This is a genomic window from Anoxybacillus andreesenii (assembly GCF_030813005.1).
GTDB classification, from domain to species: Bacteria; Bacillota; Bacilli; order Bacillales; family Cytobacillaceae; genus Robertmurraya; species Robertmurraya andreesenii.
The window spans coordinates 173,015-227,623 of the sequence record NZ_JAUSTU010000004.1 but is presented as its reverse complement, the minus strand read 5'-3'; the positions used below and the strand labels follow the sequence as shown (position 1 = coordinate 227,623).

Annotated in this window: 79 protein-coding genes and 1 tRNA gene (2 of these 80 only partly in view); 75 read left to right on the top strand and 5 right to left on the bottom strand. The window is 45.8% G+C overall.

Annotated elements, in window-relative coordinates:
- The 5 genes from J2S07_RS06345 to J2S07_RS06325 all read left to right on the top strand — a co-directional run.
- Positions 1 to 1,652, top strand: the 3' portion of a protein-coding gene (locus J2S07_RS06345; RefSeq protein ID WP_307149567.1) for an ABC transporter transmembrane domain-containing protein. 97 nt of this gene lie to the left of the window's left edge; 1,652 of the gene's 1,749 nt are visible here — the last part of the coding sequence; its start codon lies beyond the left edge, outside the window; it ends in the stop codon at positions 1,650 to 1,652.
- A gap of 5 nt (positions 1,653 to 1,657) precedes the next feature.
- Positions 1,658 to 3,448 carry an ABC transporter ATP-binding protein gene (locus tag J2S07_RS06340; protein WP_307149566.1) on the top strand — a complete coding sequence of 597 codons (1,791 nt, stop codon included), beginning with the start codon at positions 1,658 to 1,660 and terminating at the stop codon, positions 3,446 to 3,448.
- Positions 3,449 to 3,591: 143 nt separating this feature from the next.
- Positions 3,592 to 4,299 carry a cytochrome c biogenesis CcdA family protein gene (locus tag J2S07_RS06335; RefSeq protein ID WP_307149565.1) on the top strand — a complete coding sequence of 236 codons (708 nt, stop codon included), beginning with the start codon at positions 3,592 to 3,594 and terminating at the stop codon, positions 4,297 to 4,299.
- A 163-nt stretch (positions 4,300 to 4,462) separates the two neighbouring features.
- A complete protein-coding gene (locus J2S07_RS06330) occupies positions 4,463 to 4,822 on the top strand; it encodes a response regulator (protein ID WP_307149564.1) in 360 nt (119 codons plus the stop codon).
- A 149-nt stretch (positions 4,823 to 4,971) separates the two neighbouring features.
- Positions 4,972 to 5,460 carry a CcdC family protein gene (locus J2S07_RS06325; protein WP_307149563.1) on the top strand — a complete coding sequence of 163 codons (489 nt, stop codon included), beginning with the start codon at positions 4,972 to 4,974 and terminating at the stop codon, positions 5,458 to 5,460.
- A 182-nt stretch (positions 5,461 to 5,642) separates the two neighbouring features.
- On the opposite strand, the gene J2S07_RS06320 is transcribed toward J2S07_RS06325, so the two are convergent.
- Entirely contained in the window at positions 5,643 to 6,068 is a 426-nt protein-coding gene (locus J2S07_RS06320) for a DUF2621 domain-containing protein (protein WP_307149562.1), read from the bottom strand.
- A gap of 192 nt (positions 6,069 to 6,260) precedes the next feature.
- On the opposite strand from J2S07_RS06320, the gene J2S07_RS06315 reads away from it, so the two are divergent.
- The 18 genes from J2S07_RS06315 (at position 6,261) to J2S07_RS06235 (ending at position 17,149) form a co-directional block, all read left to right on the top strand.
- Positions 6,261 to 6,357 (top strand) — tRNA-Sec (locus J2S07_RS06315).
- 201 nt (positions 6,358 to 6,558) lie between these two features.
- The gene (locus tag J2S07_RS06310) at positions 6,559 to 7,515 is read left to right on the top strand and encodes a tyrosine-type recombinase/integrase (RefSeq protein ID WP_307149561.1); all 957 of its coding nucleotides are present in this window, start codon (positions 6,559 to 6,561) and stop codon (positions 7,513 to 7,515) included.
- A gap of 248 nt (positions 7,516 to 7,763) precedes the next feature.
- A complete protein-coding gene (locus J2S07_RS06305; protein ID WP_307149560.1) occupies positions 7,764 to 8,225 on the top strand; it encodes a hypothetical protein in 462 nt (153 codons plus the stop codon).
- Between the two features lie 236 nt (positions 8,226 to 8,461).
- On the top strand, positions 8,462 to 8,635 hold the full coding sequence (locus J2S07_RS06300; protein WP_307149559.1) for a hypothetical protein: 174 nt from the start codon (positions 8,462 to 8,464) through the stop codon (positions 8,633 to 8,635).
- Positions 8,636 to 8,673: 38 nt separating this feature from the next.
- A complete protein-coding gene (locus J2S07_RS06295; protein ID WP_307149558.1) occupies positions 8,674 to 8,910 on the top strand; it encodes a hypothetical protein in 237 nt (78 codons plus the stop codon).
- On the top strand, positions 8,910 to 9,215 hold the full coding sequence (locus tag J2S07_RS06290; RefSeq protein WP_307149557.1) for a hypothetical protein: 306 nt from the start codon (positions 8,910 to 8,912) through the stop codon (positions 9,213 to 9,215). The genes J2S07_RS06295 and J2S07_RS06290 overlap by 1 nt, the downstream gene beginning before the upstream one ends.
- Before the next feature lie 125 nt (positions 9,216 to 9,340).
- Positions 9,341 to 9,730, top strand: a complete 390-nt coding sequence (locus J2S07_RS06285) for a hypothetical protein (RefSeq protein ID WP_307149556.1) — start codon at positions 9,341 to 9,343, stop codon at positions 9,728 to 9,730.
- 22 nt (positions 9,731 to 9,752) lie between these two features.
- Positions 9,753 to 10,787 (top strand): ParB/RepB/Spo0J family partition protein, encoded by a 1,035-nt coding sequence (locus J2S07_RS06280; protein WP_307149555.1) that lies wholly within the window; start codon positions 9,753 to 9,755, stop codon positions 10,785 to 10,787.
- Entirely contained in the window at positions 10,774 to 11,613 is an 840-nt protein-coding gene (locus J2S07_RS06275; RefSeq protein WP_307149554.1) for a hypothetical protein, read from the top strand. Before J2S07_RS06280 ends, J2S07_RS06275 begins: the two co-directional genes overlap by 14 nt.
- Positions 11,614 to 11,709: 96 nt before the next feature.
- Positions 11,710 to 12,369 (top strand): hypothetical protein, encoded by a 660-nt coding sequence (locus J2S07_RS06270; RefSeq protein WP_307149553.1) that lies wholly within the window; start codon positions 11,710 to 11,712, stop codon positions 12,367 to 12,369.
- Positions 12,370 to 12,497: 128 nt separating this feature from the next.
- On the top strand, positions 12,498 to 13,184 hold the full coding sequence (locus J2S07_RS06265; protein ID WP_307149552.1) for a P-loop NTPase family protein: 687 nt from the start codon (positions 12,498 to 12,500) through the stop codon (positions 13,182 to 13,184).
- Complete coding sequence (locus tag J2S07_RS06260; RefSeq protein WP_307149551.1) at positions 13,181 to 13,486, top strand: hypothetical protein; 306 nt, start codon at positions 13,181 to 13,183, stop codon at positions 13,484 to 13,486. Before J2S07_RS06265 ends, J2S07_RS06260 begins: the two co-directional genes overlap by 4 nt.
- A 3-nt stretch (positions 13,487 to 13,489) precedes the next feature.
- Entirely contained in the window at positions 13,490 to 13,612 is a 123-nt protein-coding gene (locus tag J2S07_RS22055; protein WP_510182025.1) for a YodN-related protein, read from the top strand.
- Positions 13,613 to 13,683: 71 nt separating this feature from the next.
- Positions 13,684 to 13,908 (top strand): hypothetical protein, encoded by a 225-nt coding sequence (locus tag J2S07_RS06255; protein WP_307149550.1) that lies wholly within the window; start codon positions 13,684 to 13,686, stop codon positions 13,906 to 13,908.
- A gap of 132 nt (positions 13,909 to 14,040) precedes the next feature.
- A complete protein-coding gene (locus J2S07_RS06250) occupies positions 14,041 to 14,418 on the top strand; it encodes a DUF7448 domain-containing protein (RefSeq protein ID WP_307149549.1) in 378 nt (125 codons plus the stop codon).
- Between the two features lie 100 nt (positions 14,419 to 14,518).
- Positions 14,519 to 15,865: a DnaB-like helicase C-terminal domain-containing protein gene (locus J2S07_RS06245; protein WP_307149548.1), complete on the top strand. Its 1,347-nt coding sequence runs from the start codon at positions 14,519 to 14,521 to the stop codon at positions 15,863 to 15,865.
- Between the two features lie 77 nt (positions 15,866 to 15,942).
- On the top strand, positions 15,943 to 16,140 hold the full coding sequence (locus J2S07_RS06240; protein WP_307149547.1) for a helix-turn-helix domain-containing protein: 198 nt from the start codon (positions 15,943 to 15,945) through the stop codon (positions 16,138 to 16,140).
- A gap of 4 nt (positions 16,141 to 16,144) precedes the next feature.
- Positions 16,145 to 17,149, top strand: coding sequence for a toprim domain-containing protein (locus tag J2S07_RS06235; protein WP_307149546.1), 1,005 nt, complete (start codon positions 16,145 to 16,147; stop codon positions 17,147 to 17,149).
- A 56-nt stretch (positions 17,150 to 17,205) separates the two neighbouring features.
- Here the strand turns inward: J2S07_RS06235 and J2S07_RS06230 are convergent, their stop codons facing one another.
- Together J2S07_RS06230 and J2S07_RS06225 are read right to left on the bottom strand one after the other, a co-directional pair.
- Positions 17,206 to 17,439: a helix-turn-helix domain-containing protein gene (locus J2S07_RS06230; RefSeq protein ID WP_307149545.1), complete on the bottom strand. Its 234-nt coding sequence runs from the start codon at positions 17,437 to 17,439 to the stop codon at positions 17,206 to 17,208.
- Positions 17,440 to 17,467: 28 nt separating this feature from the next.
- On the bottom strand, positions 17,468 to 18,058 hold the full coding sequence (locus J2S07_RS06225; protein WP_307149544.1) for a helix-turn-helix domain-containing protein: 591 nt from the start codon (positions 18,056 to 18,058) through the stop codon (positions 17,468 to 17,470).
- Positions 18,059 to 18,319: 261 nt separating this feature from the next.
- On the opposite strand from J2S07_RS06225, the gene J2S07_RS06220 reads away from it, so the two are divergent.
- The 28 genes from J2S07_RS06220 (at position 18,320) to J2S07_RS06095 (ending at position 36,596) form a co-directional block, all read left to right on the top strand.
- Entirely contained in the window at positions 18,320 to 18,874 is a 555-nt protein-coding gene (locus J2S07_RS06220) for a hypothetical protein (RefSeq protein WP_307149543.1), read from the top strand.
- Between the two features lie 217 nt (positions 18,875 to 19,091).
- The gene (locus J2S07_RS06215) at positions 19,092 to 19,253 is read left to right on the top strand and encodes a hypothetical protein (RefSeq protein WP_307149542.1); all 162 of its coding nucleotides are present in this window, start codon (positions 19,092 to 19,094) and stop codon (positions 19,251 to 19,253) included.
- Positions 19,250 to 19,729, top strand: coding sequence for a hypothetical protein (locus J2S07_RS06210; protein WP_307149541.1), 480 nt, complete (start codon positions 19,250 to 19,252; stop codon positions 19,727 to 19,729). The genes J2S07_RS06215 and J2S07_RS06210 overlap by 4 nt, the downstream gene beginning before the upstream one ends.
- A 398-nt stretch (positions 19,730 to 20,127) precedes the next feature.
- Positions 20,128 to 20,895 carry a hypothetical protein gene (locus tag J2S07_RS06205; protein ID WP_307149540.1) on the top strand — a complete coding sequence of 256 codons (768 nt, stop codon included), beginning with the start codon at positions 20,128 to 20,130 and terminating at the stop codon, positions 20,893 to 20,895.
- 12 nt (positions 20,896 to 20,907) lie between these two features.
- The gene (locus J2S07_RS21925) at positions 20,908 to 21,312 is read left to right on the top strand and encodes a group I intron-associated PD-(D/E)XK endonuclease (RefSeq protein ID WP_370872794.1); all 405 of its coding nucleotides are present in this window, start codon (positions 20,908 to 20,910) and stop codon (positions 21,310 to 21,312) included.
- The gene (locus tag J2S07_RS06200) at positions 21,312 to 22,175 is read left to right on the top strand and encodes a hypothetical protein (RefSeq protein WP_307149539.1); all 864 of its coding nucleotides are present in this window, start codon (positions 21,312 to 21,314) and stop codon (positions 22,173 to 22,175) included. The genes J2S07_RS21925 and J2S07_RS06200 overlap by 1 nt, the downstream gene beginning before the upstream one ends.
- A 218-nt stretch (positions 22,176 to 22,393) precedes the next feature.
- Positions 22,394 to 24,601 carry a DNA polymerase gene (locus tag J2S07_RS06195; RefSeq protein ID WP_307149538.1) on the top strand — a complete coding sequence of 736 codons (2,208 nt, stop codon included), beginning with the start codon at positions 22,394 to 22,396 and terminating at the stop codon, positions 24,599 to 24,601.
- Positions 24,598 to 25,362 carry a DNA-methyltransferase gene (locus tag J2S07_RS06190; protein WP_307149537.1) on the top strand — a complete coding sequence of 255 codons (765 nt, stop codon included), beginning with the start codon at positions 24,598 to 24,600 and terminating at the stop codon, positions 25,360 to 25,362. Before J2S07_RS06195 ends, J2S07_RS06190 begins: the two co-directional genes overlap by 4 nt.
- Positions 25,359 to 25,535 (top strand): hypothetical protein, encoded by a 177-nt coding sequence (locus J2S07_RS06185; protein ID WP_307149536.1) that lies wholly within the window; start codon positions 25,359 to 25,361, stop codon positions 25,533 to 25,535. The genes J2S07_RS06190 and J2S07_RS06185 overlap by 4 nt, the downstream gene beginning before the upstream one ends.
- Positions 25,536 to 25,539: 4 nt before the next feature.
- Entirely contained in the window at positions 25,540 to 25,818 is a 279-nt protein-coding gene (locus tag J2S07_RS06180) for a thioredoxin family protein (RefSeq protein WP_307149535.1), read from the top strand.
- Positions 25,818 to 26,075 carry a hypothetical protein gene (locus J2S07_RS06175; protein ID WP_307149534.1) on the top strand — a complete coding sequence of 86 codons (258 nt, stop codon included), beginning with the start codon at positions 25,818 to 25,820 and terminating at the stop codon, positions 26,073 to 26,075. The genes J2S07_RS06180 and J2S07_RS06175 overlap by 1 nt, the downstream gene beginning before the upstream one ends.
- On the top strand, positions 26,072 to 26,299 hold the full coding sequence (locus tag J2S07_RS06170) for a hypothetical protein (RefSeq protein ID WP_307149533.1): 228 nt from the start codon (positions 26,072 to 26,074) through the stop codon (positions 26,297 to 26,299). Before J2S07_RS06175 ends, J2S07_RS06170 begins: the two co-directional genes overlap by 4 nt.
- Before the next feature lie 89 nt (positions 26,300 to 26,388).
- Positions 26,389 to 27,297 carry a hypothetical protein gene (locus J2S07_RS06165; RefSeq protein WP_307149532.1) on the top strand — a complete coding sequence of 303 codons (909 nt, stop codon included), beginning with the start codon at positions 26,389 to 26,391 and terminating at the stop codon, positions 27,295 to 27,297.
- Positions 27,297 to 27,809, top strand: a complete 513-nt coding sequence (locus tag J2S07_RS06160) for a RuvC family protein (protein WP_307149531.1) — start codon at positions 27,297 to 27,299, stop codon at positions 27,807 to 27,809. The genes J2S07_RS06165 and J2S07_RS06160 overlap by 1 nt, the downstream gene beginning before the upstream one ends.
- 166 nt (positions 27,810 to 27,975) lie before the next feature.
- The gene (nrdJ, locus tag J2S07_RS06155) at positions 27,976 to 30,297 is read left to right on the top strand and encodes a ribonucleoside-triphosphate reductase, adenosylcobalamin-dependent (protein WP_307149587.1); all 2,322 of its coding nucleotides are present in this window, start codon (positions 27,976 to 27,978) and stop codon (positions 30,295 to 30,297) included.
- A gap of 48 nt (positions 30,298 to 30,345) precedes the next feature.
- Complete coding sequence (locus tag J2S07_RS06150) at positions 30,346 to 30,906, top strand: NUMOD1 domain-containing DNA-binding protein (RefSeq protein ID WP_307149530.1); 561 nt, start codon at positions 30,346 to 30,348, stop codon at positions 30,904 to 30,906.
- Positions 30,907 to 30,931: 25 nt separating this feature from the next.
- Positions 30,932 to 31,264, top strand: coding sequence for a hypothetical protein (locus J2S07_RS06145; protein ID WP_307149529.1), 333 nt, complete (start codon positions 30,932 to 30,934; stop codon positions 31,262 to 31,264).
- Positions 31,265 to 31,981 (top strand): PhoH family protein, encoded by a 717-nt coding sequence (locus tag J2S07_RS06140; protein ID WP_307149528.1) that lies wholly within the window; start codon positions 31,265 to 31,267, stop codon positions 31,979 to 31,981. It abuts the gene before it with no gap.
- A gap of 36 nt (positions 31,982 to 32,017) precedes the next feature.
- Positions 32,018 to 32,269 carry a hypothetical protein gene (locus J2S07_RS06135; RefSeq protein ID WP_307149527.1) on the top strand — a complete coding sequence of 84 codons (252 nt, stop codon included), beginning with the start codon at positions 32,018 to 32,020 and terminating at the stop codon, positions 32,267 to 32,269.
- Between the two features lie 24 nt (positions 32,270 to 32,293).
- Positions 32,294 to 32,464 (top strand): hypothetical protein, encoded by a 171-nt coding sequence (locus J2S07_RS06130; RefSeq protein ID WP_307149526.1) that lies wholly within the window; start codon positions 32,294 to 32,296, stop codon positions 32,462 to 32,464.
- 45 nt (positions 32,465 to 32,509) lie between these two features.
- On the top strand, positions 32,510 to 32,707 hold the full coding sequence (locus J2S07_RS21920; RefSeq protein ID WP_370872791.1) for a zinc ribbon domain-containing protein: 198 nt from the start codon (positions 32,510 to 32,512) through the stop codon (positions 32,705 to 32,707).
- Complete coding sequence (locus tag J2S07_RS06125; RefSeq protein ID WP_307149525.1) at positions 32,704 to 33,213, top strand: dUTP diphosphatase; 510 nt, start codon at positions 32,704 to 32,706, stop codon at positions 33,211 to 33,213. The genes J2S07_RS21920 and J2S07_RS06125 overlap by 4 nt, the downstream gene beginning before the upstream one ends.
- Positions 33,210 to 33,695 (top strand): HNH endonuclease, encoded by a 486-nt coding sequence (locus J2S07_RS06120; RefSeq protein WP_307149524.1) that lies wholly within the window; start codon positions 33,210 to 33,212, stop codon positions 33,693 to 33,695. Before J2S07_RS06125 ends, J2S07_RS06120 begins: the two co-directional genes overlap by 4 nt.
- Positions 33,692 to 34,381, top strand: coding sequence for an FAD-dependent thymidylate synthase (gene thyX, locus J2S07_RS06115; protein WP_307149523.1), 690 nt, complete (start codon positions 33,692 to 33,694; stop codon positions 34,379 to 34,381). The genes J2S07_RS06120 and thyX overlap by 4 nt, the downstream gene beginning before the upstream one ends.
- A 145-nt stretch (positions 34,382 to 34,526) precedes the next feature.
- Entirely contained in the window at positions 34,527 to 34,889 is a 363-nt protein-coding gene (locus J2S07_RS06110; RefSeq protein WP_307149522.1) for a 3D domain-containing protein, read from the top strand.
- Positions 34,889 to 35,797 (top strand): hypothetical protein, encoded by a 909-nt coding sequence (locus J2S07_RS06105; protein WP_307149521.1) that lies wholly within the window; start codon positions 34,889 to 34,891, stop codon positions 35,795 to 35,797. The genes J2S07_RS06110 and J2S07_RS06105 overlap by 1 nt, the downstream gene beginning before the upstream one ends.
- Complete coding sequence (locus J2S07_RS06100; RefSeq protein WP_307149520.1) at positions 35,794 to 36,393, top strand: deoxynucleotide monophosphate kinase family protein; 600 nt, start codon at positions 35,794 to 35,796, stop codon at positions 36,391 to 36,393. The genes J2S07_RS06105 and J2S07_RS06100 overlap by 4 nt, the downstream gene beginning before the upstream one ends.
- Complete coding sequence (locus J2S07_RS06095; protein ID WP_307149519.1) at positions 36,390 to 36,596, top strand: hypothetical protein; 207 nt, start codon at positions 36,390 to 36,392, stop codon at positions 36,594 to 36,596. Before J2S07_RS06100 ends, J2S07_RS06095 begins: the two co-directional genes overlap by 4 nt.
- A gap of 211 nt (positions 36,597 to 36,807) precedes the next feature.
- Here the strand turns inward: J2S07_RS06095 and J2S07_RS06090 are convergent, their stop codons facing one another.
- Positions 36,808 to 37,167, bottom strand: a complete 360-nt coding sequence (locus tag J2S07_RS06090; protein ID WP_307149518.1) for a hypothetical protein — start codon at positions 37,165 to 37,167, stop codon at positions 36,808 to 36,810.
- 109 nt (positions 37,168 to 37,276) lie between these two features.
- Here J2S07_RS06090 and J2S07_RS06085 point away from each other — a divergent pair, with 109 nt between their 5' ends.
- Entirely contained in the window at positions 37,277 to 37,507 is a 231-nt protein-coding gene (locus tag J2S07_RS06085; RefSeq protein WP_307149517.1) for a hypothetical protein, read from the top strand.
- Here J2S07_RS06085 and J2S07_RS06080 read toward each other — a convergent pair whose 3' ends face one another.
- The gene (locus J2S07_RS06080; protein WP_307149516.1) at positions 37,508 to 37,729 is read right to left on the bottom strand and encodes a hypothetical protein; all 222 of its coding nucleotides are present in this window, start codon (positions 37,727 to 37,729) and stop codon (positions 37,508 to 37,510) included.
- Positions 37,730 to 37,818: 89 nt separating this feature from the next.
- Here J2S07_RS06080 and J2S07_RS06075 point away from each other — a divergent pair, with 89 nt between their 5' ends.
- From J2S07_RS06075 to J2S07_RS05965, 23 genes are all read left to right on the top strand, one after another.
- Complete coding sequence (locus J2S07_RS06075) at positions 37,819 to 38,550, top strand: N-6 DNA methylase (RefSeq protein WP_307149515.1); 732 nt, start codon at positions 37,819 to 37,821, stop codon at positions 38,548 to 38,550.
- Positions 38,547 to 39,119, top strand: coding sequence for a hypothetical protein (locus J2S07_RS06070; RefSeq protein ID WP_307149514.1), 573 nt, complete (start codon positions 38,547 to 38,549; stop codon positions 39,117 to 39,119). Before J2S07_RS06075 ends, J2S07_RS06070 begins: the two co-directional genes overlap by 4 nt.
- Positions 39,120 to 39,530: a sigma factor-like helix-turn-helix DNA-binding protein gene (locus J2S07_RS06065; RefSeq protein ID WP_307149513.1), complete on the top strand. Its 411-nt coding sequence runs from the start codon at positions 39,120 to 39,122 to the stop codon at positions 39,528 to 39,530.
- The gene (locus tag J2S07_RS06060) at positions 39,523 to 40,329 is read left to right on the top strand and encodes an adenine nucleotide alpha hydrolase family protein (RefSeq protein WP_307149512.1); all 807 of its coding nucleotides are present in this window, start codon (positions 39,523 to 39,525) and stop codon (positions 40,327 to 40,329) included. Before J2S07_RS06065 ends, J2S07_RS06060 begins: the two co-directional genes overlap by 8 nt.
- A complete protein-coding gene (locus J2S07_RS06055; RefSeq protein ID WP_307149511.1) occupies positions 40,330 to 40,635 on the top strand; it encodes a hypothetical protein in 306 nt (101 codons plus the stop codon).
- Positions 40,636 to 41,036: 401 nt separating this feature from the next.
- Positions 41,037 to 41,435, top strand: coding sequence for a hypothetical protein (locus J2S07_RS06050; protein ID WP_307149510.1), 399 nt, complete (start codon positions 41,037 to 41,039; stop codon positions 41,433 to 41,435).
- Between the two features lie 38 nt (positions 41,436 to 41,473).
- Positions 41,474 to 41,800: a helix-turn-helix domain-containing protein gene (locus tag J2S07_RS06045; RefSeq protein WP_307149509.1), complete on the top strand. Its 327-nt coding sequence runs from the start codon at positions 41,474 to 41,476 to the stop codon at positions 41,798 to 41,800.
- Positions 41,801 to 41,810: 10 nt separating this feature from the next.
- A complete protein-coding gene (locus J2S07_RS06040; protein ID WP_307149508.1) occupies positions 41,811 to 42,449 on the top strand; it encodes a hypothetical protein in 639 nt (212 codons plus the stop codon).
- Positions 42,450 to 42,790: 341 nt separating this feature from the next.
- Positions 42,791 to 42,967 (top strand): hypothetical protein, encoded by a 177-nt coding sequence (locus J2S07_RS06035; protein ID WP_307149507.1) that lies wholly within the window; start codon positions 42,791 to 42,793, stop codon positions 42,965 to 42,967.
- Positions 42,968 to 43,020: 53 nt separating this feature from the next.
- On the top strand, positions 43,021 to 43,407 hold the full coding sequence (locus tag J2S07_RS06030; RefSeq protein ID WP_307149506.1) for a helix-turn-helix domain-containing protein: 387 nt from the start codon (positions 43,021 to 43,023) through the stop codon (positions 43,405 to 43,407).
- A gap of 967 nt (positions 43,408 to 44,374) precedes the next feature.
- Entirely contained in the window at positions 44,375 to 46,129 is a 1,755-nt protein-coding gene (terL, locus tag J2S07_RS06025; protein ID WP_307149505.1) for a phage terminase large subunit, read from the top strand.
- 19 nt (positions 46,130 to 46,148) lie between these two features.
- Positions 46,149 to 46,577, top strand: coding sequence for a phBC6A51 family helix-turn-helix protein (locus J2S07_RS06020; protein WP_307149504.1), 429 nt, complete (start codon positions 46,149 to 46,151; stop codon positions 46,575 to 46,577).
- 130 nt (positions 46,578 to 46,707) lie between these two features.
- Positions 46,708 to 47,457: an HNH endonuclease gene (locus tag J2S07_RS06015; RefSeq protein ID WP_307149503.1), complete on the top strand. Its 750-nt coding sequence runs from the start codon at positions 46,708 to 46,710 to the stop codon at positions 47,455 to 47,457.
- On the top strand, positions 47,458 to 48,399 hold the full coding sequence (locus J2S07_RS06010) for a DNA-methyltransferase (protein ID WP_307149502.1): 942 nt from the start codon (positions 47,458 to 47,460) through the stop codon (positions 48,397 to 48,399).
- 230 nt (positions 48,400 to 48,629) lie between these two features.
- Entirely contained in the window at positions 48,630 to 49,985 is a 1,356-nt protein-coding gene (locus J2S07_RS06005) for a phage portal protein (RefSeq protein WP_307149586.1), read from the top strand.
- Complete coding sequence (locus tag J2S07_RS06000; protein WP_307149501.1) at positions 49,985 to 50,854, top strand: phage minor capsid protein; 870 nt, start codon at positions 49,985 to 49,987, stop codon at positions 50,852 to 50,854. The genes J2S07_RS06005 and J2S07_RS06000 overlap by 1 nt, the downstream gene beginning before the upstream one ends.
- 82 nt (positions 50,855 to 50,936) lie before the next feature.
- Positions 50,937 to 51,584 carry a phage scaffolding protein gene (locus tag J2S07_RS05995; protein WP_307149500.1) on the top strand — a complete coding sequence of 216 codons (648 nt, stop codon included), beginning with the start codon at positions 50,937 to 50,939 and terminating at the stop codon, positions 51,582 to 51,584.
- A gap of 52 nt (positions 51,585 to 51,636) precedes the next feature.
- Positions 51,637 to 52,728, top strand: a complete 1,092-nt coding sequence (locus tag J2S07_RS05990) for an SU10 major capsid protein (RefSeq protein WP_307149499.1) — start codon at positions 51,637 to 51,639, stop codon at positions 52,726 to 52,728.
- A gap of 57 nt (positions 52,729 to 52,785) precedes the next feature.
- Positions 52,786 to 53,019: a hypothetical protein gene (locus J2S07_RS05985; RefSeq protein WP_307149498.1), complete on the top strand. Its 234-nt coding sequence runs from the start codon at positions 52,786 to 52,788 to the stop codon at positions 53,017 to 53,019.
- A gap of 19 nt (positions 53,020 to 53,038) precedes the next feature.
- Complete coding sequence (locus J2S07_RS05980; RefSeq protein WP_307149497.1) at positions 53,039 to 53,431, top strand: hypothetical protein; 393 nt, start codon at positions 53,039 to 53,041, stop codon at positions 53,429 to 53,431.
- A gap of 1 nt (position 53,432) precedes the next feature.
- The gene (locus J2S07_RS05975) at positions 53,433 to 53,780 is read left to right on the top strand and encodes a hypothetical protein (protein ID WP_307149496.1); all 348 of its coding nucleotides are present in this window, start codon (positions 53,433 to 53,435) and stop codon (positions 53,778 to 53,780) included.
- Positions 53,781 to 53,783: 3 nt separating this feature from the next.
- Positions 53,784 to 54,221: a hypothetical protein gene (locus J2S07_RS05970; protein ID WP_307149495.1), complete on the top strand. Its 438-nt coding sequence runs from the start codon at positions 53,784 to 53,786 to the stop codon at positions 54,219 to 54,221.
- Position 54,222: 1 nt separating this feature from the next.
- On the top strand, positions 54,223 to 54,609 hold the 5' portion of the coding sequence (locus tag J2S07_RS05965; RefSeq protein WP_307149494.1) for a hypothetical protein. It continues 57 nt past the right edge of the window; 387 of the gene's 444 nt are visible here — the first part of the coding sequence; its start codon is at positions 54,223 to 54,225; its stop codon lies off the right edge, out of view.

Below are 54,609 nucleotides of genomic sequence, written 5' to 3'. Positions count from 1 at the left end.
TAGTGCCACCAAAGGTCATCGGCTTTGTCGTCGACGAGATTGATACCGGTTCTTTGACGGCCGTTGCTTTAGGAAAATGGATCGGGGTGCTCATAGGAACTGGATTATTGCTGTATACCCTTCGTTATTTTTGGCGGATCATGATCTTCGGTTCTGCTGTAAAGCTGGCCCGGCAACTGAGAAATAAGTTATATGAACATTTTACTAATATGCCCCAATCCTTCTATCAGCGAAAAAGAGTTGGCGATCTGATGGCCCATGCGACCAATGATCTGGCGGCCATCCAACAAACTGCGGGCTCGGGTGTATTAACCTTAGTGGATTCACTTGCAACTGGCGGATTTGTCATCATTGCGATGGCGATGACGATCAGTTGGAAGCTAACGCTGATTTGCCTCATCCCCATGCCATTGATGGCGATCTTAACGAGCTGGTACGGGACTCTTTTGCACCGTAGATTTCATAAGGCACAGGAGGCTTTTTCATCGTTAAATGATAAAACTCAGGAAAGCATTAGTGGCATTAAGGTGATTAAGACATTCGGACAGCAAGAGGAGGATATTGAAGATTTCCGCAAGCAATCGGAGGATGTCGTCGAAAAAAATATCTCCGTTGCCAAAATTGATTCCCTCTTTGATCCAACCATTTCTCTCATCGTCGGGGTATCCTTTTTTCTTTCCATTACCTTTGGTGCGAAATTTGTCTTGAATGATGAAATGACCATTGGCCAGTTAATTTCTTTTACCACCTATCTAGGACTATTAATTTGGCCCATGCTGGCATTTGGCTGGCTCTTTAACATCGTAGAGCGGGGGAGGGCTTCCTATGATCGCGTGAAAAATCTTTTAGCTGAAAAAGGGGAAATCATTGATAAGAAGAATGCATTGAATGAGGTTCCAAGTGGAGATTTGGAATTTGCGATTCACCATTTCACGTATCCAGGTGAGAAGGACCCAGTGCTAGCGGACATCTTTTTTCACTTAAAAAGGGGTCAGACTCTTGGGATTGTTGGAAAGACGGGTGCTGGAAAGACCTCTCTATTAAAATTGCTCATTCGTGAGTTTGAAACAGATGCTGGTGTCATTTCATTTGGGGGAAAACCTATTAACACCTATCGAATGGACAGATTGCGTGAAGCGATAGGCTATGTGCCCCAGGACCACTTCCTTTTTTCAGCAACCATTAGAGAAAATATTTCATTTGGCATGCCGTTTATAGAAAAAGAGAAAATTTATGAAGCAGCAAGAAACGCTCATATTCATGAGGATATATTGGGTTTCACTGATGGCTATGACACTATGGTGGGTGAAAGAGGTGTGTCCTTATCCGGAGGACAGAAACAGAGAATCTCCATTGCTAGAGCGTTGCTGATGGACCCAGAAGTGCTAATTCTTGATGACTCGCTGTCAGCTGTCGATGCGAAGACAGAGGAGGAGATTTTGACCGCCCTTAAGAGAGAACGTGAAGGCAAAACAACGATCATCACTGCCCATCGTCTGAGCGCCATCCAACATGCCAATTTAATCCTAGTTTTAGACAAGGGCAACATTACAGAACGAGGTACACATGAACAGTTAATGGCTCAGGATGGCTGGTACAAAGCCATGTACCTACAGCAGCAGCTAGAGGAATTAGTGGAGCAGGGGGGATAAGGTTAATGAAAAAGTCATCGAAGACCGAAAGAAAGGAACAGCTGCATGTATTGCTTCGGCTCCTTTCATATACGAAGCCACATGTTAAGACTATTATTTTTGCCTTTGCGCTACTGCTTATTGCAACGATTGGGGATATTCTAGGTCCCATCCTTGTAAAAATATTTATTGATGATTATTTAAGACCGGGGAATTTAGTCTTTGGTCCACTCGTTACCCTTGCTACGGCTTATCTAGGTATTCACATTATAAATGTAATTGTGTCTTATATTCAGTTAGTGAAATTTCAGGAGATTGCATTAAAAATAATTCAGGCGATGAGGGTGGATGTTTTCACAAAGGTTCAATCTCTTGGTTTGAAATATTTTGATAAAACACCGGCTGGAAGTATCGTTTCAAGGGTGACAAATGATACGGAAGCCATTAAGGAAATGTTTGTCACGGTCTTGGTGACGTTTATTCAGAGCAGTTTTTTAATGGGTGGAATTCTTGTAGCTATGTTTATTCTCAACGTCAAGCTCGCTTTATTCTGCCTCCTCATTCTGCCAATTCTTTATTTCATCATTCGTACGTACCGCCAGCTTAGCTCAAAGTTTTATCTTGATTTGAGAGAAAGACTGAGCCAGCTTAATGCAAAGCTAAGTGAATCCTTACAGGGAATGGGAATCATTCAAGTCTTTCGTCAGGAAAAGAGACTCCGGAAAGAATTTGAGGAAATTAACGAAAAGCATTACCACGCAGGAATGAAAAATATTCGCGTCGATGGATTATTACTAAGACCCGCCATTGACTTAGTCTATATCGGAGCATTAATTTTAGTTCTGAGTTTTTTTGGCATCAGCTCTTTTAACAGTCCGATTGAGATTGGTGTCCTATACGCCTTTATTAATTACTTAGACCGATTCTTTGAGCCTGTGAACAACCTTATGGCCCAGTTGTCCTTATATCAGCAGGCGATTGTTTCTGCATCGAGGGTTTTTGGGCTTTTGGATGAAACGGAGCTCGCGCCAGTACAGATGGGAAATGCCGGATCGATTCAAGCGGGAGAAATTGAATTTAAGAATGTAACTTTCTCCTACGATGGAAAAAGGGATGTCCTGAAAAATATCTCTTTCACAGCCAAACCTGGTGAAACGGTTGCTCTTGTAGGGCATACGGGTAGCGGAAAGAGCTCGATTATCAATTTGATGATGCGCTTTTATGAATTCGAACGAGGTGAAATTCTCATTGATGGGAAATCAATAAAGGAATATCAAGAAGGGGAATTAAGAAGAAAAATTGGTCTAGTTCTTCAGGATCCATTCTTGTTTTTTGGGACGGTGAAGGATAATATTCGCTTACATAACAAGGAATTAAGTGTCGAAGAAATCGAAGAAGCAGCTCGATTCGTTCAGGCCCATCATTTTATTGAAAAGCTGGAGGGTGGAATGAATCATCCAGTTGTAGAAAGGGGCTCAACTTTTTCCAGTGGTCAGCGTCAGCTTATAGCGTTTGCTAGAACAATCGCTGCAAATCCCAAGATCCTTGTTTTGGATGAGGCTACGGCAAATATTGATACGGAAACAGAGGAAGCGATACAAACGGCATTGGCCAAAATGAGAGAAGGTCGAACAACGATTGCCATCGCCCACCGTCTCTCGACAATCCAGGATGCCAATCTGATTCTTGTGCTGCATCAGGGTGAAATTGTTGAACGAGGTACCCATCAAGAGCTTCTAGCGCAAACGGGTCTGTATCACAAAATGTATCTTCTACAGAATGGTTCAGTGGAAAAATACGTGGATGTGATAAGCTAGTTATTAAATACAGCGGCTTTCGTATGTAAAAAAAGGATAATGAATGGGCTGTCACAGTTTGTTCACAGTCTATTCATTATCAATTGTGGAGAAACTCTGATAGAATGTAGGCATAATATTGTTTTTTTACTGGAGTTGTTAATATGACAGATGTGAATGTATTTCTGGCATTCGGGGCGGGCTTCCTTAGCTTCATTTCTCCATGTTGTTTGCCATTGTATCCTGCTTTCCTGTCTTATATTACGGGAATGTCCGTTGGAGAGCTGAAGAATGAGAATGCTATGCTACAAAAAAGGAGTCTACTACATACCCTCTTTTTCCTATTAGGATTCTCAATCATATTCCTAGCACTTGGCTTCAGTACGACGTTTATTGGCGAGTTTTTCAGTAAATATCAAGATCTAATTCGCCAACTTGGAGCGATTTTCATTGTCTTTTTCGGACTTATGATTGTAGGAATTATCAGTCCAGAGTTTCTCATGAAGGACCGAAAATTTGAGTTTAAAAACAGACCATCAGGCTATTTCGGCTCTGTGCTAATTGGTATTGCTTTCGCAGCGGGCTGGACACCTTGTACCGGTCCAATTCTCATGTCAGTGATTTTGCTTGCTGCATCCAATCCAGGCTCTGCACTGTTTTATATGATTGCCTACATCCTTGGTTTCGCTATTCCATTCTTACTCCTTTCATTCTTCATTGGAAAGATGAAATGGATCAGAAAACATAATGTTCTGATTATGAAAATCGGTGGCTATATTATGATTGTCATGGGAATTGTTCTTTTCTTTGATTGGATGACAAAAATTATTGCTGTTTTTTCTGGTTTGTTTGGTGGCTTCGTAGGTTTCTAGTGAAGCCATTTTTCTACCACTGTCCGTACGCAAATGCATAGAGAGAAATTTGTCGGAATGTATTGATTGAAATTGTAGGTTCTGTCGATTATATTATTAATTGCATGCTTATATTGAAAATAATTATGTAATTCTTCTGTGATAAATCTGGGGGTATACAACGATGGCAAGAATATTAATAGTTGACGATGCAAAATTTATGAGAATGACACTTTCCAATATCCTAACGAAAGCGAATCACGAGATTGTAGGAGAAGGGGAAAATGGGATAGAAGCTATCGAGCTGTACAGAAAGTTAAATCCAGATTTAGTTACATTAGATATTACAATGCCTGAAATGAGTGGTCTTGATGCCATTAGGGAAATTAGAAAAGAGTTTCCTCAAGCAAAAATCATTATGTGCTCGGCGATGGGCCAGCAAAAAATGGTTGTGGAGGCGATTGAAGCCGGGGCAAAGGATTTTATTGTGAAGCCCTTCGATGAAGGGAGAGTGCTTGAGGCAATCAACCGGGTCTTAAATTAAAATGTCAAACCATTTAAGTATCAATCTTAAATGGTTTTTATATTTGTTTTTCGATGAAATCATATCCCTACATCTTTTTTTCTTTCCCTTTCAGTGTGTGTTTCATATATAATGATGGGGAATATCTTATTAAGTAAAGGATGACCAGTATGAACTACGTTGTGATTACGTCTGTTGGTGCTGTTTTCATGGCATTTTTTGCTTTGTTTGTCCGAATGAAATCAGCGAAGAAGCCAGTATCTGCAAAGAAAATTATTTTACCACCTATTTTTATGAGCACTGGTGCATTGATGTTTATTTTTCCTATGTTTCGCTTGACCCCGCTTGAGATATTAGAAGCGGTTATTGTCGGATTCTTATTTTCTCTATTGTTAATCAAGACATCAAAATTCGAAATTCGTGATAATGATATTTACCTAAAACGCTCAAAAGCCTTTATTTATATTTTGGTGAGTTTGATTATCATTCGGTTAGTTGCTAAGTCGATTTTGAGTGCTTCCATTGACGTAGGGCAGCTAGGTGGCATGTTCTGGCTCCTTGCCTTTGCGATGATTGTCCCTTGGCGCGTTGCCATGTATGTCAACTACCGGAAATTAAGGGATGAGCTATATGGTAAGACTCCTACGGAGCTGGCCTAGAATAGATTCAACAAAAAAACGGTCGAATACCAAAATTCGACCGTTTTTTTACAGACTGTGTTCAATATTCAGATTGATTCTAGCCTTATGTGTATGGAGTGAACGTGTTTTGCTCGGTACGAGCAGCGAAGTGAACCCATACACATAAGGTAGTATACAAGCGAAAATAAATAAACAGAGCCTTAGAACAAATGCTGATAGGGACCTACATCTATTTTTTTCTCATTCAATTTTTTGAGCAAAAATTTATGATCTCGCTTTGGAGTGGCCATGATGTAACCTCGAATGACTAAGTCCTGTGTAATCTTATCGCTTTTTTCATTTAATGTGAGCTCTCCAATTTTCCCCGCGATCTTATGTCTTGCTACGTCACGGAATAATTCTGGAACTGGACTGACTAGGTCCTCAAGCAAATCCTTTTCCTTCTGCTGCCAAAGATGTTTTGTCTGCTCGACATAGTATTCCTCCCAATCCATGTCGGATTTTCCATCTTCCTTTGGCATCTTTTTCAAAAACTTTCTGAACATAAAATATCCGCCGATCGCCATCGAACCGGCGAAAATAAATACCCAAATAAGAATAAACCAAGAAAACCATCCTTCAAGCATATACTTCACCTGCACTGTAATTTCTATCCACTATTATAGACGGTTTGGATGTGATAAGACAAGGAATAACCTTACGTTCGATAGAAGGGATAATTTTTTCTCATTTGTGAATGTCCTGTGACAAACTAATAGAATGGACGAGTTTCTATTGAAAGGTAATTAGTTTCTCGGTATAATGATAGTTGTCGATTCGGGGTCGAATGGGGTACTGGTGTCCCCCGCGGTCTTCAAAACCGTACGTGAGGCGCGTGCCGTCTCAGCTGGGTTCGATTCCCAGGCGGTCCCGCCAATAAACCCGCATCACGTCGGCATTTGTGCCGCAGATTGGGCGGTGATTGATTCCGATGATTGACGCGTTATCCGTAACGGTTTTCGGGCGGTTTGAGTAAAGACCGTGCTAGGCCGAGCGGAAAGACCGTTTTGATAGTCGGCTGAAACCGTACAGTTCCGAAGTCTCTTACGCAATTCATAGCGAAAGGGGCTTTTTATTATGCGCAAAGGTTTACAGCGGAGGTACGCGCGCAAGGAAACCTCCGAATTTCCGTTGACGATGACGGAAATGTTCGAACAATATATGCTCGTCAAGAAAGGTGAGGGGCTTGCGAAACGGACAATCGAGGAACATTACACGAATTTTACGTACTTGAAGGATTATCTTAACGCGGAGTTATCGGCGGACGAAATGACGACCGAAGTGTTCATGGGATGGATAACGTATATGATCGAGGAAAAAGACTACGCGGCGGGCACGGTTAATATTCGCGTAAGGACGGTGCGGTCGTTCCTGCGCTATGCCTACGAAGAAAAAGGCTGGCTAAACGAGCCGATTCACCGCCGATTCAAGCCGATAAAAGATTCGTATGATAAAGTCGATGCGCTGACGACCGATGAATTTCGCCGACTCGTCGGGGCTTGCGACGATAGTAGTTACACAGGATTTCGCCTAAAAGTCGCAACATACGTTTTGCTCGATACGTTAGTGCGCGTGTTCGAACTCGTCAATATTCGGCGGCGCAACGTTGATTTTAAGACAATGCGAATTTGGCTAGAGCCGGAAGATACAAAGCCGCGAGTTGGGCGCTACGTGCCGATAAGCGCTCGGACGGCGAAACTCCTATCGGAATATATGCGCGAAACGGATGACTTTGGCGTCGATTACGTTTTTCTAACGTATGAGGGCGAGCCAATGAGCGAGTCGACACTGCGCGACAACTTACGAGTGGCGGGGCAGATAGCGAAAATAAAGGACAAGCGGGTCAGTCCGCACACGCTTCGGCACACGGGCGCGTTATTCTACATATTAAACGGAGGCGATCCGTTTAGCTTACAGAAGATACTCGGGCACACGCATATGAATATGGTACGCCGATACGTGCAAATGACGAACATGGACGTACAGAATCAGCATAGCGTACATTCGCCGTTAAATTACGTGTTTAAGAATTAAATAGCGGAAACTAATCGTCAGCCTTTCGGGGTTGGCGATTTTTTTTTGCATTATTTTCGCGAATGTGAACCAATTTACGGATGGGCGAGCGAATATCTTAGGTGAAGGCGTAAAAGTTTTCAAAAAAGTGTGCGGATTTTAATTGGACTTCGTATAGTAAAGTATAAGGCGCAATTAACCGTGCTCGTAAATCTACACCAACGCATATATAACTTACGCAAATTAAATAAAGGAGGTCATGCGCAACTATGACGCAATCAAATGCATATATTCGCACGGGCAACACACGCACCGGCTTTTCGCTAATGTTCCACGAGTTATTCGACTTGTACCATCCGTACATTGGCGACAAGGCAACGCTGTACTATCTGTACTTGTTGCGCTACCGTAACAACGACGTCGCAAGTTTCGACCAAGGCAGGGCGTGGAACGGGCGCAGCAAGGTAACGGAAAAGTTTCAGCTTTCGTTTTCGACGTTGCCAATCCTCGACGAAATCCTCGAAGCGAGCGGACTCGTAACGATTGAGCGCAAGCCGAGCGGTCGAGGTAAAGATAAGATTTACTATATCGTGCATGACCCGTTAGAGCGAGCGCAGTTTCGCGAAAAGGAGACGCAAGTTGCCGAAAAGTTGCGCGAGGTAATCGCAAGGCAAGGCGGTTCCATCGGTAAGTTACTCGGTAAGGAGAAAGGCGTTAATCTATCGGCGTGAAGATTAGCTCTACATTGGCGGAGATTTAACTCTACGCTAGCGTTAATGAAAAAGAATATCTTTAAAAAGAATTCTTTTAAAAAGAATAAATACATTGCGCCAATTTCATTTCATTACATTGTCGCTACGATTCTATTAATATATTTTCGCAATAAATAACAAGCGTAGCGATATGAGCGAATGCGAATAGCGCAACTGTTTTGAAATTAAAACATTTTTAGAAGTGAGGGGATTTTGTGAACTGGGAACAAAGGGTAAAAAGGTATTTAAAGTGGTTTGGTTATGAATTTCTTGAAGTTGATGGCGGGTATGTGTTTTGGAAAGACCAAAAAGGCAAAGTTTGGATTAGTTCAGAAGGAAGCATTAATTACAAAATGACGGAATGGGAACGGTATTTAACGCAAATTTAGATGACGTATTTAATTGCGGTGGAGGTAACGATTATCGAATGAATCTTCTAGCGAAGCATTTTGCGGGTGACGAAAAAGGGTTAATGTCCGCACTCGTCAACGGTTACGAAATCGAAAAGACGCCTGAAGACGCAGTTAAGGAATATTTCAAAAAGTGCGAAGAATTGCGCCTGAAATCGACGGGAACGGAATATCAGATATACCTCGCGAAGTCTACAACAATAAAAACAACGCTAACATTTCTCGGAATCAAAATCGAAGGAGTGAACGCATAATGTCGTTAAATATCGAAGTCAATTCCGAATTTAAACTAACGTCTGACTCGTATCAAGTAATCGTCAACCGCAAGCACATCGTAGACCCAACGAAAGCGCCCGGGTGGGCGAAGCGCCAAGCGGAAGGAGCCGACCCAACACCGCGCGAAGAATGGCGCGAGGTTGCGTATTGTCGGGACGTAGAGCAGGCGCTTAATTGGATTGTTCGTCAGGTACAGTTAACGAGTAGCGCGGAAACAATTTCGGAGTTACTTGACGAATTGCAAGCGATTAGACGCGAAATTAAAGCCGTGCTGACGAGTTAGACGCAAGGTATACCGTTTATACCTACCGAGCAAACAACGGCTAAAACGCCGTAAATTATAAGCGAAAACGAGGTAGCCTACTCGGGGTAATTTCGCAATGTATAAAGTAAAAGGAGGTAATCGATGTGAATAAACGGAAACCACTCGCAAAGGACTGGCGCAACCGAGCCGTAGCCGACTGGACGGTTGCCACGTTTCAAGCGTATTTAAAGGACGAGCACGAGCGACGCTACGGCATCGCCTACACAACGCGCAATTACGGCATTGAAGGGCGCTGGCTCAAGTCGATGATTGCGGAGCATGGGGCGGAGGTCGTGCGGAAATTTATCGACGGTTGCTTCGAGGAGTATCGCCCGACGGCGCAATACCCCGGACTCAGCTTTTCGTTCATGTTCAGTTATCAACGGGCGCGAGTGCTACCGAGAGTGTTGGCGGAGGTAGCAAGGGCGAAGCAGTCGAAGGAGAGACGCCAACAGGCGCAAATTGACGTCGAGGAATTGGCGGATTGGATGTAACGAAATAGAAGGAGGGAAAGTAATGAGCGAATTAATGAGGGGCGGTGATGTGGCGCAAGTAATCGAAGTCGCAACGTCGCAATTAACAGAACACAGTATGCAGTCGGAATTATCACCGAACATGAGCGAGAAGGCTTGGCGAGTATTTAAAGCGGGAATCGTAGCAAACGGAATACTTCAACCGATTGTTGTAACGAGAGGGTTTCGTGTCATTGACGGAAAGCACCGACTAAGAGCGGCGAGAGAGTTAGGCATCGAAAGTGTACGAGTTGTCTTTGAGGATATTTCCGAGGACGACATAGCAAAGTACATTACGGAAACCAAGTTAAGTCGAGATGACTTGAAAAGCGGGCAAAAAGCGTCAATTATTATTCGCTTGTATTATGAAGAAGAACGTAAAAAAGCGAAAAAGCGTCAATTGTCTACTCTAGTGCAGAATACCGATACTGAAATATTTCAGGAACGGGAAGTCAATGGAGAAACTGCTAAAATTCTTGCAGATAAAGTAGGCATTACAGCAAGGTATATGTATCAGTTGTTAGCTGTGTATAAATCGCGCGATGACCTATTTCAGCTTGTATTTGAGGGAAAGTATTCGATAAACAAAGCACACACAGAAATGAAGAGAGACGAACCGACAGTCGTCGAAGAGTCAAACGAAGAAAAAACGAATATAGCCGAAAAAATTAACAGAATCGCAGTAGAATCGGAGGAATCAGCGAGCGAAGTTACTGTGTCTGAGAGCGACGAGGAATCCTTATCACCTATAAGTATTCTCCGAAATAAAATCGCAACAAGACTTCCTCAATTTACTCGAGAGTTTGTACATGACTTCGATCTACTAAATGAAGCTGATGAAGAAACGGTACAAGCGTATAACAAACAGCTACACTCGATTGCGGAAGGAGCGTTACTCCTACTTGAAACTTTCGAAGTTGACGCAAAAAAACGCTTATTCTTCGAGTTTGTAACAAAGACGTTTTTATTGTCTAAAGATGAAAATAAATTGAATAAATTTTTAGAAACGATGGGAGGAATTTTAAATGAAGAAGAATAGAACTGATGAAACAGTTGGAAGTGCGGTATTTGCAAGACTCGAAAGGAATACAAGAAGGAACGTAGGTTTTCGATTATTTGCAGAAGAAAAAGCGTCGGATTTACTTTATCAATCACCGTTAGTAGTTGATGTTCTAAGAACGCATGGCGTACTAAAGAGAGGAGAGCATCACGCAAAGTTCATAGGAGTGTATAAAGCAAATTTAGCTTGCCAACGATACGGCGTGATTGAAGGGAATTCAGAAATTCTCACAACTAAGTACGCTGGAGACAGAGCAAAAGCAATAGTAGAGCATTTGCAAAAAACAAACAGCCCTTTACTTAAAGACTTGAAAGAGAAAGGGATATCTATCCACAAATTTTATTACGCTTTAAGAGACTTGATACTAAAAGAAACACTTCAAACTGACTACATTGCAGGAATCACACTAAAACCGGAAACGGAGATTGTAACTGGGATCGCAGTTAATAAGAGACTAATAACCGCAAGTAAGGAGTACGAAAGTTGGTTGAAATTAGCAGATATTAACCCACACGATGACAGCGAATTAAAGGACGTTGTTAGAGAATCAGATTTTCGTAGTGTTATAGTTGACCATTTTAGAGATGAACCTTTTTACGCTAGACGAGAGAGTGCTATCGAATCTAAGAAACAGTCATTAACAGATAATCTTACTTTCGTAAATGTTGAGACAGATACAGCACCATTATTCGCTAAAGTAAAGGGAAAAACAAAGGATGTTATTACTGAAAAAGCGTTTATTCACTTTGTTGATACCTTAGGAATCGACCGCAATAAATTAATCCGAATGCTTGCGGCACAATAAAGCAGTCTAACGCAATAGGCAAGCGCTAGACAACGCAATCAAACGCCTCGACTTTCGGCAAAAGGTCGGGCAACTAAAAACGGGGAGGAATTCGGAATGAAAAACGAAATCGAAGCACGTTACGAAAAGGCGGTCGAACAAGCGCGCGAAGCAATCGAAGAATTGCGACTTGCGGCATTGGCGAAAGGTTACGAGGATGCTAAACGAGATTTACAAGCGGTTGCGCCGGTCGGAAAGTTTACGCCAATCACCGCGCAAGAGCATCGCGACGAAATCGTCGAAATGGCAAAGCGCGATGTGGCGGAGTTGAGTACGACATGGCGCCCGGGATGTCATTCGCTAAATTATGGCCCGAGCGCGTTTGACCCGGCGAGCGAAAAAGTGAATTTCGATGTGAATGCGGAAAAAAGAACAGTAGTTTGTTACATCACGTATCACTCACCATTCTACGAAAAAACACGTACAAGTTTCCGCGGAATCGCCAAGTGCGCGCTGACCGACTGCTTCAACGTCCACATCGGCAAGGCAATCGCTCTAAGAAGGGCGCTAGGACTCGAAGTGCCGTCGGAATATTTGAACGCGCCACAGCCGACGGAGGTTCGCGTGGGTGACGTTGTCCGCGGTAAGACCTCGCTAGAAATTGCGAAGGCAGACCGAGTTGATGGCCGAGGGTGGGCGTACGGCAAATACGAGACAGGACGGTCATTGTACGCGCCGAAAGAGGGTTTAGATATCATCGACGACTCGCGCGAATAAATAACGGAAAGGATTGAACGCCATTGACGAACACACACGCTAACACTTGCATTCTATCTTCGCAATGCAAACTCGCAAACTCCGCGTCATGCAACCGAACATGTGCGCACTTCATCGGAATGCACGGAATGACCGGCAAAAGCGGTCGGGCAGGACTCGCAAATGTGCCGGCTGACTATCGCTTAACCACAACGGCAAACTCGCCCGCGCGGAAGGAGCAAGCGCAGGCTTATCGGTTAATTGACGCATATGTAAAAACTTTCGAGCGACAGTTCGATGATAAAGCGGAACAAGGCGGAAAAGATACACACAACCGCATTAAATCGCTGTACCTCTTTTCGGAGTCGCCAGGCACCGGCAAGACCACAACGGCTAGCGCGGTGCTGAACGAATGGATAGTCACGCATTACGTCGGCTCGGTTAAGCGCGGGCGGCAACCGTTACAGCTGCCGGCTTACTTCCTCGACGTTAACGAATGGCAAACGTTGTTCCTCGGCTTTAATCGCGGCAACATTCCGCAAGACATCGCCGAGCAATACAGCCGTCCGTATTATACCTCGATGGAAAAGGCGAAGCACGCACCGTTTGCCGTCATCGACGATATTGGCGTGCGCGGGGCAACCGATGCGTTTAGAGGCGACTTGCATACGATTATTAACTATCGCACGGCTAACGGACTGCCGACCGTTTACACTTCGAATCTACCAATCGAGGATATGGCGCAAGTGTTTGACGCTAGGCTGTACGATAGGATGCGCGATATGTGTGTGCCGATTGAATTCGAAGGCGGAAGCAAAAGGGGGATGCGGAAATGAACTGGCTAAAAAGGTTATTCAAGCGCCACAAATTCGATGACTTTGCGCTCGAGCCTGCGTATCAGCCTGGCGACGTAGTGGTACTTTTCAATCCGTATGTGCTCGACGGTATGGTATCGGATGATATTCGCCCGCCTCGCGTGGAAATTGTAAAGCAGAGTGCATTCGTGAGTAACGTTGGAGTGTACGTCTATCAATTCGATGGTGATGACGCATGGTATAACGAGTCGTGGTTATTTCCGGCGGTGTACGGCACCGAAACGCTATGGGTCGATTTTCCGAAAGTGCAGAGCAAACGGTAACAAATTGACGCCTTATTAGACGAGTACAACGATTATAAACGGTTGGCGGACGAGTTTGGTGATGGAGAATATGCGGACAGGCTAGAAGCGCTCGAGAAGGAACTTGCGGAAATTGTCGAAAAATAAATTTTAATGAACAATCGACAAAAACTGTACGACATCAGAAACATTAAGCGACATAAAGGAGTGGATAGAAAATGCTATATAAAAAAGTTGGGACGATTGACAGTATATCCGAAATTCCATTTGATGAAAGTTTAATAGTAACTGGGAGAATAGGTAACGGTTGGACATGGAGAATGCCTGGGGTTTTCAAAAAACAAGGGAATAAGATAGTTTTTAGAAACATGTATGAAATGTCTACTGAAATAGACGAAAACACAAAGATTGGTTTGAATATCTTAGAATCTACTATGTCGTAGTTTGGTAGCGATATTGATATTTCAATCTCAGAGGACAAGATGGAAGAATTGTTTCACTTGTCTTAATGAACATTCCGAAGATTAAACGACATTAATTACCGAACAGTCCGAATCAATTAGGAGGTTTTATAGATGAACTATGGTGATTTTAAAGATTTAAACAAACATTTACTTTATAAACGCATTGTTGAATGGGATGAAAATAAACTGGTGTTAGATGATGGTACAATCGTTACTCTTGAAGAAAGTGAACAAGATTGCTGTGCAAGTGCAAGTGGTAAGTTTAGCAATGTTAAATTAGATGCGGTAATTACAAACGTAGAAGTTGGAGAACAAGTTAATATTCCAGATGAATATACAACTATAAATGAGGTTACAGTAACACTATTTCATAATCAGAATCCTATTGCTTTAGCTGAAATGACGGCAGATGCAGGTAATGGGGGTTATTACTATTCAGTTGGCTCATTTGTTGTAAATGGAATACACTTTCCAATTGTAGAAGCTTAACGAGTAGTCCGATAAAGATGCGCAACAAGCGAAAATTATCGGTATTGCACCGTTTAAAACTAGCGAGTATAGTAACGATTAAGCAAAGGAGGTCGAACGAATGCACCACGCAAATCTATTATTCTCGAAAGTTATCGATAACAACGACGTTCAGGCGCTAACCCGTTTCGGCATTGACGAGAAATCTTTAACAACCGAAGGCGATAGGCAGGTCTTTCGGTTTATCGCGGACTATGCCGAACGCAATCGTGGCCAAGCGCCTAGTTATGCGACCGTCACCGCGGAATGCCCCGACTTCGTATACACTCCACAAGTAAGCGACAGCTATGAATACTTAACGAAGGAAATAAAGAAGCATTCCGCGCAGCTCGCATTTAAGGACTTGGTCGAACGACAACTCGCGCAAAAATTCGATGAGGTCGGACAAAAGGACGTATTTTCGTTCTTCGATTGGTTGCAAACGGAAATAGAATCGATTAAAATAAGAACAAGCGTTCGTAACGAAATAGGAACGGAATTGGCGACGGTCGGCGAGAAGTTCATGAGCGAATACGAACGGCGTAAAGCCGGCGAGTCGTTCCGCCTGTGGCAATCGAAGTTTGACTTCATTAATAAAACCGTCGGGGGCTACGTATCCTCGAACGTCTACACGGTTTACGGTAAGTCGGGGCGGGGTAAGTCCGTCGTCACACTCGAGGAAGCCATCGAAGCCGCAACGCAAGGCGCAAACGTACTTATATGGGCGATGGAAATGGGATGGTTCGAGGTGTGGGTGCGCATATTCGTCAGCCTTAGCGGTCGACAAGGCGTGACCACGGCGAACACTCACGGTATGGACTTAACGGCTGGCTTCGACTCGAGCGAGGTACGCTACGGCAAGCTTTCCGAAGAGTTCGAAACTGCCTTCCGATTCTTTGTCGACACCATAAACGAGCAAATCTCCGGTAATATCACGGTGCGAGCGGTCGATGACGAGGACTTTAACAGCCGAACACTTCGACAGCTTGAGGCGGACATTATGCAAACGAAGGCGGACGTAGTTGTGCTTGACCCGTTCTATTACCTCGACTACGAGCGTAACACGTCGAAAACAGCGGGCGGCGATGCGGCTGAAACGTCGAAAAAACTTCGCCACCTTGCCGGGCGCACCCATACCGTCATATTCGCGATAACACAAGCGGATGAAGGCAAGCAGACTGAGGACGATGACGGCAATCGCGAGTTAAAGATACCGGCTCGTGAGGACGTTAAGAAAACGAAGCAACTGCTTGAAGATGCGTATTTACTCATCGGAATCGACACCGACTACAAACAAGGACGCGGACTAATCGGCTTAAATAAGGGTCGTGACGGCGGCGAGGGCGAAGTTGGCGAAATCTTGTATATTCCGCAAGTTGGCGTAGTACGTGCGTTGGATATGGGCGAGGCGGCCGCAAGTCACTTCTGAATCTATCTTAAATGCGGGACAAAATCGTTTATAATAAAGGAGCATACGGAATGATATAGCAGCAGGGGGCGATATTGATGGCGGGGGAAACAATTAAGAGATTGAGAGTAGAAGCGGGTTTAACGCAGAAACAACTAGCGGAATTGACCGGACATACACAGCAGAGTATTAGCCAATACGAGAAAGGCACGCGCAATATCGATTACAATACGTTAAAACGGATATGCGATGTTCTAAATGCGGAAATAAAAATCGAGCGAAGAACGGGGGCGTAAGGTTATGGCGAATATAAAAATACAAGGACAAACGGTTGACGTTGACGTTGAACAAGAGCTTCGCGAATTCAACTGGACACGCCCGCGGTGGACAAGCGATAAGCTAATCGCCGCGAGCCCATTTCGCTACGACAACACACCGAGTTTTTTCGTTAATCTCGATGGCGATTACGCAGGAACATGGGGCGATAGCGGTTACTACGACGATGAGTGGGCGAAAGGCGGACTCGTCAAGCTACTCGCGTTCCTGCGCAACGAAACGTGGGAGGAAGCTGAGGACTATTTGCTCGACGCCTATGCCCCGCGGTATGATGGCGAGTCTATTACGCTAACTCTACCGAAATTAAAAATAGGGCAACCGAAATTGATAGAGTTGTCGCCGGCCCTCCTTGCGAAGTATTCCGAGGACTACGCGTATTTGCAGTCGCGGGGCATCAGCGAGGAAGTCCAGCGTAACGCCAATATTCGGTATGATGCGAATAGTAGGGCCGTAGTACTTCCGTGGTTTGACGCACAAAATCGACTGCGCAACGTGAAATATCGCACTACCTACGGCAAAACATTTTGGTATCATAAGGGAGCAACGCCAGTGCGCGAGTTGGTGTACGGTATTGAGTTGCTGTCGACTTATTCGCAGGCGGAGGGGCTATCGGTAGTGTTGGAAGAGGCGGAAATCGACGCATTAAGTTGGCGCACGGTTGGGATGCCGGCCATTGCGGTCGGTGGCGCTAATTTCACGGACAAGCAAGCGGAAATCATCAAGCGGTCGCCTATTACAACGCTATTACTCGGCGGTGATAACGATAAGGCCGGACGAAAGTTTGCGGAACAAGTGACGGCTAAGTTGCGAGGACACGTGGAGTTGAGACGAATCGAAAAGCCGGAGCGGTTTAAGGACGCGAACGAGGCGCTTGTTGCTGGTTATGACTTGCGAAATTACCAAAGTCGCCCAATTTCGTCGATAAATGTCGACAAGTTTCGACGCTCTTATGCGAAAATATTGCTATAATATTACGTATAGGTTACGCATTTGCGGAACTTTAGGTTAGACGGGGAAAATGCGCGTTATCCTCGTCTGCGACCGACAATTTTATACTTGTATAATTCGTCCATACCGCAGTTTAATACGTAAGCAAACTTGATTAAGGTAGTGAACGACATTATACGCTCCATATTCTCATATTCTGATACTCGTGATTTACTGATACCGATTATTCGTGCTAGTTCTTCTTGGGTGAGGTCGGCAGCAAGGCGTCGGTCGCGAAGTAAACAATTCGTGATAGTTACTTCGACCGCCAATGCGTGTACCTCCGTTATATTAATTTAATTATCTATTTTGACGCATTTCGTCAATTAGCTGATAAGCATTTACTTCCATTTTTTTAAGATTTTCTTCGATGCGATAAGCTATTTCGTCACGATGGTCATCTAAAAATTCGCTAAACGACTTCTCGACTAATTGAGTAATTAGCGATGTTTTCTCTCTACGCAAATGGAGTCCTCTACGACCATATTCAGTTTCACCTAGAAGGTCGTAGACTTTTGCGTTTAGGGTTATGAAAACGTCTGGGTTAAGTTCAAATACTAGGTCGTTTATATGGTAAAGACGTTCAATTTTCCGCATTCTATCGTATGCAGGATTCTTTTCCTGTTCTAAATAACGGCCGGAAACATCTTTTACCAAGCGTGCGTCCTGTATATGGAAACTTTCAGCACGTTCTAGCAATATTTTAACGGAAACACCTAGTGCGTTCGCTATTTTTTCGATAGCTTCTTCGGAAGGATTTCTTTTACCATTCTCATATAATGAAATTGAACCTTGTGAAAGGCCCGATTTCTCAGCAAGTTGCACTGTCGACCATTCTTTTTGTTCTCTGTAATGAGCTATAGCCTTGCCTATGTATTTTGTAATATCCATTACCAATACCTCCAGATAAATTACTCATTCTATTACTAATTATATAAAAATATTCAAAAACTAGCAATTATTACTTGAAATAATGTAATAGCCTAGTTATAATGAACATACGCAAAGGATAGAAAAAAGGCATCACTTAGATATTATTACATACCAAGATAATAATTACACAAAAATCGCAAAAAGTTTTTAAAAAGTGAACCAATTTCGACCATCCCGAGCGAATATCATATATGAAAGGCGAAAAAGGAGGTAATATTATTGAAAGAATTACAACTTAATAGAATCGCTAAAGCGGTTGGAAATGAGGAAGTAGTTACCGTAGTGGAAATGATGTCAAGAAAGTACGATCATGTTTTTAACGACATCACTTCGTACGAATATGAATGCTACCAAAAAATAGGTAAGGCAATTGAAAATTATGGGACGAGCATTCGAAATTTGAAAGCATACGCTAAACGGATATGCGGAAAAGTAGCGGCAGTCCATTTAAAACGTCGAAAGATACCCGAATCAATATCACTTTATAGTACAGAAGCAAACACCGTTTTCGAAATCGAAGACGTTTTGGCGAACGTCGAAGATACGATACTCGAAACGGAATCCCATGAGACTTTAATTAAAAAAGCCGCACTGTTGGCGCAGCGCGACTCTAAAAAATTAGCTATTCTAAAAGCTTGGTCGGAAGGAGTTACGAATGACCTCGAATTAAGTAGAATGTTGGCGCATTCTATCGGAGGGAACATTGAAACTCATCGAACGACTATCAAGCGTTTTAGAGCAAAGTGTCAAACGAAACTGGCAGGAATCGCTTAACAATTATCTCGGAACAAAAGACACTTAGGCATTGTGTCTTTTAATCAGAATATAAAACGTCCTATCAGCGATAGGTTTGTTTAGTTACGGATTTAAAAGATCTTTTATTTTTTATCCTTATCTGTATTATAACCAAACAACCTATCGTTGTAAACAATTTTGTCAAAAATAATTTACCATATAGCGAACAGTAAACAACGCAAGGAGGTTGTTAACAATGAAAGAAAACACCGACAAACCGCGCCGCGCTTGTATTAGCGACGTTTTAGCGAAAATAAAACACAATGACGAACGCAATAAAAATTATCCTTTTTACCTATACGAAGACCCTGCGGACTATGTGACCATAGGCGCAATTAAGGCGGTGAAGCTAGGTTGAAAGTAGGACGATTAACCCTTTCGGAGCATGCTCGCGAACGAATCCGCCAGCGTGTAGGATTAATTGCCGACTACGCCGCGCTTGCGTGGGTAGCAGACGTAATTAAGAACGCCAAGCAGCAACGGCGCGACGGACGCAAAGTACATTATATCACGGACTTGTTCGAGGTCATAGTCGACGGTGTTACGGTAGTGACCGTCAAGCCAACGGAAAACACTAACGGCTATATTACGAAGTTTAACGAAATGCTGACGAAAGAGTCGCGAAAGTTAATCGCAACTTACCGGCGCGAGCTGCGCAAGGCTGAAATAGCGGTTGCCGAGGCGCAGTTGAATTATTTGAAAGCGCGCAACCCGAAAACGCGCGAGAGTATTGGCGCAAGATTGACGAGTGCCATCGACCATAAGGCGTTAATTACCGACAAAATCAAGGCGGTCGAAATAGCCGCCAAACGATTCGGGGTGACGGTAGAATGACGGAAGCTATTACGATGTATTGTGTATCGTTACTAACGTTTATTATTACGCGGGTATGGAAAGCGAGCGGGGAGTAATTGCCCCGCGTCGGTGAACGCTTCGAATCAAGCGCTAACGTAAGCGGGTACGCTAAAACGCTACTTGCCCAACGTTCAGGACTTGGCGCTTCGAAGCGACCACGGGCGCGGGAACTAAGTCAATGTGTCTTTGCTCAGTAGCCTCCGCTACCATTTGTAGGGGCGAAACGTAAAGGCATCGCGAGCATTGACGACGTGGAAACGACTGAATCTATAAGACGGATGTGGGCCGGAAATTTCCGACTCGCCCCGCATGATTCGGTAAGTGCGCACCGTTTCCGCCTATCCGGCGCTCGAAATTCAATTTAGGAGGAATTGCGAATGACTCAATTTGAAAGCGGATCTGACGCTCTAAATTCGCTCAATGCAACAAACGAAGGAGGGGGCGGTGGTAACAAAGCCGAGTTCGCCAGCTTTAAGTCGGGTACTACGTATAAAGTGCGCGTGCTTGGTAAGGCTGACCTAATTCGCTTTTACAGTTACGGCATCTATAAGAAGGTCAACTCGTTCGTGGCGAAAAACCCGTCCGTCAAGAATGCGAAGGGCTTTCCGACCGACAATTTGACGCCGTGGGACAAAGCGTTTCAGTATTACCAGGACTTGAAGTTTAAGGCACGCGACGAAGGCAATGCGGCGGCCGAAGAAGAATACGGCGACCTAGCGTATCAATTCAAGCCGAAAGAGCGCTACGCCCTCGGATTCATCGACTTGACAACGGGCGAGCCGATTATCGTTGACCTGTCGAAGAAGCAGGCGCAAACCATTCACGCCGTCATCAAGAAATTCGAAAAGAAACTCGGCAAGGTGGCGTTTGAACTAGCGAAACAGGGCAGCGGGCAATCGACGACGGTCAGTCTAACGCCGTTCATCGACATGGACGACGACTTGACCGACAAGGAGCGCGAGAACTTCGCAAAGCTTGACGGCAAGGAGTTCGACATGGCGCTGTTTGACGGCTTGCTTTACGAGGCGGACGAAAAGGAGCAAATTGAATCGCTTGTGGCGGCAGGCTTTGACGTTAGCCTAATCGGTTTGAGTCTCGGCGGGCAGACGCAAGCAGACGCAGCAGACCCGACGACACAATTCTAGGAGGCGGTTACTATAGCACACGAGACAGTAACGAAAGGACGCCACTCCGAACTACTCGCTCAGACAGCGTTGTTGGCTAACGGTTGGTCGGTCGCGGAGCCTATCGCTCCTGAACCGTTCGACCTTGTAGCAAGGGCACCAGGCACGTCGGAGTGGCAACGAATTCAAATCAAAAGCGCACGTGTTCGCGACGACCGCAATGGTGAGATCGTTTGCTACGCCCGTAAGAATAGCGGAAAGCCTTATGACAAGGACGACTGCGACAAATTCATTGCGGTGCTGAACGGAGAAGTATTTATGTTCGACAACCGAGGTATCTCGGAGTACTGGGTCGGTGCTGACTCGATAGATGCGAAGTGGACGCGTTTATCGACGGGCATCGAATCACTAAAATTATGCGAAGGAGCTGGCGCTTAATGGCTAAATTGAATGGAGTAAAAACGTTGGATATGGTAAACGGAGAAATTACGAAGGTTGAGTATAACGGGGCGGTTTACGAGAAGGTGGACGGTAAGGCGCAGGCAGGTGACATTGGTCTACGCATTAGGAGCGATGCTAGCTGGGCGAATATTGGTTCGTTCTATCTAGTCGTAAGAGACGGGGTTTATTCGGACAACGGCGGTTTTGAACCTTATATAGAAGTGTCTCAGTGGCATTTTTTCCGCAAAGTAGCTGACGCTAGTGCCGCCAACCAATCGCCTACACCGTCTACCGACGCGCTAACCGACCGAGTAAGCACGCTCGAGCAACGAGTGGACAAACTCGAAGGCAAAACGGAATCTGACGGATTCAAACTCGTCACCGACCGTGAGCCAAAAGCGGGCGACTTCGCTAAGTTTTCCGAGGGTGACACGGTTAAACTCGTAATTAAAGAAGGAAAACGACCGCACTACGGCTATGGCTTGGTAGACAACGGCGAAATCGGCACAATCCGTGAAATTCGCAAGGACTTAATCAAAGTCGACTTTCCAAGCCAATCGGGATGGAGCGCAAAGCCGAACGAGCTCGAAAAGGTGTCGGCGGAGGAACTTGCGAAACAGGCGGAAACAGCGCGCTGGGCGAGCATTGGTCGCAAGCCTAACGAGTTCAAGAAGGGCGATATTGTTCGTTTAAATCAAGACTCTGGCGCGAATTACAAAGGTGAAATCGTTGAGATTGCTCAGGACGGAGCTGACTCATATTTTGACGAGAACGGAGATAGATACGCCGGTGCCCTGCACTGGTTCGAACTAATCACACCGGTCGAACAACGCTTCGATAAAACGGAGGCGACCGCCTAATGGACGCTTACGACTACTGGAAAACGACTCCGCCCGAGCCTACGCAACGGCAAGTCGGCGCTTGCGGTCATTGCGACTCGGAAATCTACGCAGGCGACACGGTGCTAATCGACCGGGTTGACGGCGGTTACTATTGCGACGAAGCGTGCTTTATGGCGTATATGCGCAAGGCGGGGCACGTCGAAACGGACACGGTAGATTAGACGAGGTGATACGATTTGCAAATACGCTTAAATTTACGGCAAGTTGATGCGAAGCAAAGCGAAGCAACGGCAAGGGTCAAGGCGGCGGCTGAACGTAAGGCAAAGGCGACCGAAACGATAGAGGACGCGTGGCAACGGATTCTATCGATGAAGAATAGTGACGCAGACCGAGCGCGATTACTCGAAGTAAAGGCGGCGATGGCGGAAGGGGTTATAGGCAGACATCCTTCCGACGCTGCCAAACGATTCAGCAAAGCGGAGGCGCTTCGGTTGCACAAAGAACTCGCGGAACGGCAACGCGAGGACACTTTGCGCAGAATGGTCGAGAATACACCGAGCAACTACGAATTAATTACGACACGCGAGCAGTTGGTTCACTTATCGGCGCAATTAATGGCGGAGGACACAGTCGCAGTTGATACGGAAACTACTGGCGTCGACGTTTACACGGACGTGATTGTAGGAATGTCGTTCAGCTTGCCAATCGCCAATAGGCACGTATATATTCCGGTCGACCATTCGGCAGACACTCCGCAATTATCGCTCGAATACGTATTACACACGCTGCGACCGTTTTTGCATCACGAAGCAATAGGAAAGGTACTCCATAACGCAATGTTCGATATTGCGATGTTTCGGCGTCACGGCTCCGACCTAAAAGGCGTCGTTTGGGACACTATGACGGCGATGCACTTGCTCAACGAAAACGAGGAGTCATTCCGGTTGAAAGACTTAGCGCCGAAATACCTCGGCGTTGAGTCGGATACTTTCGATACTTTGTTCGGACGTGACGCACAGTTTCGCGAGGTGCCGTTAGACATTGCACTAGTGTATGCGGCGAAAGATACCGAGTTGACCTGGAAGTTGTACAAGTTTCAATACGAACATATGGCGAAAATGCCTACGATTCTCGAGTATTACCAAACGGTCGAGGTGCCGTTGTTGTACGTCATTGTCGACTTAGAGGCAAACGGATATGTGCTCGACCTGGACTTCGCGAAAGATTACGGCGAACAACTACGGAAACGAGCCGAGGAATTGAGCGCCGAGCTAATCGCAACTTTGACGCCATATCATGACGGCGACGAGCCATTGAACCTAAATTCTACGCAGCAAATGAGACCGGCACTTTCGAAGGCGATTGGGACGGAGCTCACAAGCATGGACGCCAAGAAAACGCTCAAGCCGTTGAAAGGCGAGCATGACGTGATTGCGAAGTTACTAGAATACAAGAAAATTACGAAGCTGAGCGGCACCTATATCGACACGTTGCCGTTAAAGCAAAATCCGACCACTAAGCGATGGCACTCGCGATTTAATCCGATGGGAACGGTGACGGGGCGGTTTAGTTCCGGCAAGGACGAAGAGGACAAGTCGGCGCAAGGCTTTAACGTTCAGAATCAACCGCCCGAAGCCCGTCCGATGTTCGTTGCGCCGCCGGGCAAAGTGCTCGTAGGAGCCGACTTCAAGGCGCAAGAAATCCGATGCGTGGCGTACCTTTCGGGCGAACCGGTTTTAATTAACGCTTTCCTTGAAGAACGCGATCCTTACGCAATGATGGCTTCGAACTTCTACAAGCGACCGTATGAGGACGTATATAAGAACGCCGACGGCTCCGACACGAAGGAACGTAAGCAAATGAAAGTCGTTTGGCTTGCGACGCTTTACGGTATGAGCAAGTATTCGCTCGCGGAAATGCTAGGCGTTGACGTTAAGGCAGCCGTCCAATTCCAGTCTGACTTATTCGAGTCGATGCCGAAGCTAAACGCGTGGATAGAAGGCAACAAGAAATTCGTCGAGCAATACGGCTTCGTATGGACGGACAAGCAAGCGCGCAAACGACGCTTACCTGACGCCAGATTGCGCTTGAAAGGTTGGGGCGACCCGAATTTCAGCAAGAAAAACCGTGCGTTACGCCAAGCGACAAATGCTCGCGTGCAAGGCAGCTCGTCGATACAGACGAAAGTTACGATGTTGCGAGCGCATGAATATTGCGCAAATAAGCCGGGTTGGTCGCTTTGGTCGACGGTACATGACGAGTTGATTTTCGAGGTGCCGGAAGACTTTACGCTAGCCGAGGCGGAAGATATTCGCGATATTATGCTTAACTCATACGCTTGGGGCGACGTGGTAACCAACGGAACGGACATTGAGGTCATGCGCAGATGGGGCGAGGGCGTGCCCGTTGAAGAATGGTTTAAAACGAAGGAGGAGACTGAATGACGAAAGAGTTACTAGGTTCGTTAGAGTTGAATCGAATATATCAACGCGATTGTTTGGGAGTAGGAGGTATGGCGTTAATACCGGACAAGTCAATCGATATGATACTGTGTGATTTGCCGTATGGAACGACAGCTTGCAAATGGGATAGCATTATACCTTTCGAGCCATTGTGGGAGCAGTACGAGAGAATAATTAAGGAAGGTGGAGCTATTGTTCTCACGTCAAGCCAACCATTTACAACTAAACTAATTAATTCAAACATCGACTTATTTAAGTATTGCTGGGTGTGGAATAAGAAAAAAGGTGGAAATATTTTTAATGCCAAGTATCAGCCAATGAAAATACACGAAGATATATGTGTTTTTGGAAAAGGAACGATAAAATATAATCCTCAAATGGTTAAAAGAGATAAGGTTAAAAAGTCTAAGAATTACGGGACAGGAGAGGCTTTTGGTGGAGATAAAACTCCTGAAAGTAAAACATATATATACACTCACACTTATCCAAAATCAATAATTGAGTTTTCAAATGCTGTACAAAAAGGAAAAGTTCATCCTACACAAAAACCAGTTCCACTATTCGAGTATTTAATTAAAACTTATACCGAAGAAAATAATGTGGTCTTGGACAACTGTATGGGCTCCGGCACAACCGCAGTAGCTTGCGTTCGTACAAATCGTAGATTCATAGGTTTCGAGACTCAACCGGAGTACATCGAAATCGCAAATAAACGTTTAGATAACGAGGAGGAATCGTCATGAACAACGACCAACAATCGGCATTATTTCGCGCACTACAAGCGGGCAAGCTCCGCGAACTAGTCGCATTACGTGGCGGAACGGGCGACCTACGCCGTGAATTACGCCAATCACGCAAAGCCAAGCGCAAGCAAGCGAAGGCGAGTCGTCAATTTAATCGTAGGAAAGGGGCGTAATATTATGGCGATAATCATTCGCAAGTTATCACGCCCTGGTTGCCGACCATGCGCAGCAATCTCGCACTACCTGGCGGAAATCGCACCGCAAATCGCCGAGGAAGGCGCAACAGTTACGGAACACGACGTCATGGTCGAACGTGGCTTGCTCGAAAAGTACGAAATAACTGGCGTACCGGTACTCGTATTCGAGCGTAGCGGCGTCGAGGTCGCTAGGCTTACCGGCTTAGTTAGTCCCGAAGAGATTCTCGACACGTTAATTTATGCGAAAGAGGTGAGGTAATGAGCGAAGTTTACGAGATTGCTAATATCGAAAAGCACGACGGTCTAACCGAAGCAGACACCGCAAGAATTGGACGAAAAGTAAAAATCGGGGTGCTTCACGAAGGCTACCGCGCTTTATTACCGCATGCAGACGACGAAGAAAAGGCGCTATTCACTTCGGTCGTTAAGTCGATTGAGGGCGTTGAGGGAGACGGTGAAATTAAATTCACGACGATAAATACAACTTATACACTTCGAAAGGTGGCGGGTGAATGAAGGACATTCTGCTCGGCATTGTAGCGCTAGTAATCGCGGTCATATTCGCGATTGGAGTTTACCTATTATTCGGCGCCATTTATTACTACGGACTGCAAACGCTTGGAGTCGAATTAACGTTCGGACAAGCCGTCGTGCTGGCGGTACTAATCGTAGTCACCGGAATATTGTTTCGAGGTAAAGAACGCAAGCAGACGAAAGGGGACGATGCTTTATCGGAATAAACATAAACGAAATCGCTCAGCAATTTACGGAATTTCTAAACGAGTGGCACAGTTACCCCGAGCCGTATGATACGAAATTAGACGCTTGGTTGCACGAAATCTACGCAAAGGAAATGCGGAAGTTTAAGCGCCTCGATTACAAATCGGCACCGTACTTTTCGCCGAGTTCTGCCGGAAAGGACATGCGCGAGCTGTACGTCAAAGCGTTACGTATGCCAAAGGACGCCGACGATGTTAAACCGTGGCAAAGGCGATATACGGCACGGGGCACAGCTATCGGGGACTGGCTTCAGCGCGAAGTATTACTAGCCGAGCGTCACTTCGAAAAGTTTACCGGAAAGACCGTGCCGTTTAAGATGGCGAGACGCGATGACGGAGCTCCTTTCTTCGAGGACTTCGTTCACGGGCAGCGTTTCTTCGAGCATAACGGACAACGCTTTTCAATACTCGGAACAAACGATGGTGTTCTCGAGTGTGTTGACGAGAATGGCGAAATCAAACGTATCGGGCTCGAAATCAAATCGAAGCAAACGAGCTATAGCGAAACGGGCTTTCAGCGAATGAAAGGTCCGAAGGATGACCACGTAAAGCAAGTGACTTGTTACGGATTGATGTACGACTTGGACGCGTACTTAATCATTTACGTTAATTGCTCGGTGAAAGCGTGGTTTATGACGGACGACGAGTTTGCCAAAGCGCCCGACTTTCGAGTGTTCGGCGTGGAAATCACCGAAGATATGAAAACGGAAATTCTCGATAAGTTTGCGGAAGTGACTCGCTGTGTTGCCGTAGAGACTCCGCCAGCGCTCGATTTAGATCAATTCCGTTTTAACAACTTCAAGCGTAGTTGCGCGCTTTCGTTAAGCGACGAGGAATTCGAAATACTCAAAGCACAGGTTCGACGGGCGCAACGGTCAGGCTTGCCGCAGTGGAAAAAGGAGCAATATTACGAAGCGTTCGAGTTTATTCGTGAGGTACGCGAAAAGGAGGCGGTATAGTGCGGATTCTCGGCATAGATACCTCTTTCGCATCTCCCGGCATGGCGGTTATCGAAGTAAAAAACGGAAAGGCAAAGCTAATCGCAGCTAGTCACGTCAAAACGAACGGTAAATACGCAAAGCATGGCGATGAAGCGCGTAACCGCATGATATACAGTTGGACGCTATTGTTTTGTCGGGAGCATTACCCTTTCGACGTAGTTGTTCGCGAGAAATTTAACTCGCCTAGCGTTGATATTACTCGAAAAGTGTTCGGTGCCTGGCGAGAAATGGATTCAGCACTTGCGACGCTAGGTTACGACGGTACGCCCGAAACAGCGACGCCCGGTCAATGGATGAAGGTGGTCGTCGGAAAAGGTAAGCCGAGCAAGGAAGAAATCGAAACAGCCGTTAAAGGTTTTATCGGGGACGTCGAGTTTGCTACTAGCGGTAAAGGCGGAACATACGACGAAAGTGACGCGGCTGGCTTGGCTCTTTGGTGGGCGATTAAGGAAGGACTGATTAAAACGTGAGCCTATCGCAAACTTACGCCAAACTCCTCGCCGACCTCGAGCGCGAACTCATCGAAATTGACCGCGACCTTGCAACTCTCGACAGTCGGCGCGAGGCGTTGGAGGAGCGGAAAAATGAAGTCGAAGAAGGAATTAACGGAATAAAGGAGCGGATTACTTGGTAAAAATGAGCGCAGAACTAATCAAAGACGTAAAATTATCGGAATCATTCCTCGAACAATATCGCAACAAACAGCCGAAGTGGGGCTTCGGAGGACTTGGCTACATCGTTTACCTCCGCACATACGCCCGTAAGAAAGCCGACGGAACGCTCGAGCGATGGGACGAAACGGTGCAACGTATTACCGAAGGAAACTTCAAAATCGAGGCTCGTAGACTAGCGGAAATCGGAAAGCTAACCGAAATGAAAGTTGCCGACTTAATGACGGAGATGGAACGCTTTTACCACCTCGTATTTAATCTCGTAATGACTCCGCCAGGTCGTGGACTTTGGATGAGCGGAACGGAATACGCCGAAAAGGTGGGCGACGCCGAGAATAACTGTTGGGGCGTTTCGATGCGACCGCAGCCGTACCTTGCCGGAGAGGAACCGAAAGTATCATTTGCGCCAGTATTTACGTTCGACCAAGCGATGAAGGGCGGAGGCGTTGGCGTTAATATACAGCGAAAATATGTTAATCAGATACCGAAGGTAGAGAACGCGCTAGAATTGACGTTTGTTTGTGACGGTGTACATGCTGATTATCATTCGGAATTAAAGGAATTAAAGGTGTGGGAGCGGTTTGATGCTATCGAAGATTTTACCGTTACTGATTCCCGTGAAGGTTGGGCAGAAGCGCTCGGAAAAGTTATCGACGCACACTACGAAGGCTTAACGGAATTAGTCATCGACATAAGCGATATTCGTCCTCGAGGCACCGATATTAAAGGATTCGGCGGAGTCGCTAGCGGACCTGCGCCGTTGGTGACGATGCTTACGAAGGTGAACGAAATACTTAATCGTCGAGTTAACGACTATGTAACACCGACCGAGTGGGGCGATGTTGTTCAGTTAATCGGAACGTGTGTAGTTGCAGGAAACGTGCGTCGGACGGCGCTCATCTTAATCGGCGACCAAAACGATAAAGAATACGTCGAATCGAAAAACTATTCACTTCCGCAAAACCTCGAGGCGTCGCAATGGCGATGGGCATCGAATAATTCGGTCGATATTAGCGTAAATACTGACCGTGAAACACTGCGCAACCTTGCCGTCAATATTTATTACAACGGTGAGCCCGGCTATGTAAACGTTGAGTTAAGCCGAAACTTTGGTCGAATTATCGACGGATTCCAAAAAGACATTGACGGCGAGGTAGAAATCTTTAACCCATGCGGAGAAATTACGCTGCCAAATACATCGCCGTGTAACTTATTCGAAATTAACTTACCGCGTGTTCACGAGTTAATTGAAAAAGGAATCGAGGGCGATCACCTTTACGAAGAAGTAGCGTACCTAGCTGCGCGGTATGCCTACCGCATTACTTTCCGACCTTACGAATGGGAGGCAACGCGCGATGTCGTATATAGGCACCGTAGGCTAGGCGTGGGCATTACCGGTATTACGGATTGGGTGCTCATGAGATTCGGCGAAAAGGCCGTAGTCGGGTTTGACGACGAAGGTAACGCGCAATATAACGAAGAAGTGACCGCCGAACTCGACCGACTATATAACTACGTCAAGGAATCGAACATCGCGCAAGCAGTCGAATTACAAGCGAATCCATCGATAAAAGTTACGACCGTCAAGCCGAGCGGAACAGTGTCGCTACTAATGGGCGTGTCGCCAGGTCAGCACTATCATTGGGCGCCGTACATGGTACGCCGAATAAGAATGGCGGCGAATGCTCCCTTAGTGCCGATTTTGCAAGAGTGCGGATACTACATCGAACCGGCTGTTAGCGGATTTAACGCCGATGGGTCGAAAAAGTACGATTATAACACGTTAGTTGTCGAGTTTCCGGTAAAAGCACCGACGGCTGAGCATCCGAAATTTCAGTCGGCTGGAGACGTGCCACTGCGCGAACAAGCTGCGCTTCAAGCGTTACTAGCAACGTATTGGAGCGACAATGCAGTATCGGCGACGTTGTCCTTTAAGAAGGCGCAGCCAAAGCCAGTTTATTTCGCTGACGGTTCAATACTTCACGATAAATTCGGACAGCCGGAATTGAAAATTGATAAACGCGATGAGGACGCAATAATAGACGAAATAACCGACATTCTCGACCGTTATAAAGGCGTCATCAAATCGACGAGTTTATTGCCTCATGCGACCGATACGTACCCGCAAATGCCGTACGAAGAAATAACCAAGGAAACGTACGAGGAAATGGTATCTAAGTTAACAGCGAAGCCTTGGGAGTTAATTAATGGAACAGTAGAAGCTGAGGATGAAGATACAACAGACTATTCGTCTGAATGTACGGGTAACTCTTGCCCTCTTAAATAAGGAGGTAATCGTATAAAGAAATGCTTACAATGTGGAGAGGTCAAGCCTTTGGCCTCCTTCCACAAACATAATAAGTTATCAGACGGTAGACGCCCGGAATGCAAAGAATGTAGCAAAAAGAGAAACCAAGAAAAAGCAGCCAATGACCCTTATACAAGTACTTTAAATAAAATGGCCGACAATATTTTAAAAAGGACTAAATACGCAATCAATAAACCTAAGAATAAGACGTACCTTGTTCGAGGTATCAAATGTTTATTAGGTGATAGCAGAAACGAAATAAGAGAAATGTTGGACAAACATTATGGCTGTGAAATAAAGAAGCTACTCCATCGAGGACAAAAACCGAGCGTTGATAGAATCGACCCTTACGGTCATTATGAGTTAGGAAATATACAAATTGTTAGTTTAGAAGAGAACTTATCACGGATAGACCATAAGAGTATATCGAAATCAGTCAGGGTTACGTTCCCAGACGGCGAACAAAAGGTTTTTGAAAGCATAAGCGACGCTTCTAAGGAATTAGGCTGCAAACGAGATACGATTTATGCGTCTTTAAAGCGTCCAGGAATAAATAGGCGAGGTTTAATATTCGAGTTAGTAAGTTGAATATAATTTTTTCGGAGGTGTTAACGTGGAAATACTTTCGCAAACGACGAATTGGGGCGTGTATGTTTTTCTATTGATGATTTTCGGCGGGTTGGCGCTAGCATTTAGCGTCGGTCTTATCGCCATCATCATCGATGTTGTAAGCGGTCAAGGTTCGAGTGAGCACTTTTTCGGAGGAATCCTTGCGATAGGTGTCGCTGTGATATCCGTGCTAGTAGCGGTTGATGTTGTGCGCGACGGACCCGACATCACCTACAAGGCGACCATTACGGACTTTAACGAAGTATACACGCAAGGCTACGAAATAATCGAAAAGGACGGCAACCTATATACACTACGCGAAAGCGAGGCGGAATAATTGGCATACTTCGGACTAAGCGCCAAAAACGAAGCACAAAAGCGAGCAATGCAAGCGTTAAGCAACGATAAGCCGTTCACGTTTTTAACGGGACCAGCCGGAACGGGCAAGACGTTAATCGCCCAAGCGGTCGGACTAGACAGCGTTATCGAGCGCCGTGACCACCGCAAGCTAGTCTACACGCGATTACAAACGCAAGTCGGCATGGACGTCGGTGCATTGCCTGGCGACCTCAACGAAAAGACATATCCGTTCGTGGCTCCGTTTATGGATAATCTCGACGTGCTGACCGAAAAGCCGAGCGAAATTAAGCGCTACTTTTCCGAGGGCGATGACGATAAGCGCAAGATATTCTTCGATTCGATTCAAACGGTGCGAGGGCGGTCGCTCAATCATACGTTTTTACTAGCGGACGAAGTTCAAAACCTCGATATTCACACGATGGCTGCGCTCGCTACTCGTCCAGGACTCCGCGCTAAGTTCGTCTTTATGGGAAACTTTGCGCAAATTGATAACGCCAAACTACGAAAGCCGGAGGCGAACGGGTTGTATCGATTGCTTGCCGGATTATACGAAAAAGAAGCGTTCCAGTATTTTGACCACGTAAATTTAACGGAGACGCAACGCCATCCGGTCGTCGAGATAGTTGAGGAAATCTTGCGTAATCACGAAATGGCGCCGGAGTTTGCCGAGTTGGAGGCGCGTGGTAACGTGTAGTCGAACCAAACTGTGAAGTAAAGGTGGAGATTGAAAATGCCACATTTAACACCATTCATGTATACAGCACACTATGAGGGTGCTAAACCTTATCTTGTATATTCAGTTGATTGTGATGAACCTGAAAAAACAAGTGGATATATGCAAGGTTATTGGGCATGTACGCATTGCGGAGAGGGAAATCATTTTAGATTTTATGATGATTCATATCATCCGAGATTCTTAGCGAAGTGTCCATCCTGTAAGCAAGAATTTATTGCGATTGATGATACAGAAGATATTGAGTAACTGCAACATAAGGATGGTGATTTTATGAAACAGCAAATAGAAGAATTACTTGAAAAACTTAAAGAAATTTCAAATGAAAAACACAATCAAGGGATTAACCTACATGATGTTTCGGAAGGATTGTCTGAATGGAATTTTGGATATTCAGAGGGATTAGAACATGCCATTCAAACGATTGAATCGCTAATTAAGTAACGAACAGTCCGAGACAAATACGCAATAAAAAGGAGGACGACCGCCATGCCGTTCTACACGTTTAAATGTACGAAATGCAACACGCAACGCGACGAATTAGTGCCGATGGGCACCGAGTCAACCAAATGCGCAACTTGCGGCGAGCCTACCGTTAAGCAGCCGAGTTTCCGGTTTAATGCGACAGGCTTGCCGAATGGGTTCGCAAGTTCACGAACAAAACCTCGAAAGGATGACGATAAATGAACGTAAAAATTAAACGCCTACACCCCGAAGCAGTTATACCGAAATACGCCCACGATTACGATGCAGGATTCGACCTCGTAGCAACCGAGGACGTCATCGTCGAGCCTGGCGAAACAGTCAAGGTGCCGACGGGCTTGGCGTTCGAAATTCCGCAAGGGTACGAATTGCAGATTCGCCCACGGTCGGGCGTGACGCTGAAAACGAAACTACGCGTGCAACTAGGCACGGTCGACGCGGGATATCGCGGCGAGGTTGGCGTGATTGTCGATAATATCGCAAGTGATCCTTTTGGTAACTTCGACCACTACCCGAATGGAATCGACAGAAATCCTATCGAAAGGCAGGAGCAAGAGTACGAATATGATGCGTATATCATCCGTAAAGGCGACCGAATCGCCCAGGCGGTAATCAAACGTGTCGAGCAAGCGCAGTTTATCGAAGTTGACGAGTTGAGCGAGACGGCAAGGGGCGACGGCGGCTTCGGAAGTAGCGGGGTGAAAGCGTGAAAGAGATTCCGTTATCAAAAGGACGAGTAGCATTAGTCGACGATGATATGTTTGATTATCTGAACCAGTGGAGTTGGTTTTATCATAAAAACGGATATGCGATGAGAAGTTACAGGAAAGACGGCCGTTATATGAAAGATAGAATGCATCGACTTGTGCTTAATGCGCCAAAAGGGTACGACGTTGACCATATAAACGGCAATAAACTAGATAACAGAAAATGCAATCTACGAATAGCAACTCGTTCTCAAAATAACTACAACAAGACTACACAATCAAACAGTTCCTCGGGGTTTAAAGGCGTATCTTGGAGTAAGCAAAGGAATAAGTGGAGAGCTCGGATACATGTGAATAAAAAGGAAATACATTTAGGGTTTTTCGAGTATGCCATCGATGCTGCTTTAGCCTACAATGAAGCTGCTATAAAAGTTCATGGGGAGTTTGCTAGACTAAATGAATTAGATGAGGTGTTAGTTGGATGAACGAAATCATCAATGTATTAGATAAAGGTTATGTGCGACTTACAAACGTAATGGGCTCCGACTTATCAGTCGTAAATAGCGCCCGCGTTTCCTACGACAAGGAATCGACGGAACTATCGGAAAAGGACGTCCGCCTTATTAAGTTTTTAGCACGCGAGGGACATACGTCTCCCTTCCGACATGCGACGCTTCAATTCGAAATATATGCGCCGTTAATGGTAGCGCGTCAGCATTGGAAGTATATCGTAGGCTCCGACCATACGATGGACGCATGGAACGAGTCAAGCCGTCGATACGTTACCGAAGAGCCCACGTTCTACATTCCGCAAGCTGACGAATGGCGTTCAGCGCCCGAGAACTCGAAGCAAGGCAGCGGTGCAACATTGCCGACCGATCATGGCGCAATAGCAACGCAAGATTTGCTCGATTATGTTGCGTTTGGCGAGCGATTATATGAACGCGCACTGAACTCCGGTGTCTGCGCCGAGCAAGCACGCCTATTCCTACCAGCCTACGGTATGTACGTGCGTTATTACTGGACGGCAAGCCTTCAATCTGTTGCTCATTTCCTTAATCAGCGCTTGGCTCACGACGCACAAGCCGAAATTCAAGCGTATGCTAAGGCGGTCAACGAACTAGCAACGAAATATTTTCCGGTAAGCATCGATGAGTTGGTGAAAGGGTGATTCTATCTACTTATTATCTACGATTCTATTAACGGCAAATCTGTTTTACTCGCAAGTTCCTCCACCAATTCCGACTATTCAATCAGCAGTCCTCGCCGAACATGTCGCTCCTAATGCGCAGATTTGGCGGGAGCAAGTCGAAGTATTGGCGACTGAGAATCAACGCTTACAAGACGAAATAGCACGCTTGAAAGCGACGGCATGGCAACCGTTCGAAGTAACGGCATATACAGCCGGCTATGAATCTACGCAAAAGCAAGCGGGCGAAGTCGGATATGGCATAACGGCGAGCGGCACGCAAGTCACCGAAGGGCGCACGATAGCCTGCCCGCCGAGCCTTCCGTTTGGCACCGTCGTCGAAATCGAAGGCATTGGCGAGCGAGTTTGCGAGGACCGAGGCGGAGCTATCAAGGAAGGGCATATCGACGTATATATGGCGGATTTAAACGAAGCGCAATCGTTTGGTAGGCAGAAACGATTCGCGCGGATTATAAGGGAGGCGGAATAATGACGAAAATTCATACGATTAAAGACGAAAGTTTGGGCGGGGTTTTGCGGGAGTATGTCGAGGTGGAGCGAAGGGCGAGCGATGGGGATTACATTGTGTGTACGCAAGACGGCGACCAAAACGGAAGATTCTACCGAAAAGGAGACGTTGGGAAATTCTTATATTTTAGCGATAGATACCCGTCTATACGAGTTAAATTTGACGACGATTTAGACGGAATACGTGAGGACGGCGAATGTTATGTGGGAACCGATTCTTTTTCCGTTATTGAACCGACCGACATCGTCCACATCGACGGCACACGCTATCGCCTAGTCGACCGCAAGGCGGAAGTTGGCGAGAAGGTGTTGATTGTAAATCCGAAACACACTTCCGTAATGAAGGACTACAACCTAGGTGACGTTTTTTCGGTGTCGTCTATATACGTGGAGTCTGTTGAAACGGACTCGCCGACGCCTGATAAAGCCGATAAATTACGGTTTTGGGATTACGAATACCGCGTACTCGTGCCGGTCACTGCAACCGACGATACTCCAACGGTCGACGGACCTACGGTGGACACCCGCCACGCATCGCCGGAGGTTATCGACTTGCTAGCGAATCTTGCTCGCCGAGTAACTTCGCTTGAACAACAGTTGCGCGACACGCAAGGCAACGTCGAAAAGTTGGCGGAAGAATTAGAGACAAAAACGCACGAACTAGGCGAAAAAGTCGAACAAGTTTCGGCGAATGTCGAAATGACAATCGACGATATTGTGACTCTAGACGAGCGCACTCAATCGGAAAAACCGTTCTTCACCACGTTTAAGCCAACGTTCTATATCAACCGTGAGGTGTCTAGCGCGAAACTACTCGCCGAAGCTTTCGAAGCACTTGCGAAATATGAACGCGGAGGTGCTCGCCCGTGAAGCACGAAATCGAGGTAAATCGCAAAATCACCGTAACCAAAATTGCCATCTGCGGCAAGCTTCGGTCGGGCAAGGACACGGCGGCGCACCACCTGTATATCTCGCACGGATTCGACCAGGTGGCGTTTGGCGACGCACTCAAGCGCTTGGCACACGAAACGTTCCCCGACGTCGGTATCCTCTCGAAGCCCCGCGCGTTATATCAAACGTTCGGCCAACTTATGCGCGAAATCGACCCGGACGTTTGGGTGCGCCATGCCGAGCGGAAGGTCGACGGTATCATTGACTACCGTGCCGGCACCGACGACCATATCGGCGTAGTAATTACGGATTTGCGTCAGCCAAACGAGTATGCTTGGGCGAAGGCGAATGGCTTTACGATAATTCGCGTCACAGCGCCCGACCAATTGCGCATGGACAGGGCGGTGGATGCTGGCGACGACTTTACGGTGCATGATTTCGCCCACGAAACGGAACAACACGTCGATAGCTTCGAGGTAGATTACGAAGTGGTCAACGATGGGACGGTCGAGGAGTTAAAGGCGAAGGTTGACGCGATAATGGCGAAGATTAACGGTTTGGAGGCGGTAAATTGAGCGACTTAAAACAAATCGGCTATATCGATAAAAATATGCAAGGCAACCGCGTCTATGATGCGGACGGCATATCGGCAACACTCGCAAGCCAAACGGGCGGGCAACGCCGTCACGGTGAACGTAATCGTCGCCATCGCACGCAAGTTAATACCGTTCATCACGTCCGAAAATTAACCAATTACGCATACGGAATCTATACGTAAACACGCCCGGCTCGGCACGTCGAAACAAGCGGTCGGCATCGGCGGCTTGGGCGAGCGGATTCCGCAAGGTTTCCTCGCCTGCCGGCCCGATTTCAATTCGTTGCAACGGGCGGTTGTAGTGCGCGGCGTAGTCCTTCGGCAGCATGGCGTGGGCCAGCGGGCTGAGTTCGAGCGTCTTATCCGGGGTTATTTCTACGGTCAATCGGTTCAGTCAGGCGAGCTCAAACGTGTGCCAAAACGTCGGCCCATCGTCGACCTTTCCGACATATACGAATTTAACAGGCAGGTCGGCGTCAGTCAGCGCCAGTTTATCGCAAACTTTCTTGCCGATAGCTGTGCCGAGGTAGCCACGCTTGTCGGGGCGAACGGTTGACGCGTTCGGCACCTTGGCGAGTTCTTGCTTGACGATGCCTATGCGTTTGTTTTCGACGTCGACCGACACGACAACGGGCGTAAATTGCGTCACGGCTAGCGTTTTAATGGCTGCCGACGACAGGCGCAAACGGCGGTATTTATCGATAGTAACGGCATTGTCGCCACGGCTGGCAACGGATAACGGTTCGAATGGCAAAAGAATCACGTCCCTACGGTTTATTTAACGATATTATTGCACTAAATTTGACGATAGTCAAACGCAATGCAAGCGAGATTGTAAAAAATGACGCAAGGGTGGGCGGTATATGGCGATAGTGACTAATTTATCGCATTGTCAGCCGTATTTTAAAGCGTACTGCGCGGAACATGGCCTGACGGATGGCGACGAGTGGAAAACATGGGAGTATATGGCGTGGATTAGCCGTAAATGGGAGGACTATCGGCGTTTAAGGGGAAAAGGTCGATACGACTCAATTATGGAAAGTGAACGGTTGGAGTTCGAGGAAATGTATATTAAAAAGCTAACCGCGGAATGATTAACGGTTAGCTTCGTATAGTGCGTTTCGTCGAAGAATAGGTTCGGTAATTTCAAAGTAGGTTTTTGCGTCGCCTTCTTCCATAGCCTTAACAATTGCGAGTTTTTCTCCACGAGTTAGGTACGGAAGAATTTGCGTCAAGAAGAACTCTTTCAATTCGCCATCTTTCTTCGATTCCTTTTTCGCGGCTAGCCGTTCATTAAAACTAATTACTTTCGCCATATATAACGCCTCCGATTCATTTGTTATCTCAAGTATAAACGATTATAGACGCAATGTCAAACGAAAAATAAACGAAAGAGGGCGATAAATTGAACAGAACGAAGCAAATCAACGAGTTACTTGGTATAAACGATAGTTATCAGGCGCCGACGCGATTAATGGAGATTTTATACGATAGGGGACGCCGAGAAACGCTATTCGCGAAATTCCTTGAGTTATTCGACTACGACGTTAATTACGATTGGTTCCACGAATATTTCCAGGAGGAACATGCAGACCGAAAGGTAAAGAAGCAGGACTTTACACCTCGTAGTGTCAATGAGTTAATTACGCAATTAGTCGGGGCAGACGATTATGACGGTAGTCACTACGATCCTTGCGCCGGAACTGGCGGAATGACTATTACCGCGTGGAATCGCGACCGTTATAAGCACTCGCCGTTTGATTACCGGCCGTCATGGTACGTATACACATGCGAGGAACTCAGCGACCGTGCGATACCGTTTTTACTGTTTAATATGTTAATCCGAGGCATGAACGCAGTTATTATCCACTGCGACGTACTGACCCGCAAATCATACGGAGCGTTTTTCGTTCAGAATGACACCGATAATCACCTCGGATTTTCGTCACTAAACGTAATGCCATATTCGGACGAAGTAGCGCAGCATTTATCGGTTGAATGGGTCGAGGAACGCTATACGCCGTTAGTCGAGTCGCCTGAAGTAATGCCGGAACATATTACGAATCACGTGCCACGAGGAGAAGTTAGCGATTTTACACGGTTATTCTATGCGCTTTGCGGAGTTGATACGAAATGACGACGATTGACCATGCGTTAATGAAATCGCTCGAATATAACGGCGAATACGGCGCTCGATATACGTGTAAGAACTGCGTTCATTGCCCGGTCGGAGAAGGCTATCAACCGTGCGACAAACAAGGTGTCGATGTGCTTCCGTCAAATAACGTATGCCGAGCGTATGAGGCACGCATCAAGAATCCGTCGGCGCCAGAATTTAACTTCGACGATTACCTCGAATTTCTCGGTAGCGACTTTTATCGGCCGTTTCGTTCGACTGGAAAAATTATCGGCGAAGGCTACGGAATGATCGGCTTAGAAATTACGAAAGAAGGCGGATGGCGCAGTAAATATGGAAAATATAACATCTATGAATTCGAAGATTGTGCACATTGCCGAGTAAATATGCCACGTTGTCACGTCGAAATCGACGGCCATAAATTCGAGATAGATTATCGTCGGTATCGCGAATGTAGAACGGTTGAAGATGGCGCTATCCACTTTGTTTTACACCTGTGGAAAGACAAGCCGACACAACGGCGTTATAACAAGGAAATTAACGGCAAATACGAAGTAGGAGGGCGTTAGATGGGCGCAGTTAAAACGGACTTAAACGCAAAGGAACGCACGCTCGAAGCGAAGTATCATGCGCTAGATTCCGCCGATGGCGTGCGCCAGCTACTCGGCGACTATAACGCATTGGTGCAACGGCAATACGCCGGCGACTATAACGCGATTGTGATACTTGTCGACTTAGCAACGGCGATTGAGCGCGCAGGCTTGACGGATAGGCAGCGACAAGCCCTGGCGCTAGTTTTCGAGGAAGAATATACGCAAGTAGAGACAGCGGACGAGCTCGGCATCAGCAAGCAAACGGTGAATCGGCTGATTAGCGTGGCGACGGCGAAGGTAGCGCGTGTTTACGAAGCGTGGGCGAGAATGGGCGAAGGGTATTCGCTAGGAGTAATCGAAACGGAAGGGGAGCGTTATATTGACTAAACATATCGTATTTTATAGTGGTGGAATAGGAAGTTGGGCGACTGCAAAACGGGTGATTAAGGCGTATGGGAAAGAAAACGTAATTCTCATGTTTACCGACACGCTCGTGGAGGACGAGGATTTATATAGATTCATAGACGAAACTGTTGCGGAAATGGGTGTCGAATTTGTAAAAATTGCCGACGGACGCACGCCGTTCGACGTATATTTCGACGATAAGTACCTCGGCAATTCTCGATATGCACCGTGTTCCAAGCGATTGAAGCAAGAGGCAGCTCGAAATTGGATTGACGAGAATTATTCGCCGGATGAGTGCATATTATACCTCGGAATTGATTGGACGGAGGAACATCGTACATTAGCACCGAGAAAGAACTGGGCTCCCTACCGCGTCGAGTTTCCGCTGTGTGAAGAGCCGTTACTATCGAAAGAAGAAATGCTGGCTGAACTTAATCTAATAGGAATAGAGACTCCGAGACTTTATAAACTAGGTTTCTCGCATAACAACTGCGGCGGGTTCTGTTGTCGCGCCGGACACGGTCACTTCGCGAACCTCTTATCACAAATGCCGGACAGGTTCGCTCAGTATGAGGCGCTCGAGCAGGAGTTCCGCGACCGTACGGGCAAGGACGTGTCTATGATGAAAAAGGAGCGCAAAGTTGGCGGTGTTAGACGGAGCTTTCCGTACACACTTCGCCAGTTACGCGAGGACATAGAAGCGAAACAAGAAATCGATATGACGGACATTGGCGGTTGTGGTTGCTTTGTTGACGACGGCAATCCGAGAGGAGACGAATAAATGAACTTAAACGAACGAATCGACGAACTATGGACGCAAACAAAGGCGGGCAACCTACCGCGTGAGCAACGATTTAAGGCGATTGAAGCGCTGACGGATGAATACGTCGTGACCGTAGGTCAGCGGCCGGACCATACGCAGCTCGACCGGCTGGCGACGCTTTGCTTGTACGAGGAGGTGACGGATGCAACTCCGTGGAAAACGCGGAATACTGAACGGCCGATACACAGCGATAGGCAACGCAGGACTATCGAGGACAATGAGGCGGGGAGCAGCCCGTTGAAATATATTAGTAGCAGTCGATGACCAACCGCCTGAAATTCGGAAGCCCTTCTCATTAGCGAGTAGGGCTTTTTACATCCGCAAATATACTGTAGCTGTTGATGATATTGCTGTAACTACTAAAGTCTTTAATCGTTGATACGTGTCCCGTAAAGCAATCTTGATGGGTTATGCTGTTATAAATATCTAGTACAACCCTGTCTTTGTTAATAAACATACGACGACAAACTGGGCATTTAATCATCGAGAACCCTCCTTTCTTTAATAAGAGGGTTCTCTTTTTTATCAGGATTTTCCTTTAATGTCACTTAATTGTCAAAAAAAAAATTTCGAAAAGTTTATAATAATACTTTACAATGCGATAACGCATGTGATATATTATAAATAGGAAATGCGATAACGCATAAAAGAGGGAGGGAATGATAATGAACTACTTAGAAGCTGCGAGAAAAATTTATGAAGAAGGCTATAGATTTGCTGGTGTTAGGTCTTTAACGGATGATGAAAACTATAATATTGGGGATACTTGCAGACAGTCATACGAGTGGGACAGAGAAGAAGATTGCTCAACTTATTATACAACAGGTTTAAAGGCCGGTGGCACTTGCGCAATAGAAGTAAGAACTGACTATTTAGACAACGATACAGTCGAAGAAGATATTAAGGAATTAGCCGAAAGAATTGAGAAGGCTGTAGTTGCTACTGATTTATATATGGGTTTTACTAAGGCGATAATTGCAGGGAACAGCACGTATACAGACTTAGACTGGAGCGACGATAACGAAATTAGAATCGTTGATGCGGTAGTAATTGAGTTAATATAAGAGAAGGAATGATTTATTTGTTACATGACATAATCGGTGTGGAAGAAGCTGCTGAAATCCTCGGACTAGCTCCAGGAACCGTAAAAAATATGTGTGCATCAGGAAAACTAGAAGCTAAAAAAATCGGGAAAACATGGGTCTTACATAAAAATAATTTGGAGGTTAGAAAGATGGTTAAGAATTTAAATGGTGTTGAAATTGATTTTGCTCAAGCTGTAGAACACATGGATGATGAAATTAGAGAAAATCTGCACGATGAAATGGCTCCTTGCACAGACCAAGAATTTTTTACAGCATACGAAAATGCCCACAAAGAAAAATTTAATGAGGTTTGGTTCTTGAGCGAAGAGAACCCCGTTTGGTAGTTAAGAAAAAATGAATAATGAAATGATTGGTAAACGGTTTGGAAAATTAGTTGTTAAAGAGTATCACGGGAAAAAGGGTAGAGCTAAAACTTGGCTCTGCCTCTGTGATTGCGGAAATACTAGAATTGTGAAAACCGCATACCTTAATGATGGTACTGCTTCACATTGTGGGTGCGGAACAGTAATTGATTTAAAGGGTCAGCGATTTGGGCGGCTTACAGTTGTTGAGTTAAAAGGGACAATCAATAAAAAAGCTGTTTGGACATGCAAATGTGATTGCGGAAATACTATAGATGTGCAAAGTTATTATTTGCGTGACGGTACAAAAAAATCATGTGGCTGTCTGCAAAACGAATCGAGAAGTAAGTCCATGAAAAAGGCTCAAACCGTGCATACTTTTGATGAATTATTTGTCCCATTTTTAAAAAAGGATATACAAAAAAATAATACGACTGGTGTAAAAGGAGTTACTACAAAGAAGTACAAAGACAAAACTAAGTATATGGCACAATTAGGGTATAAAGGTAAAAATATTTATTTAGGGATATATGACACCTTAGAAAAAGCTATTGAGGCACGACTAAAAGGAGAAGAATTGTACTACGGAAAAGCAATTCAGGAATACGATGAAAAATTTAAAAAAGATTAGCCCCCGCCCTCAGTCCTAAGGATTGGGGCGCTTTTTTGCGTTAAATCGGCTTACTTTTCCGTGAAATGTTTGGACTAGGAGTATAAGGCCCTAGGGGTCTTTATCGAAAGGTAAACGCATGAGGCGGGTATGCTCCGCCCGACCTTCCGAACCACTACATGGCGGATGGGATTTTGGCGCTCATCAGCGCAAAGTTGGCGGCTTTTTTATTTGCGCAGCAATAGAACCGGATACGCCTCTGCGAAAGTAAGCGGACCAACGCCGGTCAATATATCTTAGCGACCATCCGCGGAATGCTTCCGAGCGCTGCGCTATTTTTAATTTAACGGAGGTTATGCGGAATGAACGAATTCTACTATTGCTACTCGCCGAACTTACAGGCGTTCCTACAAACGCACGGCCAGCGCTTTATTTGCGTGGGGCTAAACGAAAAGACGTTGCGCAAGTTTTGGCAGTACAAACGCAGCAGCGAGCTTGACGAATTGCTGACGAAGTGGCAGGCGCAAAAGCCTGCGTAATTATGTATTTTAACGCTTATAAGTCGAATTAATTTACGTGGAGGGCGATTATATTGGAACAATTTGCGAAAGAGGCTTTGCGTCAAAAAGAAAGCGTGCTAGCCAGCGGCGGCTATGCCGTGGTGCCACACGATATTTACCGCGTGTTGCTGCCGGAATTAAAGGCGAAGTACGGCGGACAGACTGCGAGGGACTGCGTGGTTTTGTACGGCTATATGCACGCGTATACGAACGGGCAAAGCGAAGGTGGGGCGTATATGTGGGCGTTTCCTAGCGTGGCTCAAATCGCCGAGGACACCGGCATACACAAAGACCGCATCAAAGGGCTCATCGACATACTCGTCAGTGAAGGCGTGATGGTGACGCGAAAAATACCGTGGCATGGGCACGCGAAGAAGATGTATATGCCGTTGTATGAGCGAATGGCGCCCGATTCCTAAATGCGGGAATTAATCGATTCCCATTCGTAGGAATTAATCAATTCCTAAATGCGGGAATATAATAAGAACAACGTAATAATAACGAATTAATAATAATAAAGATTGCGCGAGTTCATTCGCTAACGCTCATTCACTCGGCGCCGTCTTTAGTAATAACGAATACGCGTATATAGGTATATCTTATCGCAAAGAGTATTAATAAGAATAAAAAGATAGCGCCAATTCCCATTCGTAGGAATTAGGCAAACGCGCCTGGTACGAAAATCGTGCCGGGTTATTTTGCGTTACACAAACGGAAAGGAGCACGGTAATGAGACGGATATTACTATTGGCTTACATTGCGTATACGCTCCGGAAAGGAGTGCGGAGACTTCGCCCGACATTACGTTAAGGATTCCGTTAGATATATTAATAAGAAGGAACGCGGAATAATGGCGGATAGCCTTCGTTAGTTGCCGTAATGCGGAACGGTTAATTTATCCGCGAGGAGCCTCTACCGGACGCGACCGCCTAAAACTCAGGGGGGTTAGCGCTATTTTATGCAAATCGTATGCAATCGTGGTGTCGCTTCCGTATGCATGAATCGCGGGAAATACTGCGGAATGGGAGCGTGGGAATGGCGGTGTGACAACGATGTATAAAATCGTGCATAAAGGCGGAATAGGGGCGGTCGACAAACGTTGATATGGCGCGGTTATGCAACGGGGTGAATTCCTCATAATAAGTATTATGTCTACTAGAATTGAATATACAATACACTAATATACAATCGTTCATGCATCCGAGTGAATACTGAATTCAAAAACCCCCAAGCCCACTTTTTATTTTTTCGGAATTTGACGTACGGAATTTGCGAACAATTTTTCAAACTCGGGGCGTTTTCGCAGATAGACGAAAGGCAATCGGATGCCTAGCGGTTGTCTTTTTTGTATTTACGAAGATTCCCAACGGAAAGGAGGACGCTAACATGGCGTATATCAACGGTGAATGGCTCGACCGTGACCAACGAGCGCAAAGAATTGATTTGCTAACGGAGCGTTTGCGCAAATTAGTCATGCTTGTTAAATCCGGTAAAGCTACCGAATACCACGTCGAAATGCTCCGGCACGACAAGACAGAGCTGGCGAAGCTAAAACGCGTGCATCGGGCCGAGGTAGACATCGCCTATTTTACGTATACATACTTGAGCGACGGAGGCAATCCCGGCAACGACGACAACGTCATTCGCCACAGTGACGACGGAACAGCGCACGACCCAATCGAATTAATCGCGCCCATTCATCGTGAATTTTTCGACCTGTGCGACCACGTAAACGAAGCTGAACGCAATGCACGACTAGCGATAGCTGCGGCCCGTGGACATTCCAAATCGGGCGTATTTTCGAATGCATTTCCGTTGCATCAAGTGGCGTTTCGCAAACGTAGATACATTCTACTGATTTCCGAAACCGACTCGTTGTCGAAAAAGTTAATCGGCTGGATTAATAAGCAGCTAAAATTCAACGCATTATTTCGCGAAGATTTCGGCATGCTGTTGCATGAACGCAATCAGATGAACGAAAAGGATAACGAAGAGGCGTTCATTACTACGTCAAATACGCTCGTGGAAGCGTCCTCGTCCGGTAAGCAATTACGCGGAAAAAGACACGGTGCTGTGCGTCCTGACCTCGTAATTATTGACGACCCTTCGTCGATGAACAACGAGGGTACAAAGGAAGCACGCGAAAAGTTGGTGCATTGGTTTAACTCGGTTGTGGTGCCGATTGGGTCGGCGTCAACTGCGATAGTGCTTGTCGGTACAATGGTTAGCGCTACGGGGCTATTAAATCACGTACTCAAACGAAAGGACTTCAAGTCGTCATTTCATGGCGCGGTTATCAGCGAGCCGTCGAATCCGAAGCTATGGGAGCAGTATTGCGAAGTATACGCACGCGCCGATTCGATGGAGGAAGTCGACGAGTTTTACAACGCCAATAAGGACGAATTAGAAGAAGGCGTAGAACTCGCATGGCCGTGGCGATGGTCATATCGCGCGCTAATGCACGAAAAAGTAAACATGGGCACGCGGGCATATAATTCGGAGTATCGTAACTTGGCGTTTAGTGAGGACGAGCAGTTTTTCTTCCCGGACAACTACGCGAAATATCACTACGTTTATGAGAACGGCAGGACGTTTATTTCTTACGAGGATAAGCGCATTCCGATGGAAGACCTTTATGTTGTAGGCGCATGGGATATCGCTATGGGGAAGAATAAGCGGTCGGACTATAACTCGATAATTATTGTCGGTAAGCACTCGCCTACCGGCTTAATTTTTGTTCTTGACGAACACGCATCGAAAGAGCCAGCGCACACTTACATCGACGTAGCCATCGCGAAGATTAAGCAGTTTAATGTACGAATATTCAACGTCGAGACTATCAACGCATATCACGAATTTTATCGCCAGCTACAAGAGAAAGCGCGAGTGATGGGCGTTTACAAATGCCGTATTAACGATATCAAGAATCAGAAGTCATCAAAGGAGCAGCGGATTGAATCGCTTGAACCTATTTTGCATAATAAAACGCTTGTACTTAACGATAGGCATACGTTATTACTCGACCAAATGGCGCAATACCCATTTGGCGACCACGACGACTCAATTGACGCGCTACAAATGGCGGTCGACAACATCTTTAAACCGAAAGCAAGAATCGCGGTTAAACCAAGCTATTTATAACGAAAGGAGGGCGCGCAACATGGCGTCAAAACGATTGAAGGAGCTCGAATCGAAATTAACCGCCCAACAACAGAAGGCGGCTTTTTTATTGGTCGAAAACGACTTGCGCAGTAACGATGAAAAACGCACGCAAGAGGAAATTGCGGAAGAAGTCGGCGTCACATATAAAACGATTTGGGAGTGGCGGAAAAAGAATCGGAATTTCATCGACTACAAGAACGAAATCGCCGACGATTTTCTCGCGGAGTATCGCTCGGGCGTTTACGGGCAGTTAATGAAGTTGATTAACGGAAGTCAGCCGTCAGTTAAAGCAATTTCGCTTTATCTACAAAGGTTCGGCATGCTTACACAAAAAACGCAAGTCGAAACGATTGAATCGACTGGTTCTCGTACTAACGACGATTTAAAGAAAGAGTTGGAAGAATTAGACGACTTGCTGAACGGATAGCACTCGCTTCCCCGGCGAGTTACATAGGCGGAATAGGAGCCGACTAGCTATCGGATTCGAAAAGCACAAATCCCGATTGTGTTTTCCGCCAGTTTAAAAATACGGGAAATCATATACGGGGATGATGATAATGGGAAAAATAATGAGGACACCGGAAGAGTTTGCGAGAATAATAGCCGAGAGAGGTTTTATCGTACTTGAGGAAGTTCGAAGCCAAAAAGAAAATGCGTTAATGCAGTGTAAGAAGTGCGGACACGTTAAGAGGAAAAGAGTACAAAGCGTCGTAAACAAAGGTTACGGTTGTGCTAAGTGTGCTGGAAATGAACGATTAAGTACTCAAGAATTTAACGATTATGTGGCGAAAAATGTACATGGATATACGTTAATCTCCGAAGTTAACGGCGCTTTTAAAAAAGCTAAGTTACGATGTGATTTCGGTCACGAGTACGAAGTAAACCCGATTGACTTTATACACAAAGGATACCGTTGCCCAATTTGTAAATTTATAAAAATGAGTGGGTCAGGACATTGGAATTACAACGCCGATTTATCAAAAGAAGAACGCGAAACTACGCGGGCTTTTCCTGGTTACACAGCATGGCAATTCGCAGTCAAAAAGCGAGATAATTTTTCGTGTCAGTGTTGCGGAGATAGTAGGGGCGGAAATCTAGTTTCACACCACTTAGATGGGTGGAACATCGCAAAGGAGAAACGATTAGACGTCGATAATGGCGTTACACTTTGCGAAGATTGTCATAAAGACTTCCACGGAAAATACGGATACGGTGGTAATACGAAAACTCAATACGATAAGTGGTTATCGTCGGCTGAAAATAGTCGGCGTTTTCTTTATGCCAAGAACGCGGAGGAGGCAGTTTAATTGACCGACTTATTAAACAAAGTAACGCAAGGCGACTGCCTTGACGTAAGTAAAGGAATAGAAAGCGGAAGTGTCGATTTAATACTGACCGACTTACCCTACGGTAATATGAACACGGACGGAGGACGAAAGTTAGGTATTAACGGCTGGGATATGGTAATAGAACCCGAGAAGGTTTACGAGATTGCTAATCGGATTTTACGAAAGAATGGCAAGATGGTGTTATTTAGTCAGGAGCCTTATACAACGAGATTAATATCCGAGGCCATTTCGAAAGTTCCTTTTTCATATCGCATGGTTTGGGAGAAAGATAGTTTTGCGAACGCATTAGGGTGTAGAAAGGCTCCTGTTAGTTTTTACGAGGATATTTTAGTGTTTAGCAAGTATGAAGAAGATAAAACTGGACACGTATTGCAGGAATACTTTTATACCGAATTTAAAAAATGTGGATTAACAATTAAAGAGATTTGCGAAAAACTAGGCACAACACACGCAAGTCACTTCTTTACCCGCGGTAAACAATTTAGAGTACCTAATGAAAAATATCTGTGTCAGCTACAAGCTTTAACAGGACGTTTCAAAATATCTTACGAAGAAGTGGTAAAAGCACAACAAGATGCCTTAGATAGTAATCGTAATAACTATCCTTCTACGTTTAATTTATGGGAAGGGAATAAATACAAGTCTAATATCCTTAAATACAAAAAGGATTATAGTGGATATCATCCTACCCAAAAACCGGTGTTATTGCTTGAAGATTTAATAAAAACGTTTAGTAATGAGGGTGATACTGTAGTGGATTTGACTGCGGGCAGCGGTAGTACTGCGGTTGCTTGTGTAAACACTAACCGAAATTTCATCGCCATAGAACGCGAGAAAGAATACGTAGAAATCGCCAATAAACGCATAGAAGACGCAGCTAAAGTGAAAGGGGGTAATTAATAGTGCTCGGCTTTAATACGAAAAGAGAAATCGAAAAACGCGCGGACAATGGCGAAGTATTTCAGACGTACGACTCGTTTCAGACGGGCGAAGAGTTTCCGCCGGTTGCCGACCGTGAGCGAATCTCGAAATACAAGCGAATGAAAAAGTTATTCGAAGGTCGCCACGCGGAAGTATACGAACGAGCATCGGCAATTCTAAAAGATACGCCGCACGCGCCACAATTAAAAATGCTTTATATCGCGGTCAATCTCGCCGACATCATCGTGACGAAGCCCGCCGATTTGCTCGTAGGCGAACCGCCGAGTTTCGAGTCGGGTTTGCCGGACGACACGCCGCAACAAAAACGCCTTAACCATTACGTCGAGGAAAACGATTTAATCAAGCTGATTCACGAAAACGCAATCGGTAACGGCTATCGCGGCGACGCTTGGATTAAAACGCGGTATGGCTACCGGCAGGATTTTTCGGAGATTGAAAAGCTAGGCTTCGCAATACCGGAAAACATCGAAATGGAGCCGGTCATCGAGCACGTTGCGGCTGACTGCGTATTCCCCGAAACATCGCGCGGTAACGTAAAATCGTACAAAGCGGTCAATATTGCCACGGTTGAATACGTCGTGAGTAAACGCGAAGAAATCCCGTTTTTAAACGTTGAGCGACACGTGCCCGGCTTTATCATTTACGAACGTTATCGCTTGCACGAATACGAAGGCGGCGTCGATATGTCGTGGGGCTACCCGTTACAAGTCTACAAGATTGGCGAAAGGGTCCCGACAGGCAAAGCCGAGGATATCGTCGAAACTGGCGTGCCTCATTTACTCGTACATCACATTCCGTATAAGTCGGTAGACGACGAATGGTACGGCGTGGGAGGGCTTGAAAAAATCGAAACGTTGCTTGCCGCGATTAACGACCGCCTTGTGCAAATCGACTATATCCTATGGAAGCACAGCGACCCGACGGCATACGGTCCCGAACTTGAAGGCGTAGGGCAAACGAAAATCGGCGGTATTTATATACCGGTCAGCAAAGACGACGCAACGCCCGGCTATATGACATGGGACGGTCAGTTAACGTCGGCGTTTAAGGAGCTCGAGGTGCTCATTTCGCTAGTCTTTCAGTTATCTGAAACGCCGCAATGGCTATTCGGTACGGTGCTCGGCGAAAATAGTGGAGGCACTGGAACGTCGCATACGGATAGTGCAGCGATTAAAGCGCGGTTTATGCCGATACTTTCGAAAGTTAAGCGAATTCGAACGCACTATGACAAAGCAATCCGCGACGCATTGTGGACGTGTCAAATCCTCGATACAGTTCACGGAGATTTCGATTTTGAGCCGGTTTACCCGAAAATCAACTGGCAAGACGGCATTCCGAAGAACGCGAAAGAAGAAGCGGAGATTATGAATCTACGCACTGGCGGAAAGCCCACGATTGATGTCAAGTCGGCGATTAAGCGCCAGGATAGCGTTGACGACGAAAAAGCTGACGAAATTCTCAGTCGTATTGATGCTGACGAAAGACGAGTCGAAGGGTTTGTTGACGCCACAGTATTCAACGATAGTGCCGGCGGTGATAGTTAATGGTAAATTTCCGAGAAATCCCGACGCCCAAATATGACTACGAGGTCAGCCTATTAGTAGGTTATTACGAAAAAGCACTAAATGATCTAAGGGCTGAGTTGAGCCGAGTTGACCTTACGAAATTTGAAAGGGCTCAAACGCGCGCAACGTTGAATAACGTCAAGGCGATTCTAAAAGACTTAGACAAAAGCGCGCTAGGATGGGTTGAGCGGTATATCCCCCAAGCAGTAAGCGACGGAATAACAAGGACGTTAATCGCGTTAGGCATTGCGACTAGCCTGTCGGAAGCCGAGAAGATTATGAAGTTTAATCGGCTTAACCAAGACTTAATTAAAACTGCGGTCGCAGACACTCAATCGGATTTACTGCAGATTACTCAAAACGTTGACCGAAAAGTACGAATTGCAGTTCGTGAGGTAACCGCGGAAGTTATGCGCTCGAATCTTACGCAAGGCGTAAATGCTACGGCAACCTTGAAGCGCGAAATTGTTCAAGAGTTGCGCGCTAGATTAGGAGATTCGTTGAATACTGGCATTATTGACGCTAGTAATCGGAGATGGAAACCGCAAGTCTACGCTGAAATGGTTGTTCGTACAAAGATGGCGAGTGCTCAGCGTGAGGCGGCTATAAATGACGGAATATCGCGCGACGCACTATACGGAGTCATTAGTCGTCACAACGCGATTGATGCGTGTAAATTTTACGAAGGCAAAATAGTTAAACTAACGCGCGATGCTGACGGAGATTACCCGTATATCGGCGACTTGCCTCGACGTGAAATATTTCATCCAAATTGCCGGCATGTCGTAACGCCCGTAAGGCGACTTGATACTTTACCCGATGTTTTACGCGAAATTAACGGGATGTAAGTTTGTTTATAAGACCGAACGTTACGTCGTTAAACTAAACGGAATATATAGTCTACTCGGACTTTAAGCGTGGAGGTACGAAATGAGCGAAGAAATCAAAACCGAAGTAATTGACGAAGTGAAGTCGGACGATACTCCGAAAACATTTACGCAAGAGGAACTCGACAAAATCGTTGTGGAACGCATCGCACGCGAACGCAAGAAACTCGAAAGATACGCTGACTATGACGAAGTAAAGACGAAAGCTTCGGAATACGAGAAATTGCTCGAGGAAAAACGTCTTGCGGAATTAAGCGAAAAAGAGCGGCTTGAGGAAATCGCGAAGAAATACGAGGAAGAGAAAAACGGATTACAAGCGGAACTCGACGCTATTCGCAAGCAAGCCGAAAAGGAGCGTATTCGCACGGAATTTATTAAGGTTGCTACGAGCAACAATATCGCATATCTTGACGACGCACTCGCGCTCGCTGATTTATCCGCGGTAACAATCGACGAGAGCGGAAAAGTAGTCGGAATGGATGAAGTGGTCAAAACGCTCGTTGACAATAAACCGTTTCTAGTTGCGAAAAAACAACAGAAACAAATCGGCGACAGTAGTAACGGTAACTATGACCGTTCCGAAAAGACCGCCGAACAATTATTGAAAGAGGCTGCGGAAAAAGCCCGTCTGTCCGGGAAGCCGGAAGATAAAATCGCATACGCAAAGTTAAAACGAGAGTTAAACGGATAGGCGCCTATATGGCGCTTTTTTTATTAAACAAAACTAAAGGAGGACATTACGAATGTCTAAAATTCAATCAGGTCAATTAATCGGGAAACGCGAATCGGTAACGGATGAAATTCTATTACTAAACGAGCACCAAACCCCATTTTTAAGTTTACTAGGATTTAGCACGCCGGTTACTCAAGTCGAGCACGTATGGTTTGAGGACGAAATGTACGGCGATGAATCAACAACTACTGCTGATTTAGCTGATGCGGACACTACCGTAGCTGTGGCAGACGGTTCTATCTTCCGCGCGGGCCACGTAATTAAAATTGGTGAAGAGTTATTAAAAGTAACAGCGGTTTCTAATAACGACTTAACTGTAACTCGTGGGTACGCGGGAACTACAGCGGCAGCTAGCACTTCCGGAGCAGTTGTTGAAGTACAATTCGTTGAAGGTGTCGAGGGTGCTGACGCAAGGGCAGCTCGCTTCAAACCACGCGCTCGTAAATCTAACTTTACGCAAATTTTCGACGAAACTATCTCTATCAGCGGTACTGCGGCAGTAGTTTCTCAGTACGGACTTGACGACTTATACGAATACGAAAAGCAGAAAAAGCAACTTGAGTTAGCGCTTCAATTAGAAAAAGCATTAATCAACGGAGTTAAATTCGAGTCCCAAGACGGCTTAACTCGTCAAATGGGCGGTATTCGTTCAACTATCGTTACAAACGTAATCAACGCAAGTAACGCAGCTTTAGACGCTGATAAGATTAACGATGCTTTCCAAAAAATCTACGAAAAAGGCGGTTTCTCAAACGGCGGTAACTTCAAAATCGTAGTTGGCGCAAAGCAAAAGCGTGCTATTTCTGCGTTTGATGCTGCGAAAGTTAATATCGACCGTTTAGATAATGGACGCGGTCAGGTAGTAGACCACTTCGTATCTGACTTCGGACAAGCGGAAATCGTACTAAACAACAACCTTGCGGCTGACGAGTTATTCGTTGTGGATGCGAATAGGATGTCGATTCATCCGTTAACTGGACGTGACTTCGCGCACGAGTACCTTGGTAAGAAAGGTGACTACTACGAAGGTCAAATCGTTGGTGAGTATACAACTATGTTACAACAAGAAAAGGCTCACGCACGTATCAAAGGTTTAGCTTAATTGTAAGGCCCGTCTATCGGCGGGCTTGATTACTTGAACGACCGGAGGTGTTAACCAATGGCGGTTTTTAAATCGCGGTTTAAAGAATTTAGTTTTTACGCAAATAATCAACTAAAAAGTTTCCGTAATGGCACGTATGTCACTGATAATGCGGACGAAATCAAGGTGTTGCAGGCGATGTCTGACGTAGTGCAACAAACCGAAAAAGAGCAACCAAAAACGGAGGATGCGCCGAAAGTAAAACCAGCAACTAAGCCGAAATCAGCGCCTAAGAAAGCCTCCGGAAAATAATTAACGGAGGTGTTTTCGAATGGCGGTCACTATAAATGATGCGGACTTATACATCGACCAAAACGTTATTGTTATCGAGGATTGGACTGATAGCGACGATGCGAAAAAACAACGGTTGTTAAATGTCGCAGAATCAACGCTTAAACGAGTCTACCCGCAATATACAATACCGGATAATGCGGTATATGAATACGCAGCGGTTTTAGCAACGGCTTTCAACGATACGAACGTGCAAAAACAAAACGGAGTCAAGTCGTTCTCGATTTCCGGCATTCAATTTACGTTTAACGGCGGTGCTGACGACCTTGAGTCGTTAATTCCTCCGTCAGCCTTACATTTAATCGGAGTTGAAAACGGCATCGACCTCGGCGGGAGTTCGAAGGCAAAACGCGTGAAATGGACGGTGATGTAGCGTGGCAATTATACCGTTAAAACAGACCGTCACCATCAAGCGTAAAGGCGAAACCGACCGGTGGGGCAACGAAGTTACTCCGCCGGTCGAATTTACGCTTAATTGCCGAATGGAAGAAGGGGCGAAGCTAACTCGCCGAACATCGTCGCTTGACGGTGCTAACTCGGTTACGTCCGCAGAGGTCGTTAGTTCGGCGCAGTTGCTTTTTGATAAATTCGTAGACATCCGTTTGACCGACGAACTATACTACACCGACGAATCCGGCAATGAGCGCAAATACCTGCCGTTAAATATCAATCGTATACGCGGGCTGAACGGTAAAACGCTATTGACGGAAGTGGAGGTGTAAATGATGGCGAGAAATGGCGGATTTAGCATCGACTTAAACTTGGCGCCGTTAGTGAGGTTACTCGAACAATCGCCTGAACTAGCGGCAAAGGGTGCCGAGCGAGCGATGGGCGACATTAAGGACGATTGGGTACGTGAAGCCCGCGATGTGGCGCCACTGGATACCGGTAACTTACGACGCCAAATCTCCGGCGAGGCGGATACGAAAGGGCTCGAGAGCGAAGTTATCGTCGTCGGCAATGCGACCGCAAGGGGCGGAGGCGGCCGTTTTAACTACGGCTACTATATTCACGAAGGTCACATGGCGGATGATGGTAAGAAATTACGTCACCCTGGCACGGTCGAAAAGTTTCTCGAAGAGCCCGCCGAACAAAACAAAGACCGATACTTGCGCATGATAGAGGACGAAATTAAATACGAATTACAGCGGGGAGGTTGGTAAGTTGGCGTCAATTACGAATGAAATCGAATCTATTGCGGAAGTTGTTGAACCGTTGTTTCCTGGCGCTAACGTTTACTATCAGCGAATTCCCGCCGAGCCGAAAATGAATGAGCTTTCAATTCGGTTTATTGCTGGCGGCAGTTCAAGCGAAACAAACTACCATTACCGACTCGACCACGACTTTCAAATCGTCTATTTCGGGCGCAATGAGTTCGATTGTCTGACGAAATTCGAGGCGCTCGAACGAAAATTGAATGACGGTTTTTTGATTCCGATAAAAGGCTCGCTGCGCTATATGCGTATCGGGTCTTTTTCGTTTTCGCAACCGTTCAAAACGGAAGGCGGGGCGAACGCGATACTTGGCGTTTTAAACGTTGAGGTTCGCGAG

Bases quoted from the DNA above. Each gene is read 5' to 3' on its own strand.
- J2S07_RS06340 (WP_307149566.1), top strand. From the start codon at position 1,658: ATGAAAAAGTCATCGAAGACCGAAAGAAAGGAACAGCTGCATGTATTG.
- J2S07_RS06335 (WP_307149565.1), top strand. From the start codon at position 3,592: ATGACAGATGTGAATGTATTTCTGGCATTCGGGGCGGGCTTCCTTAGC.
- J2S07_RS06330 (WP_307149564.1), top strand. From the start codon at position 4,463: ATGGCAAGAATATTAATAGTTGACGATGCAAAATTTATGAGAATGACA.
- J2S07_RS06325 (WP_307149563.1), top strand. From the start codon at position 4,972: ATGAACTACGTTGTGATTACGTCTGTTGGTGCTGTTTTCATGGCATTT.
- J2S07_RS06320 (WP_307149562.1), bottom strand. From the start codon at position 6,068: ATGCTTGAAGGATGGTTTTCTTGGTTTATTCTTATTTGGGTATTTATT.
- J2S07_RS06310 (WP_307149561.1), top strand. From the start codon at position 6,559: ATGCGCAAAGGTTTACAGCGGAGGTACGCGCGCAAGGAAACCTCCGAA.
- J2S07_RS06305 (WP_307149560.1), top strand. From the start codon at position 7,764: ATGACGCAATCAAATGCATATATTCGCACGGGCAACACACGCACCGGC.
- J2S07_RS06295 (WP_307149558.1), top strand. From the start codon at position 8,674: ATGAATCTTCTAGCGAAGCATTTTGCGGGTGACGAAAAAGGGTTAATG.
- J2S07_RS06290 (WP_307149557.1), top strand. From the start codon at position 8,910: ATGTCGTTAAATATCGAAGTCAATTCCGAATTTAAACTAACGTCTGAC.
- J2S07_RS06280 (WP_307149555.1), top strand. From the start codon at position 9,753: ATGAGCGAATTAATGAGGGGCGGTGATGTGGCGCAAGTAATCGAAGTC.
- J2S07_RS06275 (WP_307149554.1), top strand. From the start codon at position 10,774: ATGAAGAAGAATAGAACTGATGAAACAGTTGGAAGTGCGGTATTTGCA.
- J2S07_RS06270 (WP_307149553.1), top strand. From the start codon at position 11,710: ATGAAAAACGAAATCGAAGCACGTTACGAAAAGGCGGTCGAACAAGCG.
- J2S07_RS06265 (WP_307149552.1), top strand. From the start codon at position 12,498: ATGACCGGCAAAAGCGGTCGGGCAGGACTCGCAAATGTGCCGGCTGAC.
- J2S07_RS06260 (WP_307149551.1), top strand. From the start codon at position 13,181: ATGAACTGGCTAAAAAGGTTATTCAAGCGCCACAAATTCGATGACTTT.
- J2S07_RS06255 (WP_307149550.1), top strand. From the start codon at position 13,684: ATGCTATATAAAAAAGTTGGGACGATTGACAGTATATCCGAAATTCCA.
- J2S07_RS06250 (WP_307149549.1), top strand. From the start codon at position 14,041: ATGAACTATGGTGATTTTAAAGATTTAAACAAACATTTACTTTATAAA.
- J2S07_RS06245 (WP_307149548.1), top strand. From the start codon at position 14,519: ATGCACCACGCAAATCTATTATTCTCGAAAGTTATCGATAACAACGAC.
- J2S07_RS06240 (WP_307149547.1), top strand. From the start codon at position 15,943: ATGGCGGGGGAAACAATTAAGAGATTGAGAGTAGAAGCGGGTTTAACG.
- J2S07_RS06235 (WP_307149546.1), top strand. From the start codon at position 16,145: ATGGCGAATATAAAAATACAAGGACAAACGGTTGACGTTGACGTTGAA.
- J2S07_RS06225 (WP_307149544.1), bottom strand. From the start codon at position 18,058: ATGGATATTACAAAATACATAGGCAAGGCTATAGCTCATTACAGAGAA.
- J2S07_RS06215 (WP_307149542.1), top strand. From the start codon at position 19,092: ATGAAAGAAAACACCGACAAACCGCGCCGCGCTTGTATTAGCGACGTT.
- J2S07_RS06205 (WP_307149540.1), top strand. From the start codon at position 20,128: ATGACTCAATTTGAAAGCGGATCTGACGCTCTAAATTCGCTCAATGCA.
- J2S07_RS06200 (WP_307149539.1), top strand. From the start codon at position 21,312: ATGGCTAAATTGAATGGAGTAAAAACGTTGGATATGGTAAACGGAGAA.
- J2S07_RS06190 (WP_307149537.1), top strand. From the start codon at position 24,598: ATGACGAAAGAGTTACTAGGTTCGTTAGAGTTGAATCGAATATATCAA.
- J2S07_RS06185 (WP_307149536.1), top strand. From the start codon at position 25,359: ATGAACAACGACCAACAATCGGCATTATTTCGCGCACTACAAGCGGGC.
- J2S07_RS06180 (WP_307149535.1), top strand. From the start codon at position 25,540: ATGGCGATAATCATTCGCAAGTTATCACGCCCTGGTTGCCGACCATGC.
- J2S07_RS06175 (WP_307149534.1), top strand. From the start codon at position 25,818: ATGAGCGAAGTTTACGAGATTGCTAATATCGAAAAGCACGACGGTCTA.
- J2S07_RS06170 (WP_307149533.1), top strand. From the start codon at position 26,072: ATGAAGGACATTCTGCTCGGCATTGTAGCGCTAGTAATCGCGGTCATA.
- nrdJ (WP_307149587.1), top strand. From the start codon at position 27,976: ATGAGCGCAGAACTAATCAAAGACGTAAAATTATCGGAATCATTCCTC.
- J2S07_RS06135 (WP_307149527.1), top strand. From the start codon at position 32,018: ATGCCACATTTAACACCATTCATGTATACAGCACACTATGAGGGTGCT.
- J2S07_RS06130 (WP_307149526.1), top strand. From the start codon at position 32,294: ATGAAACAGCAAATAGAAGAATTACTTGAAAAACTTAAAGAAATTTCA.
- J2S07_RS21920 (WP_370872791.1), top strand. From the start codon at position 32,510: ATGCCGTTCTACACGTTTAAATGTACGAAATGCAACACGCAACGCGAC.
- J2S07_RS06125 (WP_307149525.1), top strand. From the start codon at position 32,704: ATGAACGTAAAAATTAAACGCCTACACCCCGAAGCAGTTATACCGAAA.
- thyX (WP_307149523.1), top strand. From the start codon at position 33,692: ATGAACGAAATCATCAATGTATTAGATAAAGGTTATGTGCGACTTACA.
- J2S07_RS06105 (WP_307149521.1), top strand. From the start codon at position 34,889: ATGACGAAAATTCATACGATTAAAGACGAAAGTTTGGGCGGGGTTTTG.
- J2S07_RS06085 (WP_307149517.1), top strand. From the start codon at position 37,277: ATGGCGATAGTGACTAATTTATCGCATTGTCAGCCGTATTTTAAAGCG.
- J2S07_RS06080 (WP_307149516.1), bottom strand. From the start codon at position 37,729: ATGGCGAAAGTAATTAGTTTTAATGAACGGCTAGCCGCGAAAAAGGAA.
- J2S07_RS06070 (WP_307149514.1), top strand. From the start codon at position 38,547: ATGACGACGATTGACCATGCGTTAATGAAATCGCTCGAATATAACGGC.
- J2S07_RS06065 (WP_307149513.1), top strand. From the start codon at position 39,120: ATGGGCGCAGTTAAAACGGACTTAAACGCAAAGGAACGCACGCTCGAA.
- J2S07_RS06055 (WP_307149511.1), top strand. From the start codon at position 40,330: ATGAACTTAAACGAACGAATCGACGAACTATGGACGCAAACAAAGGCG.
- J2S07_RS06050 (WP_307149510.1), top strand. From the start codon at position 41,037: ATGAACTACTTAGAAGCTGCGAGAAAAATTTATGAAGAAGGCTATAGA.
- J2S07_RS06040 (WP_307149508.1), top strand. From the start codon at position 41,811: ATGAATAATGAAATGATTGGTAAACGGTTTGGAAAATTAGTTGTTAAA.
- J2S07_RS06035 (WP_307149507.1), top strand. From the start codon at position 42,791: ATGAACGAATTCTACTATTGCTACTCGCCGAACTTACAGGCGTTCCTA.
- terL (WP_307149505.1), top strand. From the start codon at position 44,375: ATGGCGTATATCAACGGTGAATGGCTCGACCGTGACCAACGAGCGCAA.
- J2S07_RS06020 (WP_307149504.1), top strand. From the start codon at position 46,149: ATGGCGTCAAAACGATTGAAGGAGCTCGAATCGAAATTAACCGCCCAA.
- J2S07_RS06015 (WP_307149503.1), top strand. From the start codon at position 46,708: ATGGGAAAAATAATGAGGACACCGGAAGAGTTTGCGAGAATAATAGCC.
- J2S07_RS06005 (WP_307149586.1), top strand. From the start codon at position 48,630: ATGCTTTATATCGCGGTCAATCTCGCCGACATCATCGTGACGAAGCCC.
- J2S07_RS06000 (WP_307149501.1), top strand. From the start codon at position 49,985: ATGGTAAATTTCCGAGAAATCCCGACGCCCAAATATGACTACGAGGTC.
- J2S07_RS05995 (WP_307149500.1), top strand. From the start codon at position 50,937: ATGAGCGAAGAAATCAAAACCGAAGTAATTGACGAAGTGAAGTCGGAC.
- J2S07_RS05990 (WP_307149499.1), top strand. From the start codon at position 51,637: ATGTCTAAAATTCAATCAGGTCAATTAATCGGGAAACGCGAATCGGTA.
- J2S07_RS05985 (WP_307149498.1), top strand. From the start codon at position 52,786: ATGGCGGTTTTTAAATCGCGGTTTAAAGAATTTAGTTTTTACGCAAAT.
- J2S07_RS05980 (WP_307149497.1), top strand. From the start codon at position 53,039: ATGGCGGTCACTATAAATGATGCGGACTTATACATCGACCAAAACGTT.
- J2S07_RS05970 (WP_307149495.1), top strand. From the start codon at position 53,784: ATGGCGAGAAATGGCGGATTTAGCATCGACTTAAACTTGGCGCCGTTA.